Raw genomic sequence first — 57,671 nt, forward strand, 5'->3', positions numbered from 1 at the left:
GGGGATGCCTACAAGCAGCTCGTCGAGCTGGCGCGTGATGGCAGGCTGCGGGACCACTGGACGCGCCCAGCCCGCCTGTGTGAGCTGCCGCGGCTGGTTGACGACTTCACCGGCCGTGCCGTGGAACTGGCCTGGGCGAGCGATCTGGTGCACGCCGAGAGTGCGTCGGGCGCCGGTGTGGTGGGGCTCATCACCGGCTCAGGGGGCATGGGGAAGACCACGCTTGCGATCCGGGCCGCCCACGCGCTGTCACCGAGTTTCCCCGACGGGGTGTTCTTCCTTGACCTGTTGGGCATGTCCCCGCGGCCCGCAGCCGCCGCTGACGCGTTGCGGCTGCTGCTTCGCGCGCTCGGTGGCGTGGACGAGCAAATCCCGGCGGATGTCCCGGGGCGTGCTTCGCTGTACCGGTCGCTGCTGCGGGAAAGGCGTGCGCTGGTCGTCCTGGACAACGCCGGGTCGGAAGAGCAGGTGCGTCCGCTGCTGCCGGGAGACGGCACGAGCCGTGCGCTGATCACCGCCCGGCGGCTGTTGGCCGGTCTGGAGGGCGTACGCCGGCTCGCCCTCGGCCCTCTCTCGTTGCCGGAGGCCACGGAGCTGCTGACCGGAATCCTGGGCCAGCGCGCCGCCGACGACAAGGAATCGGCACTCGACCAGCTTGCCCAGTTGTGCGAGGGCATGCCGCTGGCGCTGCGGATCATCGGGAACCGGCTGGTCAGCCGACTCGGCTGGGATGCCGCCGAACTGGCGGCTCGGCTGACGGACGAGGAGCATCGTCTGGATCAGCTCAAGGCCGGTGACCTCAAGATCGCAACCGCGTTCGGGATGTCCTACGAGCAACTCGCGGACGCCGCCCGGCGGGTGTTTCGGCGGGTGGCAGTGGTACCGGGTCGCGACTTCGACGCTGCCCTCGCCGGGGTGGTGGGCGAGGTGCCGGTGGAGGTCGCCTGGGATGCTCTGGACGAACTCGTCGACCTCGGCCTGCTGCTGGACAGTCCTGCGGGACGGTACCGGTTCCACGACCTGGTCCGTCTGTTCGCTCGCACGCGGCTCGACGAGGAGGAATCCTCGGCCGAACGTGAGGCGTTGACGGCGAGGGTGACGTCATGGCTGCTGCGGATGGCCACGATGGCCGGGCGGTGGTTCGAACCCGGCGATGGTCGCTCCGGTCCGCCCGACCCGGACCTCCTGATCGTGTCCTGCGCGGAAGAGGCCGAGAACTGGTTGCGCGCGAATGTGGACAACTGGCTGGGTGCGTTGCGGTCCGCGGCGGAGGATGGCCAGCACTTCGCCGTGGTGGACTGCGCGGCGTCAATGCGCCGGTTCTCCGAGCGGTGGCCGCACGCAGCGCACTGGCGTTTGGTCTTCACGCTCGGCGCGGAGGCCACCGCCGCGCTGAATGACCTACCGCAGCAGGCCGCCCAGCTCGGCTCCACCGCCGTTGTCACGAGGGACGCCACGCCGAGGCGTCGGGGATGATGCCGACGATCGCGGCACGGAGCCGGCCCGCTGCGCGTTTCCGGATTGCCCAGCGACCGCCGTCCTCTGCCGCCGGACCGGCGCGATCTCCACGCCCCCGGCGTCCCTGACCCCGTCGGCGCCCCGCACGGTCCTTGCGCGGCCACTTCTGCGTGCTGTTCTGCGTGGTGCCGCCGATTCCCGGCCAGTTGACTTGGCAGCACCGGGACCGGCGTCACCCCGGGAGTCCGTGGTAACTCGACGAGAAGGAAACCCGAACCATGTCGGACAGGCCGACCAAGATCAGCTTCGTCTATCCCAACCCCACCGACCCGGCCGCCTTCGAAGCGGCTTACCCCGACCAGCTCGCGCTGGCGCGCAAGCTCCCCGGCCTGATTCGGCTCCAGGCGTCGAAGGTCTGGCCGAAGGAAGACGGCAGCCCGACCCCGGCGTACCGATTGCTGGACCTGTACTTTACCGACTACGCGGCGGCCAGCACCGCCGCCGCGGAGGCGGGCAGCTTGGTCGGCGCAACCCTTGAGCACTCCACCGGAGGCGTGGTGATCGCCTTCGCGGAGGTAGTCGACGACACCCTGATGTAGTTCGCGATCACGTGGTTTCGCTGACGTGAGCCAGCTGGTGCACCGTGACGCCAAGCTCGGCGTCGGCGTTGAAACTGTTCGTGGAGCATGTGCTGGCACGGGCCGACGTGGACCGCCCGTTCGAATGTCCTCCAGTGGCCTTGTCGTCAAAGGACACTGGGTGGACGAGCGGGTTCACATGCCCGTGCCGGCCTGTGCTTTCACCGTCGGCGCTGGCTGGCTGGGTACGTCAATACCGGACAACCATCCAGAAACACGTCACTCCATCGACCCGTCCACGAGGACAGGCCAATGGAGCGACTTTCTCGTGTGCCGATCAGCGGATGGGGGCTATCACCCGCACATCGACCACGCCAGGGACCGCACCCGCGACCACGGTCGCGATGTGCCGGTCAGCGTTGTCATCGAACTCGTCGGCGAGCGTCACCACACCGTCCTGGACCGTGGCGTCCCAGTCACCGCGCCGGAAACAGAGCTCCAGGTGGTGCCGGACGTCCTTTGCGATGGCGTTGTCGTCACGGGCGATCGTGCGCAGCAGGTCCCGGCGGGTCACGATGCCCACCAGGAACTCGCCGTCCACGATCGGAATGGCCCGAAGATGCCGCTCGAGCATGATCCGCGCCAACTCAGCGGCGTCGGCGTTGGGGCCGCGCGTGATCACGTCCTTGGTCATCACAGCGCCGACGGTCGACGCGGGAGCGCTGGTGGGCCGAACCGGCCAGTCGGAGTGCATCCGCGAGCGTGGGTCGACGCTGATACGCCCGGACAGGATGTCGGCCTCGGTGACCATGCCGACGAGCCGCCCGTCGGCGTCCACCACCGGCAGGGTGGTGAATCCGTTTTCCACCAACAGATTGGCGGCTTCCTTGGCCAAGGTGAACGGGCTGACGGTGACCGGAGGCCGGGTCATCACGTCACGAGCTCGCATGACCGGTGCTCCTCACCTCGGGCCGGACCACCACAACGGGCACATTCGAGTGCCGCACGCACGCGGAGCTGACCGAACCCAGTGGCGCCTTGCGCAGGTGCTCTCCGCTGTGGGTCGCCACGACGAGCATCGCGCCGTCCCGCGCCGCTTCCACCAGTGCCTTGGCCGGTACGCCCTCCACCGCGGACTCGACGATCGGCGGGACCGTCGTGCGGCCTTCGATGGCCAGCCGTACCGTGCTGGACAGCTTCTTCTCCGCGACCTGACGGACTTCGTTGTCAGGCATCCAGGCGAAGTCCGCGACCGGCCCGACCGACCACACAGTCACCGCGTGCACCGAGCAACGCCGGATACTCGCCTCGTCGATCGCCCAGGCCAACGCCCGGCGCGCGGCGTCGGAATCGTCCACGCCCACGACTATCGGGCGGTTACCGTTCTGCTCGACCATCTCGACAGCCCCTTTCTCCCTTGGGTTCTCGCTACTCACTGTCCGTCGCGCGCCGGCTCTGCCGATAGGGTCGAACTGCCCGAGGACGCGGGGTCGTCCGGTCCGGTGTCCAGCCGGAACGGCGCGGCACGCGGGGCGCGAACAGGGCACACCGGCGGGGCGATCCACAGCCGGACGACATCCCGTTGGCCGCCGCGATCCCCTGCCGCCGGACCGACCGCCGCCTCGACAGTTCCTGGCCGGTGCCAAGGGTTCTGTCGCAGGTTCGCCGGTGCCGGTCTGCCACAGCCCACGAACGCCTACGCGGATCCGGACGCCGGCGAGCTTGTCGTCGTGGGCACCGCGTCGGACGACCTGCACTCGCGGCTTCGCGCCGGGGAGGCGGCCAGCGCCGTGCTGCTCTGGGCCACGTCGTTCGGTTTCGCCACCTGCCCGCTGACGCAGCCGTTGGAAGTGGTCACAGTACGCCGGACCGTCCGGGCACAAGTGCTCGGTGCCAACAGGTCCGGGTGCGCCGGGACGGTCGTTCTCAGTGACGCCAGGTACATCCCCGGAATGTCCTTGTTGTTCTTCGGCCGACGACGCTTGGCCGGGCCGCGCGGCCGCCGCTTGACGGACAGGACATCGCTCCACCGCTTCATGACTACCTCCCCGGGTTCGGGCGCGTCTCATCGTGGCGAGGTCAGCGGTGCCGGCACATGAGTCGACGGTCTACCCGATGTCCCGTCCAATGCCCTTGTGGTGTCGGGACTTTCGGCCCGATCGTGCGCGCCGCCAAGTCGACAGCATTGTGGTCAGCTTCGAGAAAGGAGGTCTTCATGTCCATCCATGACAACCCCACGGTGAACGACGAGCTGCAAGTGTCCACACGCCAGGCCGCCGAGAGCGCTCCCGCGCATGGTGCGGTGATGACCACGACTGCGGGCAAGTGGGTCGCGGTGCTGCGGATCGCCACCGGCCTGCTGTTCCTCTGGGCGTTCCTGGACAAGACGTTCGGGCTGGGCTACTCGACCAAAGCCGCGAACGCCTGGATCAACGGCGGCTCGCCGACCAAGGGCTTCCTCAGCCACGTCAACGTTGGCCCGTTCGCCGACACGCTCAAGGGCTGGGCCGGCGGCTGGCTCACCGACTGGCTGTTCATGCTCGGTCTGCTCGGCATCGGCGTCGCCGTCACCCTCGGCATCGGACTGCGGATCTCCGCGGTCGCCGGCACGCTCATGATGCTCCTGATGTGGGTCGCCGAATGGCCACTGGCGCAGACCAACCTGGCCGGCCAGCCGTCCGGGTCGACCAACCCGCTCATCGACTACCACTTCGTCTACGCGGTCGTGCTGATCGCGCTCGCCGTCACGTACGCCGGCAACACGTGGGGCCTGGGCCGCACGTGGGCCAGGCTCGACATCGTCCGGCAGAACCGTTGGCTGATCTGACGACCAGCCATCCCCAAGCGCCCGCCGTGGTCACGGCGGGCGCCTTGTCCTGTCAGGGACTTTCGACCCTATCTGATTCCGCCAGGCCGCCGCACAGTGAAGGGGAAGTGAGATCAAAGGGGTGCAGGGTGGATACCGCTGGGCTGGAGATACTCGGCGAGGAGGAATGCCTCCGGCTGCTGGCCGACGTCCCGGTGGGGCGGATCGTGTACATCGACCGGGCGCTGCCGGCGATCCAACCGGTCAACTTCGTCGTGCACGGACAGTCGGTGGTGATCCGGACAGCTGCGCGCAGCCGCTTGGCGATCGCCGCGACCGGGACCGTGGTCGCGTTCGAAGTGGACGAGTTCAACGACAACTGTGTCCGCCACGGATGGAGCGTGGTCGCGGTCGGCAGGGCCGGTCAGGTCACCGACGACCAGGAACTCGCCTCCGTACGCCAGCGCGGCCTGCGACCGTGGGCCCCGGGCACGCGAGAATACTACCTGCGCGTCGATATCGAGATCATCTCCGGCCGCAGGCTCAGGCACGCCGATGCGCCCGCTGGCCCCTAAAGTCCAGCGGGCGCATGGGAGGCCACCTACTTCTGGAACTCGCTCATCGCATCCTTCTCAGGAACAGATCCACGTACCCGGTCGGCGCGACGCGCACCCGCGCGTCCACCACGATCCCGCCGTTCTCCCCCACGACCAACGGGTTGATGTCCAACTCGGTGACCTCTGGCAGCGCCTCGGCGAGCTTCGCGACCCGCACCAGCACGTCTCGCGCGACCGACTTGTCCACCGTTGACTTGAACAGCCTCGGTGCGAACTCGGAAACGGCGTCACGAACGTCCTTCTCGGTGGCCAGGCCCAGTCGGACACCGCCACCACGGCCCTTGTGCAACAGCCCACTGGCCACCGCCTTGTCCAGGTATCGGTTGTCCGGTGCCAGATCGATGCACACCTCGATGGCGTCGAAGTCGGACTTCATCGCCACGTCCAGACCGAGGTCCTGGAACACCCGCGGCATCCGCCAGTTCGTGGGCAGCACGGTGCCGATGCCATGATGCTGCACCTGGCGGGACACCACGTCGGAGGTACCGGTCGTCATCGGGCATCGCGCGACGCAGCGCGACCGCCTGATCGTAGTCGGCCGGACCCAGTTCCCGGACGGTCACCATCGTGCCGTCGGCGAGCAAGGTCGTCACCGCGTCGGCGGACACGCTCATCGTCACTCCTTTCGCCCAGGTCTCCGTCCTACGGCCGGAAGTCCTTGTCCGTTAAGGGCTATCGCCCAGGAAATCCGGCCGTCCGCCCATGACCGGAACCGCCAGCGATCGGCCACCATGAACCAGGGAAGGAAACAACACAATGGACTGGACAGTACGTTTGCGACTGAGCGAGTCAGCGGGTTCCGTCGTCGCGACAGCGACATTGGTCGACCAGGACGAAGGTGTGCTGACGGCCACCGCGCAGTTCCGTCCCGTGTCCGTGGACAGCCCGACGTCACGCACGCAGTACGAACTGGCGGCGGCCCGCGCTCTGCAACGCCTGTCGGAGGCGCTGATCATGGCGGCTACCCGGTCAAAGTGAAGTAGTTCTCTTCTTCACCGCGATCACGCTGCCCGCCAGGTACTCCCGACCAGTAACGTGCCGGCCAACAGCAACGCGACGGACGCGATCAGCAGAAACCGGGCCATCGTCAACGCTCGTTCACAGTGTCCGGACCAGGTCCGAGAAGGATCGACGAGGGCTGGCCGCGACCGACAGGCTGGGCCGCCCGACCCGGAGCAGGGCGTGGGGGAACCCGGGCAGGTGCAGTCGCTCGCTGAGCCCGGCCCGTACCTCGGCGAGCTGCAGCGGCTGGGTGATCACCGAGACCGCGAGACCGAGATGGGTCGCGGCCAGCCAGGCCCGTTCGATCGCCGCCCCGGCGATCAGGTGATCCCGCCTGCCGTCGTCCACCGTCTCGACCACCAGGACGCACTCGTCGGCGATCCGGGCAGTCAGCACCTCGTGGTCCGGCACCCCGTCACCGAGCCGCACCAGCCCGCCGAACAGGCCGTGCGTCAACTGGTCGACCGGGATCCCAGCCCGGTCCCGGCCACGCCGGACCGTCCACGACCGCAGCTCCCGCTGGTAGCGATGATCGTGGTGGAGCAGCTCAGCGGTGTGTTCCATCAGTCCGGCGACCATGCCCGCCTCGTCGGCCGCGAGCCGGCGAGAACTCACCCGTTCGCCGACCAGAGCCGCCTCCACCGCGTCGATCTCGTGTGGTGTCAGCGGTTTGTCGTCGAACCGGTAACGATGGCTGCGTCGCTCGGGAATGGCGGCGTACCAGTCCGCCTCGGTCTCCGTCGGTGGTTGACGCCGAACCGCGGTCACGGTCGCCACCAGGTCCGGCTGCGCCGGATCCGGCAACAGGAGCGTGCTGACCTGCCAACCCATGACCCGCATCGCGAGCCGCAGGTTGGTCAGCGCCGCCCCGCAGGACAGCAGCCGGTCGCGGCCCTTGGGCTCGTGGTGTGGCAACGCGACATCCCACCGTTCGAACAGCAGGACGCTGCGTTCGTGCAACTCCATCACCCAGGGCTGACTGTTGTGCACCGACGGAGCCTGCGCCACCGCCCGGAACAAGGTCCGCACCTCGATCGGCGACCAGAACGACATGACACTCTCCAGGGGTCAGTAGAGCGGGCCCATCGTGGCGCTCGCGGTCTCCGCGACCTTCTCGCGCTTGCGGTGCTTCTCCGGGATGACGACCACCGGGCACGAGGCGCGGTGCACGCAGTAGGAGCTGACCGAACCAAGCAGCGCCTCGGCCAGCCGGCTCGCGCCGTGGCTGCCGACGACCAGCAGATCCGCGTCCTGGGCGGCACGCACCAACGCCGGGCCGGGCTGGCCCTCCAGCAGGACCTGCCGGATCTCCACCCGCTTGTCGTCCCCGGCCGCCTCCTCGACCGAGCTGCTCAGCAACTGCTGCTGGTCGGCGAGCACCTCGTCGCGGGGGCGCAGCTGGATGATGTCCGCTCGGGCGAGCCCGGTGGTTGTGGGGTCGGAGTGCCAGGCGTTCACCGCGTCCACGCGGGTGCCGCGCCGGGCGGCCTCGTCGATCGCCCACTTCAGGGCCTCGATGCTGACGGCGGAGCCGTCGACGCCGACAACGATCGTCATGATGTCCTCCTGGGTGTCCAGTCACGGATCTCGGGCAGGTCCTCGCCTGTCCGACGGATGTGGTCGTGGTGCTTGGCCAACCTGGCCAGCAGTTCCTGACGCAGGTGCCCGATCCGGTTTCCGATGCGCGGCACGCGTTCCAGGGCGGCCAGGGCGAGGTGGTAGCGGTCGAGTTCGTTGAGCACGCACATGTCGAACGGTGTCGTGGTCGTGCCGTAGTCGTGGAAACCCCAGACATGCAGGTTGTCGTGACCCGGACGGCGATACGTCAGCCGGTGGATCAGCCAGGGGTAGCCGTGGAACGCGAAGATCACCGGCTGGTCGGCCGTGAAGATCTCGGCGTACTCGCGGTCGCTGATGCCGTGCGGGTGCTGCTCGGGGGAGAACAGGCGGCCGAGGTCGACCACGTTCACCACCCGGATCCGCAGGTCCGGCACCAACTCCCGCAGAACGTCCACAGCCGCCAGCGCCTCTTGGGTGGGAACGTCTCCCGAGCAGGCGAGCACCACGTCGGTGTCGCCGTCGAGATCGTTGCTGGCCCAGCTCCACACCCCGAGTCCCTGTTCGCAGTGCGCGCGGGCCTCATCGGCGGTGAGGTACTGGTGGGCGGGCTGCTTGCCCGCGACGATCACGTTCACCAGCCCACGGGTGCGCAGGCAGTGATCGGCCACGCTCAGCAGGGTGTTGGCGTCCGGCGGCAGGTAGACCCGGGCGACCTCGGGTCGTTTGCTCAGCACGTGGTCGACGAACCCCGGGTCCTGATGGGACGCTCCATTGTGGTCCTGGCGCCACACGTGCGAGGTCAACAGGTAGTTCAGGCTCGGCACCGGCCGCCGCCACGGGATGTCCGCCGCGGTGTGCAGCCATTTGGCGTGCTGGGCCACCATCGAGTCGACGATGTGCGTGAACGCCTCGTAGCTCGACAGCAGCCCATGCCGGCCGGTCAACAGGTAGCCCTCGAGCCAGCCCTGGCACAGGTGCTCGGACAGCACTTCGAACACCCGCCCGTGCGGCGACAGGTGCTCGTCGCCCGGCTCGATCGGCAGCTGCCACCGCCGGCCGGTCACCTCGAAGACGTCGCCGAGCCGGTTGGAGGCGTGCTCGTCCGGCGCGAAATACAGCAGACGCCCGGCGTTCAGGGACATCGCGTCGCGGAGATACCCACCGAGCGCGCGGGTCGCCTCCGCCGGCCGGGTGACGTCCACTGTGTACCGCTGCCAGTCGGGAAGGTTCAGATCCCGCTGGATTAGGCCGTGGGCGATCGGGGTGGCGCTCATCCGCTTGTCGCCCAGCGGATGCCAGTACCGCACCGGCCCTGCCGGGGTGCCGTCGACGTCGAACAGTTCGTCCGGGCGGTAGGACTGCAGCCATGCCTCCAGTTGGGCCTGCTTGTGCGGGTCGGACCGGATGTCGGTGATCGGCACCTGGTGCGAGCGCCATGAGCCCTCGAACTCGCGCGGCCCGGTCCAGCCCTTGGGCGTACGCAGAACGATCATCGGCCACCCGGCCTGGCGGTGACCACCGTTCTTGATCTCGCTGATACCGGTCAGGCACTCGCGCAGCGCATGACCGTACGCCTCGTGGACCTCGAACGGATCCGAGCCGACCACCTCGATCGGGCGCCAGCCGTGCGCGCGCAGGATCGCCGCCAGGTCCTCGCGGGGCAGCCGGGACAGCACGGTCGGGTTGGCGATCTTGTACCCGTTCAGGTGCAGGATCGGCAGCACCGCCCCGTCGGTTCTCGGGTCAAGGAACGCGGGCGCGTGCCAACTCGTGGCCAGCGGCCCGGTCTCGGCCTCGCCGTCGCCGATCACGCACGCCACGACCAAGTCCGGGTTGTCCAACGCGGCCCCGGTCGCGTGGGCGAGCGCGTACCCCAGCTCGCCGCCTTCGTGGATGGAGCCGGGCAGGTGTGGTGACGCGTGGCTGGGCACCCCGCCGGGGAAGGAGAACTGCCGGAACAGCTGCCGCATCCCGGCCTCGTCCTGGGCGACATGCGGGTACAGCTCGGAATACGTACCTTCCAACCAGGCTGCGGCATTCAGACCGGCGGCACCGTGGCCGGGACCAGTGACCAACAACGCGTTCACGCCGTCACGCATGATCGCGTGGTTGAGATGCGCGTAGGTCAACGTGATCCCCGGAACCGTCCCCCAATGGCCCAGCAGCCGTGGTTTGACGTGTTCGGGCAACACCGGAGTGCGCAGCAAAGGGTTGTCCAGCAAGTAGATCTGGCCGACCGAGAGGTAGTTGGCCGCGCGCCACCACGCGTCGATCCGATGCACGGTGTCAGCGCCGGAGCGAACGTCGGCGGGCTGGGTCTGGGCGGTCATCGGCTGCCTTCCGTCGAAGTCGTCGACCACCACGCTGCCCGCCGGGCCAGACCCACCGACACCGCCGGGAGCCCCGAGCGGCTCGGGACTTTCGCCCTGTACCGCCGTGCCCGCCGGCCCTACCCGCGACCCACCCGTCCCGAACACCCTCGACGGCAGCGAGCCTTTGGAGGAGCGATGACCCGCGCGGGTACCCGGCCAGTGACCATCCCCCTGCAGGAGACCCAGACCCGCCAACCGCATGTGACCGTCGGCACCGACGGCTCCGAATGGGGCGACGTGGCACTGGACTGGGCACTGCGGCACGCGTCAACGCTCAAGGCCACCATCCACGTCTATGCCGCGGAGTGTGCTGGGGACCAGACCATCGCCCGCCGCCTGCACGCCTACCGCTGGCTGCACGCGACCGTCACCGCATCACCTGACAGCCCGGTCCAGGCGCTCGTCGCCGCGAGCGCCCACAGCGACCTTCTGGTCCTGGGCTATCGCGGACACCACCACGGACCCTTCGGCCTCGGCCGGTCCATCACCCCCATCCTCACCGGCACCCACTGCGACACGGTTGTCGTGCGGGGCGAGATCCGAGCCGTGCGCCGCGAGTACGGCTGGGTCACCGCAGCCATCGGCGGCGCGCACGACCCCCTCGTCCTCCAGCGAGCCGCGCAGGCCGCGACCCGCAGCCGCAGCAGACTGCGACTGGTACACGCGGTCCCTCTGCCCGCCGCCCGACACGTCGAGACCGATGACCCCGCCAAGGTCCTCGAACGCGCCGCGGACATGGTGCGCGGACTTGCCCCGGACATCACCCCCAGCCTGCTGCTGACGCGCAGCCAGCCGCACGAGGCCATTCGCGCCACCACCCGCAGCGACCTGCTGGTCATCGGCCCAGGCAACCAGAACAACCGGCTGTCCATGGTCGCCTCCACCGCGCTGCACCTGGCCCCGTGCCCCGTCCTCGTCGTCAAGCCCGACTAACCGCCTGGCTGCGTCGTCGTCGAGCAGGGATACGGAGGCGTACCAGCCCGCGTGCATGTCAGCGGGGTTGACCGTCAGAAACGTGTTCTCGGGGTGGGCAAGATCGGTGATGAGCATGAACAGCGCGTCTTCGGAGGGGTCGTCGATATGGTCGCCGTTCTCGGTGTCGGCGATGTAGTAGTCAACCCGGACAGGATCTGCTTCCAGGTCCGGTCCCGCTGCCAGCCCGGAACAGTCCATACACCGTCTGCCAGGGGCCGTGGTCCCCAGTGTGGGTCACACGGTCTTCTCGGCCGATGGCCGCAGACAACGGCCCGCCGACCACTGCGATGGTTCTTGCCACCACATCTCGCAAGCACCGCGGTGCACTCGACGTCGAGTTCGCTCAGTCGGGTCAATACGGTGCGGCACCAGCAATGGACCAACGCCCAGATCTTCTGACGGACCAGCTCCTACCATCCACCGTAGGGTGAACAACGACCGCGGAGGTCTCATCATGGTCGCTGGTCATTGGGCGTGCTCGACGCAGGTGCTCACCTCGCCGACGGGACGGCGGAGCGTCCGCGGAATCGGGTATCCGTACCCGAGCCGCAGCACCACCTGTGGATGGCCGTCCCCGTCCAGCAGCGCCCGTAGCGACGCTCTGGTGGACGGCAGCTCGACACCTGCCGACAGGAACGAAGCACTCACGTCACATGCCGTCGCCGCGAGCAGCACCCGCTGCATCGCCTGACCAGCACGCACATGGTCATGCGGACTGTCCTGCCGGGTCAGCAGCACGGCCAGCAACGGTTCCTGCTCGTATTCCCGTGGGGCTTTCCCACTGTTCTCTCCATACTCCCGCAGGAGAACCAGCGGTTCGGTCAACGGCGGCGGGCCACCGGCGAGCGAGGGCACACCGTCCAGCCGCTCCGGGTCGATCGCCACCCACCGTGCCAGTTCGTCCTGGAACTCCACGTCTTCGCGCTGAGTGAACTCGGCCAACCGCAGCAGTTTCGCCACCGCGCTGTACCGGGCGGGCTGGTCGATCATCACCAGCCGGGCGCCTTCGTGCAACGCCGCCTGGCGAAGGAGCTTCCGCACCGCACCGGGAACCGGCTCGTCCCGGAACGGCCGACGGTTGGTGTGCCGGCACGGGATCGCCGCCGCCAACGTACGTTCGTCCGGCTTCACCGCGAGACAACCGCTCGCCCGAACCCGCGCCAGCCACAACGGCCGCGTGTCGTCAGGCAGCAGTTTCATGTGGACAGCAAGGCCCTGTGCCCGCAAGGACATCCGCAAGTTCAGCAGGGCCGCACCACAGGAGATCCGGGCCTCACGTCCGTGCGGGTCGGCCACAGGCAGGATCCGCGACTCGTCCAGGAAGATGTCCACGTGCTCAGGGGTGGCCTCGAACAGCCACGGCTGGGTGTTGTGCGGCGACGGTGCCAGAACCGCGGCCTTGAGTGCGGTGTCGATCTGCTGGCTGGTCATGACGGCACTCCACTTCGCGACGCCACCACGGCCTCAGCCTGCGTGGCCAGCTCCAAATCCTCCCGCGCGGTGATCACGAACACCCGCGGCAACGCCCCCAACGGACTCACCACCCGGTCTCCAGCGGCCGCGAGCAGCCCGCGCACGACCCGTACCCCGAGCACCTCCAGCCCGGCCGCGATCCGGGCGACCAGATCCGGGTTGTACGTGGCCACGCCCCCGGTGAACACCACCGCGTCCACCTGATCCAGCGACATCGCCATCGCACCGATCTCCCGGCGAATCCGATGGACGTACACATCCACCGCCAACTCGGCATCCCGGCTGCCACGCCTACGTGCAGCGAGGACATCACGCAGGTCACCACTGGTTCCGGTCATCCCCGCCAACCCAGAACGGTGATACAGCAGGTCGCTCAGCCCCTCCGCCCGGACGGCGGCTGTGTCCAGCAAGTGCAGCAGCACACCAGGATCGACCGAGCCAGACCGGGTCGCCATCACCGCGCCTTCCAACGGCGTGAATCCCATGCTCGTGTCCACGCCTACGCCGTCCCGGATCGCCGTCACCGACACACCCGCCCCCATGTGCACGCACACGACCCTCGGCGCGGTCAGCTCGACGTCGATGATCTCAGCGACCCGCCGCAGCGAGTACTGGCACGACAGGCCATGGAACCCGTACCGATACAACCCGTACTTGCGGGTCAGATCAACCGGCAGGCCGTACAACCGCGCCGCGGTGGGCATCGAGGCATGAAACGACGTGTCGAAGCACGCCACCACCGGCACCGACGCCATACTCGCCAGCACGGCTTCCGCGGCCATCACCGCACCGGGCTGATGCAACGGAGCCAGCCGCGACAACCCGGCCAGCTCATCCAGCACCGTCCGGTCCAACACCACCGGCCACCGGCGATTCCCGCCGTGCACGAACCTGACGGCCACGGCGTCCACATCGGACCATTCGGCCAACGCACCGGACAGCGGGCCGGACATCGTCCCGTCCCACCGGTCCACAGTCACCTGCCGCTCCTGGACACCGTTCGCCACCAACGCCAGCTTCAGGCTGGACGAGCCCGGGTTCACCGTCAGTACGCGCATACCCGCACAGTGCCCCACCGGCGGCGGCCCAGGTCAGTGCCGTCCGGCACCCAGCGGCAGGCCGAAAGTCCCGGCCTCCCGACGTGCGGCTCAGCCCGAGTGCTCCGCGGGCCTGTCGGCTGGTGTGGCCTGGTCGATCCGGTCCAGTGCCCACACAGCCCATTCGTGCAGCGTCTGCATCGACTGTGCGCCGTACTCGGCCGCCAAATGGATGCTTGTGCGTTGGTCGGGCATCTTGTACCGGTGGGCAGCGTGTTCGCGTTCCTAGCCGAACACCGACGCGAGGTGTTCCCGCCGAGTTGTTCTCGGACCTGTTATCCCGGTCGGCCGGGCCTGTCCGCCGAAGTCGCCTGCGGTCTGTCTGTGACCACGAGGGGTTCCACCCGAGCACGCTGACGTACTGGCGGCGTCGGCTGGCCAAATCTGACCGACCAAACCGGATCTTCTGTTCCGAACTCGTTCACCGTGACAGTGGCCAGCACGCGCCGACCACCGCCGAAGACCATCGACCTGGGCGCACACTGGACGGAGTTCACCGGCAAGGAGCTGCTCACCCGGTCGGTCAATTCGGCCGTGGTCGACCCCACTGACGCGCGGCACGTGTTCGTGGCATTCTCCGGGTACCGCGAAGGCGATATCGCCGCGAACGTCTGGGAGACTACCGACGGCGAAAGGTCGTGGAACAACAACAGCGGCCGGTTGCCGGCTGTACAGGACGTGGCTGCCCGCAAGCGGTTTCGTCCCGGACCACCAGCCCTGTTTCGAAGCCTGGCACGGCCGGCCTTTCGCGGGAGGCGGCGTTGACGTCGCCCTGCGCGTGCAACTCGCCGTTGTCACCACAGGTACCACTACCGAACCACCCCGGGTCTGACGCAAACCCTTGCCATAGCGCCAACAAGCCCCAGGCTCGACGTCGCGGCTCCACCCGTCAGCTCATGGTCAGGTGGCTGCCCACATGGAGTACCTCGGCGAGGAGGGTTTCGATGTCGGCCTTGGTGGTGCGGTGCCCGCACACCGACGCGCGGAGCGTCAGGTTGCCGTGAACTCGCACGGTGGCCAGGAACGCCTTGCCGCGGGCCTGTAGCTGCTGGGCGATGTGGGCAGTCAGTACGTCGGCGTCCCCGGTGAAGTTCTGGGGCAAGTAGCGGAAACAGGTGATCGCCCAAGGGCCGCCCGTGACCAGGTGAAGGTCAGGGTGCTCGCTGATCAACTCCCGCAACAGCCGGGCGTGGCGTAGGTAGTGGTCGAGCAGGTCGACCACGCCCTGTCTGCCGAGCTGGTGCAGCACGGCCCATACGCTCAGCGCCCGCCCGCTGGGCCGAGTCAGCTCCAGGGTGTACTCCGACAGCCACGGCCATTCGTCATTACCGTCCAAATAGGACGCCTGAGTCGAGAACGCCGCACGCAGGCTGTCGGCGTTGGCGACCAACGCCGCACCACAGGAGATGGGGACATTCAGCGTCTTGTGGGGGTCCACGGTCAACGAATCGAGTTCCGCCATCCCGCCGTAGTGGGCTGCCAGATCGGGGTGTACGGCACCTAGGCCGCCGTAGGCGCCGTCGCCGTGGTGCCACATGCCGTGTTCCCGGCACAACCGGGTGACCTCCGCCACCGGGTCGACCGCGCCGGTGCCGACCGTCCCGAGAGTGGACACCACACAGAACGGCAGCAGCCCGGCGGCACGGTCGGCCTCGACAGCGGCCCGCAGCCTGTCGGTGTCCATGCGTAGGTCGGCGGTGACCGGGATGTTCCGGATTCGTGACGGTGGCAACCCGATGGTGCGGGCGGCTTTGCCGACGCTCATGTGGGTCTCGGTGGACTGGTAGCACACCAGACGGGCGTGCGCGTGGTCATAGGCGTCGCCGTCGGTCGCGGCCCGTGCTGTCAAGAACCAGGTTCGCGCCGCGGCCAGACACAGCAGGTTGGCCATGGAACCCCCGCTGGTCAGCACCCCGCCAGTGCCCGCGGGCAGACCGGCCAGCTCGGCCAGGGCACGCACGGCACCTCGCTCCATGTCCACCAGCGCGTTCTCCCCGTAGCCACAACTGGCGTTGAGGGCACAGCCGATCAGATCGGCGATGATCCCGATCGGGGCCGGGGGCGTGGTGATCCAGGCGAAGAAGGCCGGGTGCCCATTCCCTCCAGGGTACGGGGCCACATCGGTGTCGACGAAGTCGAGGAACTCCGCCAGGGGACGCCCGTTGTCCCGCAACGGGGACGCGGACAGCCGGCGGCGATGACGCGTGGGTAGCGGGCGGGCCACCGGGTTGCTGGGCACGGCATCGAGATAGTCGGCGACCCAGTTCGCCGCGCGGAGAAGCTCTCGCCGGAAATCGGATGGCTCGACAGCCATAGGGCCTTCGACCGGGTGATGAGTGACGTGCACCAGCCGACCCTAGATACAGGAGATCAACCTTGCCGCCAACCGCCGCCACCGCACGGCGGATACCACCTGATCGTGAACCCATCACCAGCCGCACATCCCACGATAGGTGGACCTCGCGCCACGCGGCCGAGCCGCTTACCGGCCATGCGACGACGGTCGAATCCGGGATGACAGGCGATCTTGGACACGGGACCATAGCCACATGACCGACTCGGAGTCCACGCCACACAGAGAACGAGACCGACAGGCGATTGAGCACGTCACTGGCCAGCCACTTCCCACGCAATGGCCGACTGAAGCCCTCGCCCCCGGCAGCCGAGTCACAGTCATCCGCGACCCGCACTGGGACGGACCCTGGCAGCAGGAGTTCTCCGCCACGATCGACACCCTCGGCGCTCCCGAGCCTGTCGACCACCCCCAGGCAAACAGCGGCGAGCTGAAGTGCTGGGTGCAGTTTGACGCTCCCCAGTACGACAGCAGCGGGGACGGTCCGTATCGCATGGCTCAGATCTGGGCCCGCTACCTCCGGCCCGAGTGAATACCTGCCCTCAGCGCGTCCGGCTTATGCCGAACCCCTCGCACCAACCCACCGCACTGGCCCGCCGTATCCCCGCATAGCGGCATAACAACGAGTTCCATATAAGACGACTTATGCCAACGTCGGCATAACACCTCACCGCTCCACCCCGGGCAGCACATCCTCGAAGTCGGCACAGGGACCGGCGAGATACGGCGCACCGCCAACCTCACACTGACACTGACCGACGCATCCTGGGCGACAGTCCTGCAATGCCGCGTGGACGCCATTCCCATTGTGGACAGTTCGGTCGACGCCCGTATTCGGTCTCCCGTTCGGACAGTGGGCGTGTTGGCTCGTTGGCGGGCAACTGGAGGTGCACTGTGGGGCCGTGGCCGTGAAGCGTTCAACCAGTTCGCTGTGCTGCTCGCGCCCGGAGGTCGCGGGGTCGGCGTCGTTGGTGTCGAGCAGCGGGCTGACGACACGGCGCATCGCGGCCAGTGCCTCGGAGCCCTGCGGCCTCCATGCCGGCCAGGGAGTCGTCACCGACCTCGGCGGGCAGCGGAAGGCGATCTTCGCGACGTCCCTTGCCGCGCACGACGATCTCCCCGGCCCGCCAGTGCATGTCACCCAACTCCAGTCGGGCCACCTCGATCGAGCGTAGGCCCAGCCGCGCGACCACCGTCAGGATCGCGTGGTCGCGGACACCGACGGCGGTGTCACGCGGGCAGTGATCTAGCAGCAGTTGGACGTCGGCCATGGTCGGCGGCACCGTGGCCAGGCGCCAGCCTCCGCCCCACTCAGCCGTGCCGGGGGTGAAGTCTGTGCCGGTCATCGCCTGTTCGGTCAGGAAGCGACGGGCGGTGTTCTCATAGCGCGGTATCGTGGCCGCTGCCAGGCCGCGTTCCTTTCCATCCAGGATCGAAATTGTTCCAGCAGGGTCGTCATCGGCGTCGGCGCGGGCTGCGGCGGGGAGACCGCCCCGGTCTCGCGGAGAAAGGTCAGCAGCGGCGCCATCCCGCGTATTCCGGGAACGCGGCGCCGGACGCCACGGCGGACGGCCAGGAACTCCGCAAGTCGTTTCTCGCTCAGCTCATTGATCCGCAACCTGGTCTGTGACAGCCACAGGCCGACTTGCCCCAGGTCCTTGAGCATGTTCCTGGTGGTCTGTGGTGTGTAGCCGTGCCGCACCAGCCAGGATCGGTAGTGCCCCGGCCTTGAGAGCGTCAGCCCACCAGCGGAACTATGAGGAACACCACGTTCTCTTTCCCAGCCACGAAATCCAGTGTTCCGAGGTGGGTGACCGTCTCCCGTTTCAGCGAGCGTTGGTGGTCGAAATCGAACTCCCACAACGACTTCCGCACCGGGAACCGGGCGGCACGGATGCGTCCCTCACCGCCATGGGACTCGCGGCCGGCGACCTCCCGTTGCAGACACGCCGCCAGGAACTCCTCATGCGACCACGACTCGGCCCAGGGCATGCGGCCGGTGCCGGGCTCGTCATGGCGTCAATGCGGACCGTATGACCGGTCGCCGAGACGGCCTGGCCTTGGACACCGGTCAGGTGCGGCCAGAGAACGCGGACCAAGTCAAGATCAACACACTCGGTCCATGATCAACTATCCGGTTGTCTCCCGGCCGCCGGGGTCGATCACGCAAACCGTGCCATAACCAATTTTCGGACGACGTTGACACAGCGCTTCAGGTCCACGAGATGAAGCGAAGCTCCGTTGGTGACAGTCACCCGTTAGAACCGATCTTTCATTCTTCCGACGGATAGACACTCCTATCATCTACCCCAAAAATCGAGCTGGTGATTGCTCAGGTCATTACGTGACGGGTGGTCAGGGCTTGCCTTCGATCAGTTGGAAGAGGGTGATTCCGTGCTTGGCTGCGATGGCGAGGGAGGAGCGGATCGCGGTGAACCGGCGGGCTCCGGTAAGGGTTCTGTCGCATCCGGATACCTTCTGGCGGAGTTTGACCATCCGGATTGCCCGTTTACGGCGTTGTTGTTAAAGACGGCGGCTTCGACGAATTCATCGAGTTCATCCCCAATCGGCGCTCTAGTTCGGCAACCTCGGCCCGACTGCTCCGTCCTGGTCAAGGTGAGACGGACGGGAAAAGGTCGGATGCAGCTTCAGACAGGCAAGCATGGCCCTGGCGTCGCCGCAGGTCCAATCAGCTCCGCCAAACAACTGCTTCAGCCAGATATACCCTAACAACGTAGCGAGGATTGGAATCATGTCCAGACGCAAGGCTATAGATGATCCTCATCAAACCGCAACCCCGCGCCCCGAACCGAAGCGGATCGGCATCGAGATCTCCGGACATAACCTGGAATCTCACAAGCAATGGATGACGGCGTTCTGGCACGCCAGTAGGGTGTGCGGGAAAGTGGCTCCGCCGATCAGCACGGAAGCGTTGCGCTATGTTCCGCCGGAGGACCTGGACTTTCTTGACGAATTTTACGAGTGGTATCGCAGATTCCCTTTCGTTCGACACCTCAACCCGAAGCACATAAAGGATCAGACGTATCTCACTGTCGTTGCTTTTCCGGAGATCCGGGATTTCAGTACGCTGGCCACCCTAAACCATTGCATGTTGTTGATTTTCTACGTCGATGACCATCGGTTGCAAATTAACCTCGAAGGATTGATCGACGACAGCGAGGCGGATCCGGTAGTGCACGAATTCACCGAGCAAATTAAGAGCGAACTCCCTGAGGCCTACGGTGAATTTATGGATCTGTTTCGAGAATATTGTTCAGCAAACCTACTACAAGGCAAGGTAAAAAATAGTTGGCTTCTGTACAGTAGAGTCAAAAGTAAGACCATGGGTATTATTCTTGTACATTATACCCTATGGTCAATTCGCAAGCTGCCGCCCGAGAAGTTTGGCGCCTTGAAACTGCACAACTATGTGTACCACCTGGAGCTTGACACGGTGATGGTCAACGATAGGCATTCGCTCGAAAAGGAATCAGGCTCCCGCGAGTGGAATGAGATAGCCGCACACGGACTCACTGATGAAGAGCATGCCGCCATGATCGACGACAATTATGTTCACTTGATAACTACGCTAGGGGAACTACTGGCAACCGAAGACGACCCGTCCTGTGTAGCAGCCTACGAAAACTTCAAAATATGCGCCGACGCGACGAAAACTTGGGAAGGATTCTCACCAAGGTACAGGGTTGCCCAAAGCGATACGAAGGCCGAAGGGCAGGAAAGTAGCAATCCTTCAAATATCGGCATCCCTTGTGGTCCGACAGGACTCGGGACAGCAAGTCTTAGGGTAATAGATCAACTGCGGAACTCACGGTTCCGGCAACAATAGAAGACTATAACCGTGTGGGGTTTCACAAGTCGGCCTGTCCCTTTGGCCTGAGGCTAAGCCACTGCGGGTTCGTACTCGTTGATCAAGCCGCCGAGGATCTGTCGGCGGTGGACCTGCGAGTGCCTCTCGCTTGGGCTCGGCCGATCGGGTCGCGGCGAGACGAGTTGCAGAGCTCGATGAGGACGGCGTTGGTTGTAGTGAGCGATGTACCTTACCAACACAGCGTGTAGGTGACGCTCGCCGAAGATCAATAGTCGATCGGTGACGTCACGCCGGACTGTGCCGATGAATCTCTCGGCATAACAGTTCGCTCGCGGACAGGCCGGTGGAATCGTCACCACCTCGATGCCAACGCTGGCGAACACGACGTCAAACGCGGCCGTGAACTGGCCGGCCCGGTCACCCAGATCCATCAGCAGGTTGCGGGCCTGTTGCGTGGTCCACGGCCCGTCCGGATGGGTGGTGGTGCCGAGGATGTGGACGTCGCGAGTGGAGACTTCGAGCACGAAGAACACGTAGATCCGGTTGAGCGTGACCGCACAGTCGACGTGGACACGCGATGGCCGAGCTTGAGTAGCTCGCCTTCGATCCTGCGGTATCCCCAGTTGGTGTTCTCACGCGCCATCCGTTCGATCAACGCGACCGTGCTCCGGTCGGCCGGAGGCCGACCTGTTCGGTGGGGGTAGGTCCACTTCGTGGCGACGAGGCGGCGATGCCACCGCAGGAGCGTGCCTGGTGTGACTAACCGGTGGCGGCGCAGCAAGCCGGGCAGGTGCCGCGCTAATGCGGCAAACATCGCGCGATCCGCCCAGATCAACCGCAGGCGTGGATTCGTGCGGCGCAGCACAGCGACCTCGTGCCGCAGCACCAGCAACTCCACGTCCTTGGACGCCGAGGACCGGCCGAGCAGGACAAGCCATCCACCGACCCGCAGCAGGATCAAGTACACCAGTCGTAACCACATGTCCGACGATCATGCCCTGCCCGCCGATCACTGCGAACATCGCAGGTCAAGGACGCAGCGCACCGTTTTGAAACCCCACAGCCACAACGGACATGAGCGGCGCAAGCGGACCCTCGCCGCGGCAGTTGTCGCAGCGGTGACAACCGTCTGTAGGCGCGGTTCGCTGCGAGCGCGGCGCAAGATGAGGTACGTCCCGCGTTGACCGATTCCGCGTCCCTACGCGGGACAGCCTGGATTCACCTACTTGACGCTGAGTACGCCGCTCGATCGTCTGGGTAGGGCGCCGGGTTCGTCGACACTGCAGGTCGCAGCGGCTGGCAACATCAACGCGCACAAGGGTGTGATGCTGTTCCTTACCGGTGGTTCTGGCCAACTCACGGGCTCGAAACGCACACAGACGCCCGAGGAATGCACCACTCGGATGTCACTCGACAAGCGCAACACGCTGCTCGGTCCATCGCACGGACCGCCGCCGCCAACCTTCGTACCTGCACAGCACCCACACGCAGGTGCTTTCGCAACGTCTCGGCCTACACCGGACGACTTCGCTGGGCCCAGTGACGTTCGTTAAGCCTCACCGCCGCCTCAAGCTGGGCAGAGCCTTCAGACACGTCGCCGAATGCCGAACCCGTTGCCTCCGCGCCGATACGTGGCCGATTGGACAGACACACCTGCACACCCCGTCAGTGCGGCATCATCTCCCACACCATCCTGGTGTCCAGTCACCGTGTCGATACGGACACAGCCTGAGCAGACTGCTGCAGCTCAGCAAGCTCGCGTGATTCCTTGTCGTTGGTTCTTCGCGGGAGTGTCGGCTGAGGCTGTGGATCTGCGCCTTTCGATGACTTTCCCCGCTTGTTCGAACATAAACTTCACCAGATGGGGAAGGACAGTGGCGCGCACGGCGGTCAGCGTGAAGGGGTCAGGCACGAGACACCTCCTAGGACAAGAACGCTGATGTTCGGGACACGGTAAGGGCGATCACGGGTTGACCAACGATCACTGTCGGTTACGACAAGCTGGTCAAGGAGAGATGAAGCCCGCCCCACGATCTACGAATACCTTGATTGACAACGTCGTGTCGTGGACACGGATCCGTTGTGTCCGCAGATAGTGGCCGAGTAGCCGGGCGGTGGCCCTGGCGTCGGGCAGGGCTCGATGCGCTTGATGCGTGTCTGCGAGGTGGATGTCGGCGGAGGTCAAACATCGCTGGAGAGTTCGTCTGCCGTCGTTGTGGATGGCCTGGTCCAGCTTCATCGTGCAGAGTGTCCCGACACCCGGCAACGACATCCCCGCACGAGCGAACTCCGCCGCCAGGAACGCGACGTCGAACGGTGCGTTGTGGGCCACGATGATCGCGCCCTCAAGGTGGCTGGCGAGTGTCTCGGCGATGTCGCCGAACTTTGGCGCACCCTGCACGTCCGCCGAGCTGATGCCGTGTACGGACTGCGCCCCAACAGGTCTGCCAGGATCGATGAGCGTGCTCCACTCCGCGACGGGTGCGCCGTCCGGACTCAGCCGGACGACCGCGACCTCCAGGATTCTGTCCTTCCCACGGGCGGCGAAACCGGTCGTTTCCAGGTCGACGACCGCGAAAGGCACCACGCGGATGTCCATCGGCGGTGCGTGAACGACAAGCCCGGTGCTGGGGTCGGGGTCGTACTCCGGCATCCGGCCCAGCATCTCGGTGAGCGAGTCGCGGGCACCCACCATGTCAAGACGGGCACTCGCGTACGCGGATGTCCGGAGCGCTTCGCCGAGGTACTCGTCGTACTTCTCCACCGCCTTGTTGGGGACAGATCCCGCCAGGTCTGCCGCGGTCGTACCATCGGCCAGCAGCATCTCCTGGAACGCATGGCGCAGTTGAGCGGGCGTGCAGTCTGACACCGTCAGCGCCACGCCGTCCCGGGCCGTGTCAAAACCTGACCGGGTGAGCCACACCGCGAGTGTGTTCAGCACCCGGTCCCCCAGCCAGGGAAACACCACGGTGTCGCTCCCGTTGGCCACGGCCGGATCTTGACCGAGCCGCAACCGCCTGTACTCCACGCGGCCCTCCTGGAGCAGTCGACGTGCACCATCGTCCAAGTACGCGGGCACGGTGTCGGACTCGTACCACTTACGCATCCGTCGGCGGACCTCGTCATGGATCGCCGCTGCCCCGCCGACGAACCTCGGAGCTCGGCCACCTCGGGCCGGTTCGACCTCGATCACTTTCGCCTGGTCGTCCACACCGACCACCCGCCACCGCCGACCGGCGAAGATCAGCAGCGCACCCAGGGGCACCGGGAACAGCACCGGCAGGACACCGAGTGACCGTGGGCCGTTGACCAGGCGGTACTCCGCGCCACTCAGGAACGCGGCGTAGAACCCGAAGTGGTTCACGATCCGTTCGCCCACCGCCCCCAGCAGGAGAAGACCGTCCGGTTCCTGCTGGATCAGCCGTGCGTTTCCCAGGTCACGCAGCAACTGACCGAACATCCGCTGGTCGACGCGCTGGAACGGCCCGGACAGACACAGGGCGCGGAACAGTTCGGCCGCGTGCGCCCCCTGATGCTGGGCGATGGCCGACAGCACCTGCTGGACCAGTGTGGACAGTTGTGGCGACGACAGGTCCGCCGGTTCAAACCACCGCTCTCCCAACAGGTCGATCATCGCGACGGCCTGGCACAACTCGGCTCGGATCATGTCCTGGGGCGCGGAGTCCGGCGTGATCTCGTCCGCGGTGACGTACATCCGCAGCGACGATGCCATTGCAGAATCGTGCCCGGCGTGACCAACCGATATCCGCGCAACAGGGCGGGCAGTCGCCGGACCAACGCGGCCAGTATTGCGCGATCGGCCCAGTCCAGTCGTGGATGTGGATTCGTGCGGCGCAGCACAGCAACCTCATGCCGCAGCACCAGTAACTCCACATCCTTGGACGCCGACGAACGGCCGAGCAGGACAAGCCATCCACCGAGACGAACGAAGATCAGGTACACCAGTCGCAAGCTCACGCTCATGCCTCAGCGTCGAAGCCCGGATCGCCGCAGGTCAAGCTACAGCTCAGAGTTCTGGAACCCCACAAGCTTGCGGGCCTGGGATGAACTGACACGGACATACTTGCGGAGAGTTTCCGCTGAAACTGGGCGTTTTCGCTGAGTCCAGTGACGGTCATTGATCTTCATCGCCGCTCTCAAGTGATCATCCATCACGGACGGAGGCGAGCCCAGAAACCCGCAGGTAGTCGCAATGTCCTGTGGCGCAGGTGTGGCCGTCACCGCCTCATCGTCCCTGATCATGGCATACGGACGGGAATGTGCCTCCTCAGCGAACGAGGGATGTCAAGCATCCACAGCAGATCTGCTGGCGCCTTGCGCTTCCAGTGACGACCGAAGTGGACGCGAAGCATGGTGTGAGTGCTTCGAAGCTGAGCTTCGTTGTCCAAGGCCGCGCGGTAGCTATTGACCTGCCATTGCGCCATCCGCCGCCACAACACGCCTCAGCATCACAGTGCGGCCTGCTTCGACCATGACTAGCAACATCAGCGGCGCTACGGCATGCAACCCAATAGCAACGGGATCCGGCCAGCCCGCGGATACGTTCGCGGCGACCGTGCCTCCTACGAGTCCGCCGTCAATCCCGATGGGCACCAACTGTGGAAGTGGAACGCCGACTCGACAGCCTTGGGGCTGGTCGAGGCGAGCCCGGTCGGCCCAGCCTGGGGCATCGGACTGGCCGCCGACGCCCCAGGGCCGCCACCCCGGCACACTGGCCGGGCCTCAACCTGCTGGGATGGCCAGCAGGTCAGCAGACGTAGAACGTGTTGGGGAGGCTGACCGAGTCGTTCACGAGCGGGATGGTCAGAAATGGGCTGCCTTCATTCGTCATGATCGGCGAGGCGCTGGCGTCGATCGTCCCGCTGGTCATGCCGCATTTGCGGTACATCAAGCCAAGCAGTCTGCCCTCGGTGCCATTCTCGTCTTTGGGGATCATCTCCAGCCTGGTGGACATGGGCGAGTCCGGGCCGTAGTCGAAGGCCCACGCGCCGCCCTGATTGCTGCTGTAGAAGGGGAACTCGTCGCACTCATAGCCGGCCGGCACGCGCGGCGATGGGCACTTGGTCTGGCTGTATTTCTGCCGGTTCATCCAGTCCCGGGCCAGGACCTTTCCCTTCTCGGCGTTGCTGATGTAGCCGAGCTGGACCCAGGACGGGTTTCTGTCCACCAGCGCGGAATAGTCGTTGCGGGCGGCGCCCGCGGCGTCGGTGATGGTGGGCAGCATGATCGGGTCGTGCATGCATGGGTCCCCGACCAGCCCGGCCCTGGCGGTCAGCGCCAGGCACGCCTGCGCCGCCTCGGCGGCCTGGGCATTGGTGATCTGCCATCCGTCGGCGGAGCGGGTCGCCACGTAGTCCAGGATTCGCTGCTGCACGGTGGCGACTGTGCTGCTTCCGGCCAGAGCCGCGTTGACCAACTCGGCGAGGTGGGTGTGGCCGATGGCCTTGGGGTGGAAGCTGCCCTTGCCGGGAACATCGCGCCCGCTACCGCTTTCCGACCAGTTCACCAGCGCGTTGGTCCAGGAATTGCCGTCGCCGCCAAGCGCGTTGCACGCCCAGTGCTCGCCGAATCGCCAGGCCGGGGTGGGGTCCACCAAGGAGATGTTCACGCCCGCCGCGCGCTGGCCGGCCACGGCGTTGCCGATGGTGGTGGTGAGGAAACCGGAGAAGGTGTTCAACAGGCCCACTGCCTCGATCGGCAGCCCGCCGCAGCCCCCGGTGGGGTAGTCCTCGAACAGCTGTGGGTATCCCAGCACCAGGATCTGGGCGTTGGGCGCCTTGGCGTGGATGGCCCGGTAGGTGCGGGCGAGGTGGTCGCCGAGGCTCTGCGTGATCAGGTCCTTCTCGTAGTCCCGCAGAGGGGCCGGATCAACGACGCCGTTCTGTCTGGTGATCTTGTAGTCCGAGGCGTTGCAGAGATTGGTGGTCAGCACGCATCCCTTGAGCACGTCGGAGAACCGGGCGTCGTTGCCGCCGACGGAGATGGTCACCAGGGTGGTGTCCTCGTCGAGGTAACCCTGATCCACCTGGGCCACCTCGTGGTACAGCTGGCGCGGTGTGCCCCAGTCGGTATGGCCGGCCTGGTCGTCGGCGGTCGGCGGACTGTCCACCGAGTCGCTGGTGACGTCCACAGTGGTCGCTCCGGAGCAGGCGATGAAGGCGAAGGACGTGGTGCCGTCCGCAGCCTCCGCCGCGATGGGCTTGCTGTGCCCCGGAAGGACCACCTGCCTAGGGTAGGCGCCAGCCCTTGACCGATGGCAGGCGTCGACGTTTCCGTTGTCCTGCTTGTAGTCGCTGTTGGGATCGAAGGGGCCGACCCCCTCGCCGGAGGAGTACGAGTCGCCCATCGCCACGTACTGCGCGGACGGCCTCGTGGTGGGGACGAACGCGGCCGCGTTCCAGGCGACGTCGTCGTCTCCGGTCCCGTCGGGGGTAACGGTGCTCAGTGATACGCTGGCCGCACCGGCCAGCGGGAACACGCCGAGGTCCACCCAGATGTTCTTGTGCCAGGCCTGGTTCACCACACGGTGCCGAGTCCTGCCGTCACCCAGGTTGATCACGTAGTCGGCCTGCCGCGTCCACGCCCCGATATCCGGGATGTGCACCATGATCCGGGTCCAGCCGTTCAGCACTCCTGGCCGCCAGGTTCCGGTCGTCCTCAGGACGTCGCCCTGCTGATTGTTCGCGCGGGTGTGCGCAAACCAGAAATGGCCGCCAAAACCAGCCCCAAGCTGATGGAAGTCGACCTTGGCTGGGTAATGGCCCGAGGCGTCGGAGGCGAAGTCAAGGCTGAACGTCCCCTGGCTGGCCCAGGTGCGCGGACAGCCGGCTCGCACCACCGGGGCGGTGTCGGGCACCTCGTCCACAATGATCGCGTTCGAGGGCAGGGCGTTCCGGTCACAGTCTGGCGGGTAGGAGTCCCCGTCGTCCTGGTAGGCGTATCCGGGGCTGAAGCGCAGCAGTTCGTTGCCGCAGGTGGCCGGGCAGTTCTTCTTCCAGGTGGCCGGCTGGTGGTACCAGCACTTCAAGTCGTACTGGCCGGCCGCGTTCTGGTGCGCGCAGGGCCCGGCCGGCTCACCGGTGACATCGGGGGCATTCGGCACATGCGAGTTGTCGCCGTACACACAGGAGTTGCTGCTGTCGCAGAACACGTTGTTCGGGGGCTTGACCTGGCTGCGGTTGAGCGGCGCCGACACCGGGTCCCCCGGCCACCAGGCCGCGCGGAACCCGACCACCAAGTTGCCCGGCGACTCGGGCACCTGCACGGGATGCCCGGCCCACCCCAGCACCTTCTCCGGGTAGGGCCAGAACTGCGGGGTCTTCGCGTCGGCGTAGGTCTTGTCCAGGAACGGATCCCGATTGGCCGGGAAATGCGGGTTCGCCGGGTTGTTCGCCCAGCCGACACCCCAGGCTCCGTCGTTCAGGGCAGCCTGGTCGGCCGGGTGGAAGCCGGAGTTGTAGGCCCACAGCGCGAAGAACCAGTTCTCCAGCTTCGAGGAGTCGCCGTCGTTGACCGTCAGGCCGGCCCGCCGGGTCTCGTTCCACTTCTGCTCAAGCTTCTGCACCCCGGCGGCGACGTTCGCCGCGAAGTCCAGCGCCACCGCGCGCTGAGTCTGGTACGGCAGGGCCGGGCTGCCACCGGGAGCCTCCTGGCCGGCCAGCCGCATGCCGTCGGTCATCTGGGTGACGCCGTAGCCGCAATCCGCCTTGGCCCAGTTGACCACCCACTGCTCGCCGGGGTTCCCGCTGCGGCCGTAGAAGTTGCCGATCAGCGGATTACCGGTGGATCCGGGCAGAGCGTGCTGGGACGCCTGCCACAGATTGGACTCCTGCGCCGCCACGCCCAGCATGACCTGCGCCGGGATATGCCCGCCGCCGTCCAGCGGGACCGACGGGAACAGGCCCTGCGGGGTGTACTCCGGCATGCCAAGGCTCTTCCAGTTCGCCGGCCGGTCAACGGTGAGCACGTCGCGCACGGCTTGGTCCACCGCCCACTCGACCTGCCTCGGCTTGGGCTGCATCACCTGATTGGCCGGATCATTGCGGGGAACCGCGCAGGTTCGCTCCGCTTCCACCGGGTCGCTCGACGAACCGCCATCCACCGCGCGGCGCTGCGCCGGCGCAGCCGGCCTCAGCGCGCGCCCGGACCCGCTGCGATCGGCGCCCCTCGCCGCTGGATCCACGGTGAAGCTCACCTGCTGCCCCGATGCGGGCACCGCCATGCTCACGCTCACCGCCCGCGTCCGCGCGGTTGCTGCCCCTGGGACGCGCGGATCCTGCTGCCCAGACCACTCGACGCTGGTGAGCACCGCCTCACCCCTAGTGGACACCTGTGCCTGCTTCGGGGCCGACAGCGCGCGCACCGAGGTTGGCAGTGGGCCGTCCTGCTCGAACACCCCGGTCAGGTAAGCCTTCCCGGCTCCACCGGACACCAGCCCGACCTCCGCGAGTTTCCCATGGGCGAGCGCGGCGACAGTCCCATCTGGCTTCGCCCGCCGGATATGCGCCGTCCCCTTGTCACTGTCCATGAACGACACTGCGCCCTCGGCGTCAGCGACGAGGTGGAACGGGATGCCACTGGTATGAGCGAGAACCGTGCGCCGTCCGGACTTGTCCACCCGCACCAGTCCGCTCCGGTCGGCGGCCACAATGCCGCCACCGGAGACCGGCACGGCCGAGGTCACCTGTCCGGCCACCGTGATCGGCGCCGCCAGCGCGCCGGTGGCCGTGTCCACCGCGATCAGCCTGGTCGCCTCGGCCCCAGCTGACTGGGTGAGCAGAGCGGTCTCCCCCGCCCCGCACGCAGGACTGTAGTAGGCCAAAGTGGACTGAGTCGGCAGCTTAGTCACCGCTCCGCTGCCCAGGTCCACTACCGCGCTGAAGCCGCCAAGGCCAAACGTGTCCTCCCGGTTGGTGAAGGCGCGCGGCGCGTACGCGACGACCAGCTTTTCCCCCGAACCGGTCACACAGGCATTGCCGATCCACAGATCGGTGTCAAACCCAGGCTCAGACAGGGTGGCCGCCGTCCGCCAGGCATACCCCTCGCGGGCGTCGGCCACCAGCACATGCAAACCGTTCGAGTCCCCCGAGGTGGTCCAGGCCCGGTCGGCCGATTGCCGCCATCCACTGCCCAGCACCTTGTCCCGCTGATCCGGTGCGACCACAGCAGGATCCGGCGGATCCGGGAGCGCGACGGCCGGCTCGGCGCCAGGCGGCGCGGGGGCCGCGAGCGCCGCGCCCGCTGGGATCGCGGCGGCGACGACCACCGCTAAGACGACCGCCAGCGCCGTCCTTCCGGATAAGCCTCGTGCCATCACAATCACCTCGCAGGTCTCTGAGCTTGAGCTGCCGACGTCACGCGGCTGGCACTGCATGGCGGGAAATCCCGCTTTGGGCCCACAGCAGGGATGGGGCTGTTACTGGGCAGTGATCTCATACATCGGGCTGCCGCCGCACATCCGCGACCACACCGTGCCACCCGCCACGTACCCCGTCGACTGCGTGCACTCCACGACCACCTGGCCACCCCGGCCCCAGCGCTCACCGTAAACCGTTCCGTGGATGGGCTTCTCCCGCGAAAAGGAGACTGTCTTCACCCACGCGGCGTTGCACGCGGGTGAGAATCGGAGGTAGGCGTAGGTCTCGGGTTGCGGCTGGACGGTCTGGTCGGTGCGCGCGTCCGCGGCACAACCCTGCGCCTCCGGGTCCTTGCCGGTGCAGCCCGACCCGTGGCAGCCCACCGACGCGGACGCGGACCCGGCCGGCCCGGCCGCCGTGTACACGCCAGCGATGGCGAGCGCCGCCAGCGCCGATGACGCCACCCTGCCCACCCTGGCCATCGGGCGGCGCTGTCCTTCGTCGCTCATTGGTTCTCCTTCCCCATGGGGCCTGCGGCCCGCTCCGACGATCACCACTCACCCGGCAGCTTGTCCGTGCTCGGTACCCGCCCGGTACCCGACGGGTTCCCTCGGCCAGGCTGGGTGGGCTCATGGGGCCGGCGGGGACTCGGCTAGTCGCGCGCAGGATGTCGGCGTCGGGCAGTTGCGGGCGCAGGACCGAGGTCGAGCCAAACAGTCCGGTGGCGGGGCCTGTTTGGCCGCAACGGGTATCGGCCGGCCGCTATCCAGCATCGGCCCGTGACGGTAAGGATCGGAGCGTGTCGACGCCACCCTGCGGGCCCGGCAAGGAAAGAAAAGGTTCATGCTGAGGAATCTGTGTCGCGGTCGCAGTGGTCACGGCGGCCTTGAGCAGATCCGCTCGTCGTTGGACAACGGGCGCCCGGCGCCGCTCCTCCATGGCCGCCATCCTCGGATGAGCGACGACCGACCCACAGGGCGGGTGCCGGCTATCCCGTGGATCATCGCCCCGTCGCGGACTGGCTTCGGGAATTCGCCCCAGTTGCGCGGGCGGCCGGCTTGGTGTCGGCCGACAACCTTCAGCTTGTCCAGGCCTGGTACCCGTTCGGTACCCGCGGCCCGGCCGCGTGGGCTCACGGCGCTGGTGGGTGCTCGGCCAGTCGTGCGCGGAGGGCGGCGGCGTCGGGGTGGTGCAGGTCGTCGAGGATGGGCAGGGCCTGCTGCCAGCAGTGGTGTGCGGTGTGGAAGTCGCCCGCGTCGTGGTAGGTGGCGCCGAGGCGGATGAGTGTGTCGGCCTGCGGATGGCGACTGCCCAACTTCTGGAACAGGTCCAGTGCGTTGTGGTAGCAGGCGATGGCCCGCCGGTGTTCGCCGAGGTTGTGGTGGGCGTGGCCGAGGCTGTCCCAGGTGTCGGCCTCGCCGTGCCTGCTGCCGACCGCTCGGTGCAGTTCGAGCGCCTGGAGGCAGGAGCGCAGCGCTTCGGCGTGGCGGCCCAGTTGGGTCTGCATCCATCCGATCGCGTTCAGCGCGTCCGCCTGGCCCGGCCGGTGTCCGGCCGCGTGGAACAGCGCGTAGGCGGTCTTGCCGTGCTCCAGTGCCTCCGGGTGGTCGCCCTGCGCGTAGGACACGATGCCGAGGTTGTTGTGGCTGCGTGCCTGGCCGATCAGGTCGCCGAGCCGCTGGTCCAGGTCGAGCGCGCGGTGCAGGCTGGCCTGCGCGTCCGGATAACGACCGAGCCGGGTGTACGCCCGGCCCAGTTCACGCAGGGACCATGCCTGCCCGCGCGGCTCACCCGCGCGTTCGGCTGCGGCGATCGCGACGAGCTGGGTGGTGACCATCTGTTCCCAGTGCCCGGCACGGATGCAGAAACTGGCCACGCTCCAGGCGAGTTGCCAGGCGTGGGTGTCGAAGCCGGCGTCGGCGGCGCGGTCGATGGCGGCCGGAAACACCGGACGCTCGGTAGTGAACCACTGCCATGCCTGCCCGTCATCGGCGAGCTCGTCGACGAAGGCCCCTGGCTGGGGTTCGGCCAGGGGCAACTGGTCGTTGGGTGGGTTGAGCAGCAGCGTCGCGGCGTGCGCCGTATGCAGGTAGTGATCGAGCATGCGGTGCATGGCGGCGCGGCGCGCCTGCGCGGTCTCGTCCTGGCATGCCTTGCCTGCCGAGTACGCCCGCAGGAGGTCGTGGTAGGTGAATCGGCCGGTGCTGGGTTCGGTGAGCAACTGCGCTCTGGTCAGCTCGGACAGGGCCGCGTGGGCCTGATCACGGCCGGTTCCGACCAGGCTGGCGGCGGCGGGCACCGATATGTCCGGGCCGGGATGCAGGCTCAGCAGCCGGAACATTCGTGCTGCCGCAGCGCTGAGCGTCCGGTAGGAACAGGAGAACACCGCACTGAGGTTGACGCTGGTGTCACCGATGTCCAGGGCGTGCAGCCGATCGCGGGCATCGCGTAGCTGCTTGGCCAGCTCGGTCAGCGACAGGGCGGGGGTGAGAGTGGCTCGCGCGGCGACGATGCTCAGCGCCAGTGGCAGGTGTGCGCATATCTCGATCAGGTCGCTGACGGCCTGTGGTTCGACGGCCAACCGTTCCGGGCCCAGCCTGCTCGTCAGCAGGTCATCGGCTTCGGCGGTGGTCATCAGGTCCAGGGGGACGGCGCGCGCCCCCTCGCTGACGATCAGGCCACCGAGATGGTCACGGCTGGTGATGACGGTCAGGCACTGGGCCGAGCCCGGCAGCAGCGGCCGGACCTGGCTGGTGTCGCGGGCATTGTCCAGCACGACGAGTATTCGCCGGTCGGCCAGCTGGGATCGGTACAACGCCGCCTGCTCGGCCAGACCGGCCGGTATCCGTTGGGCCGGCACCCCGAGCGCGTCGAGGAACCCCCGGATCGCCTCGGCGGGCCGCACCGGCTGACCGCTGGGGTCGAAACCCCGGAGGTTCACGTAGAGCTGCCCATCGGGAAATCGGTCCGCGACCTGGTGCGCCCAGTGCACGGCGAGAGCCGTCTTGCCGACGCCCGCGGTGCCGTTGATCGCTGAGATCACCACGGTGTCGTTCCGGTCCAACAGGCCGGTGAGTTCCTTGAGCTGGGATGCCCGGCCGGTGAAGCCCGCCACCGCGGCAGGCAGCTGCCGGGGCACCGCGACCCTCGGCCGGGCGCCCGGCCGCAGGGTCGGCGCGGCGGGGGCGGGATCGTCGCGCAAGATCGCCACGTGCAGCTGTTGCAGTCCCGCCCCGGGCGCCAGCGCGAGATCGTCGGCCAGCCGTTCATGGGTGCGCCGGTAGACCTCCAACGCCTCGGTGGTGCGCCCCGACCGGTGCAGGGCCAGCATCAACTGGCCGACCAGCCGCTCCCGCAACGGATGCTCGACGGCCAGAATGGTCAACTCGGCCACCAGGGCCGCGTGCCCGCCGGCGGCCAGTTCCCAGTCGACGCCGTCCTCCAGCGCGGCGAGGCGGCTCTCCTCCAACCAGGTCGCCTGCGCCGCGAGTCCCGAGGTGACCCCGCTCAGCGCCGGCCCTCGCCACAGCCGGAGCGCCTCCCGCACCGCCGAGGCCGCGCCCGCCGGGTCCGTGGCCGAGAGTCGCCGGGCCCCGGCCACGGACGAGTCGAACACACTGGCGTCAACCTGGTCCGGCCCGGCATTGAGGATGTAGTCGCCCGACCTGGTGGTGATCGCGTCACCGAGCGCGCAGCGCAGCCGGGACACGAGCTTGACCACCTGACGGCGCGCTGACTGCGGCGAGTCCTCCTCCCACACCGCGTCGACGAGCGCGTCGACGGACACCGCGCGCCCCGGGCGCAGCGCCAGCGCGGCCAGCACAGAACGTTGGTGCCGGCTGGAGACCGCCAGCCGCTCCGGCCCGCGCCAGACCTCCACCGGCCCCAACAGCCGAAACTCCAAACCATCAGCAACGCCCAACGATGCCCCCTCGTTGCGCATACCCGGGCTTCCCGCCCGCGCCGGCAAACCGAACAAGCGCCAAGGACAACCGTCCGAAACAACCGGCCATCAACAGGATACCGTTGATCTACGGCCAAATACTGTCCATCCGGGTGAATCGGGCGCCTGTGGGCGCCGGGGACTCGGCCATGCCATGCGACCGGGGCGTGTTCGCGGGCCACGCCTCTGAGCCGACCGCGCCGGATGATCCTCATGGTGGCGTCCGGGACGCTCGCAGCGGCGCGACGCCGCCGTGGGCGCGGCGTGGGCGGCGGGCGTTGAGGTGGCCCTCGTGGTCGACGAACGGCCAGATGATCCGGTGAATCCCGAGTTATCGGCGGACTTTCGGTCAGCCGAAGAGGACTCCTGGAACGCCCGAGCACGCTCAAACCGTGTTTTGTTCGACTTTGAGAGGAGTTCGGAATCGTCCGGGTACACCTGGTGATGCGTCAGGCGGCCACGTTCGATCAGGCGTTGACGCAGATAGCGTAGGCGCGGGCGCGGTGTGCTCCGGGGGCGGTGCTGCGCATTATCGCTACCCAGTGATTTTGGTCCACCGGGCGTGACACAGACACTTCCCATAGGTGGTCCGAACTGCCATCGAGGGCTTCGTGGCCGCCGCCGATAATTTTCTTGGTTCCCGTACAGTGCGCGCTCGCGGTCACGGTTCCGTCCTGGGTCTCGACTATCGGGCCTTCGACGACCTCGTATCCCGACACGGCTGCGGGGCCTGCCGGGCCGGCTTCACCGGGCGGGCCTTGGACGCCTTGCGCGCCTTGATTTCCCTGTGGGCCCGGTAGTCCCTGCGGTCCGGTCTGGTTCCATACGATGGCAATCTCATCACCATCGCAATGCCTCTCGTCAGGATCGCTGGCCGCAGTGTCGATGACCCGCAGTCTATGGGATGAATCCTTGCTGTAACAACCCTGGATCTTGCCGGCAGAATCGGGGATGGACGCAGACGCGACATTCACAAAAGCGGACAACCCAATAATACCGGCGATCGCGACAGTCGCATTGCGTATACGACGAGTCGTAATTTTCACGGCCTGTTTTCCTCTGTTCAGCATCACATGGACTACATGATCATCTCACGCAGGCATCGGCTGGTATTGCATCAAAGGGTGCTCTTCGGGGCGCCGCTCCCGTGCGCATCGGCCGCGCACTGAATTGCCGATCACACAGCTGGTGACCTCGGCTTTGCCGGTGGGAGCCATAGTTGTCGCAGACCAGGTAGAGCCGCCCGGTGGAAATGCGGCGGCGGAGTTGGGCCGTCAGTTGCTGGTTCGGTGACGGCGCCCGGTCGCCCGAACATGTCGATCTCAGCAACCTGCCGGATCGTCGAATCGACAGCCGCCGCAACAAGCATTTGTTACAAAGCAAAATCGCCGCGCGGCGGTGCACGCAAGCATCTAGATCTATACCAGCTTCACGGCACCGGCTTCAACCTCTTCGGACAGGTTGGTTACCAACGGTCTCGACTGACTGATTGGACCCGCGGCTTCTGATACCTTCAGGATCTCAACTGAATGGGCCGACAGGGAGGACTATGCCCCAACGGATCTGGAGTGAGCGGCATCCCGTTCTGCGGGTCCTACATGACAGGCGCGAGCGCGGGTCGACTCCCGGCAGGCGCGCCGATCCGCACAAGGTTGGGCTGGTCATCGAGGGTGGCGGGATGCGTGGGGTGGTGTCCGGGGCCATGCTGGTCGCACTCCACGATCTTGGTTACGCGGACGGGTTCGACGAGGTCTATTCGTGCTCGTCAGGTGCGTTGAACGGGGCGTATTTCGTCGCCCGCGACACCTGGTTCCCGCTGTCGATCTACTTCGACGACCTGAGTACCGGACAGTTCCTGGACTTCGGCCGGGCGTTGCGCGGGCAGATGCCGATGAATCTCGACTATGTGCTCGACGAGGTCCTCGCCCGGCGCAAACCGCTGAACTACCGCGCGATCATCGACTCGGCGCAACGGCTGCACGTGTTGATCACGGACGTGGACGCACTGAAAACCGTTGACCTGACCGAGTTCAAGACATGGGAGGACATCCGCGCGGCACTTCGGGCCAGTGCGTGGTTGCCAGTCGTGACCAGGGGAACGTCATCGGTTCGAGGAATGCGCGGCATCGACGGCGCCGTGTTGCAGCGGCACCCGTTCCGGACAGCACATGCCGACGGGTGCACACACATCCTGTCCCTGAGTACCAGGCCGATCGGACGTGGCCCGGAGCGGATCACCCTCGGCAACCGGCTGGCCAGCCGATATCTCGACCGGCTCCGTCCCGGGCTCGGCGACGGCTTCATCAGCGCCATCCGCACGTATCTCGCGGAGGACAAACCACACCTGCAGAAAAGCCGACTGTGTCCAGGACAGGACGCGGCCGTGCTGGATCTGGCACCGCTGCCCGGAACTCCCGAAGTGAAGCGGCACGAAACCAGCTTCGGGACGATCCTGCAGAGCGCGCGGTCGGCGTACCGGGCGTTGTATCTCGCTCTGGAAGGTGTGGACGTCCAGGTTGTTCCAAGACTCACCGTCTATCCGGTACGGAAGGAGCGAACAGCCAGGTGAGCCCCACCGAGCCCGGCATCGGGGCCGAAGACCTGCGCCAGTTGTTCAAGCACATCTCCGCGTTCGACTGTTCGGCGGACGACCGTACTCGCCTGTGGCGCATCCGGCAGATCTGCGGATCGGACGGCGACTGGCGTCAGGTGCTGTCGGCCATTCCGCTGGACAAGCTGTCGTTCCATCTGGAAGTCGGCGTACGGCGAGCCGAGGCTGTCGGCCAACTCGCGCGATGGTGCGCGTGGTTCAGGACGAGCGCGCCAGAAGGGACCCGTCAGCAAGCCGGGATCTACGGGTACCTGGCCGTCCTGCTGTTGACCCTGGTGACCATCGACCAGGCCCCGCACGACTGCGAACTGTGCCGGCAGCTGGTCACCCACGACCCGGTGAGATCGGCGTTGCTGAGCCTCTACGCGCCGGACAGCGACGCCGGTGTCCAGGCGCGGGACGAGTGGGCGCGGATCCGCCCGGAGACACTGGGGTTCCACCGGCACGGCACCACGTCGCTGATCCTGAGCGGCCAACCGAGCACGACATCGGGACGGCAGATCAAGTTCGCGTTGAAATGCGTGCTGTTTCCGTACGCCAAGATCCCGTTGATAGCCAGCAACACCAAGACGTACGCGGCGGACCACAACGCGCACGACAGCGACGGGCACACAGTGCGCCACATGGTGCACGTGTGGGCCAGCACGTCCCGATGGATTCTGATGGACCTCGCCGAGGGCAACACTCTGGTGGAGGAACTCAAACTCCTCAAGCAGGACACCACAGTCCTGCTCAAACGCACCTCCCCGCTCGCCGGGAACGTACGGCTGGACCTCATCCGCCGGCTCGGACTGCCGCTGCTGCATGCCCTCGGCGAGCTTCAGGTGCACGGCAAGCGGCACGAGGACCTGTCCCCCACCAACATCATCGTGCGCCGCGTACCTCTCGCGGGCGGAGGTGAGGACTACGACGTCACCTTCGTCGATCTGGGCCGCAACTACCTGTACACGAGGGCGGTAGGCGGTCTGGACGGGCTCGACGGTTCCTACATCGCCCCCGAGATGCGCGACAATGCCGATGACGTAGCCAGCGCGGACCTGTACTCGCTCGGCCGCATCCTGGTGACACTCGGCGATGTCGGGGAGAACCTGGACGGCACCATCCCAGACCGCTTCTACGGCCAGGCGCCCCTGGTCGCGCGGTTCATCGAGGACCTCGTCGACGCCGACCCCAGCCGACGGCTCATCGTCTTCCGCCGGCATCCCGACGACCGAGACGTCTACGGCTCACTGGCTCTGGTACTGCGCCAAGAACTCGACGTGACCCAGGCGGCACTGGTCGAAGACTCCGAACAACGCCAGCACGCCGTGCCTGACGACCGGCAGACCCTGGGCGGCGCCGTACGGTCCTTCTTCCCGCTGTCCCGTGAACCCAAGAAGCAGCGGCGGATCTATCGGGTACGCAAGGAACAACGAGTACTCGGCGACCCGAGGCGATCGATGTACGCCCGCTGGCTGATCTTCTTCTCCCGCCTCGCCGCCATCAATTTCTGGGTCAGCACGGCGGTGTGCGTCTACTGGCTGTACCGCGACGTCGGCATCGACATCCTCAACCCGGGACAACAGGCGGTCCTCAAGCTGATCGGTGCCCGGTCGGACGCCATCCCGCTGATCGACGACCTCCGCCAGCCCAGCTACCGACTGGGTGACGTGCTGACCAACCTGCCCGCCCGGCTGGTCGCCTTGAGCTTCGCGTTCGCCTCCATCCGCTTCTACCAGAACGTCCTCAGTGGCATCACCACCCGAGTCGCCAGTGGCAACACCCTGTTCCGAGTCGGCGCGGAGATCGCGATCCGGTCCATCGCCATCTGGTCGTCCTGGTTGATCCTGGCCGCCAACCTGATCCAGCCGCGATGGTGGCCCCTGGGTACCGCGGTGGGCTACATCGGCCCACTCGTCTGCGACGTGGTCCTGGCGCGGTTCGCCACGCGGAGTCTGGACCAGGCCCGGCAGCGCGGCCTCAGCACAGTCCCACCCCGGCACCAGAAGGTCACCGGGCTCGACCAGGTCCTGCAGTGGCCGGCGACGATGCTCTTCTACACCACCATGGTGTGGGGCTTCGGCATCGCTATCTACTTCGGCCTGCTCAAGGACACGTACGTGTACGCACTGGTGGTGGTCCTGGTCAACATCGGGCTGCTGTACATGATCACGTGTGGCACCCGGGCCCTGGACGTCCGCATCGGCCTGACCCGCTGCACCCTCGCGGCCGAACGCATCCGCTGCGACACCGAGGTGAACGGCGGACCCGCTCCCCAAACCACGGAGCCCTACAAGGTCCTCGTCACGGACACCGCATAGTCCAGGCTTTGGAACGGCGGCAGACTGGGGACTGGGGGGACAGTGCGGATGACATTCAGCCGTAGCGTCAGTTCGTGTGCGACGTAAGCCGCGAGGGCGCCTTCGTGTTTGGCTGGCCCCTCAGTGCACAACACCGCCTCGGCCAGCTCGAACAACGCGTCCGCCCGCGCGGTCAGGCATCCGTAGAACTCCTGCCGAAACCTGACCAACTCCCCGAGCGCCACCTCATGGTCGGTGTCGTGCACACTCATCACCCCCGCCATGCAGAGCGACGAGGACGACGACATCTCTGCCCCCAGATCCCCAGCGGCAGGTTAAAGATCAAGACTAGGGCCTGTTGCGAACCTGGTCTAGGTTGATCTTTGTGACAGAGGGGCGGAGTTATCGGTATGTGGGGCCCGCTGATTTGACGGCCATGATTCGGCCCGGCGGTGCAGGCCGCAGGATTCTTTCGACGGCTGATCTTGACGGCTGGATGTCGAGGCGATCAACGGAGGAGCTCGCCGAACCGGTCACCTTCATCGTGGACACCGACGGCGTCCTGCGACTCGCACCACGCCGCAGCGAGCACGTGGCGTGTGCCAGCGGAGGAATGGTCCTGTGCGCCGGTGAGATGAGTTTCTGCCGTGAAGCGGGGCGCTGGAGGGTCGGCGAGGTGAGCAATCAGTCGACCGGCTACTGCCCGGATGTCACCTCGTGGCCGGCGGTTGCGGAGGCCCTGGACCGGGCCGGGATCAGGCGTCCTGCCGGTTTCACGCACGAGGTGGTGTTCCGGCGCTGCACCAACTGCCAGGAGCACAACATCGTGCGCGAGGATGACTTCGTCTGCGTCTTCTGTGATGCGGTCCTGCCACAGGAGTGGAATGTGGACCCCGGCTGAGGGTACCGACGTGTCATGACCACCAGTCCCAGCTGTCGGGCAGGAACTTTGTCCGCGATCACGCGCCAGGCGAGGGAACCAGCTACGAACACCCCGCCGTAGGCGGCCAGCCGACGACTACCTGCCCACCACATCACCGGCCACCTCGCCACGGCCGAGCAGGCAGCCCGTCAGCCAACTTCGTCCCCGATCGGATTGTCGACTGGTTTTGCCTGCTCGGCCGGGTGTGTGCGCGGGTGGACCGGCTAGGCCCCGTCGGCCGTCCCGGCCTGCCCGCCGCAGAGCACCTGGTTGACGAGCGTCTGGTCCGCCTTGTTGTACGCCTGTCCCAGGTCGGCTGCGGAGTCCCCGTAGGTCAGCGCGAGCTCGAAGGTCCTGCTGCCGTCGGGCGTGCTGGCTATCAGCGTCCCGTAGCCATGGAAACCGCCCTCGCCTTTGATGATGAGGGCGCCGCCGCAGTTCGGACCGGTTTGCTGCAGGAACACCCCGAGGCCGTAGTTGCTCTTCGGGTGTGGTTTGAGCATCTCGGCCAGCAGCGGGCGCGGGAGGAGTTTCCCGGCCAGCAGCGCGGAGAAGAACGTGTGGAGGTCCTTGGTGGTCGAGATCATGTCACCGGCGCTGGACGCCCAGGAGGGGTTCTGGCGGGTGATGTCGACCAGCTTCCACTGGCCGGCGTCCTGGTACCGGTAGTAGCCGTGGGAGTGCGGCCCGGGGATCCCCGGCCAGGTGCCCGGCTGCACGGTCTCCCACAGCCTGAGCGGGCCCAGGATCCGCCGCTGGATCTCCTCGGCGTACGAGTGGCCGGTGACCTTCTTGATGAGCAGCCCGGCCAGCAGGTAGTTGATGTTCCCGTAGCTCCAGGCGGTGCCCGGCTCGAACAGCGGGTCCTTGGACAGGCTCAACCGCACCAGTTCGTCCGGTTGGTAGGTGTGGAACCGGTTGTCGACGAACTCCTGGCCGATCAAGGGGATTCCGGGCACGGCCGTGCCGTTGGGCAGCACCTGGCCGGTGTAGTCGAACAACCCGCTGGTGTGCTGCAACAGCATCCGTACCGTGATCCGCCGGTCCAGCCCGTACTCGGGCAGGTAGCCGGCCACCGGCGCGTCCAGGCGCACGCTGCCCGCCCCGACCAGTTGCAGCACCACGGTGGACACGAAGGTCTTGGTGACGCTGCCCACCCGGAACCGCCCGTTCGTCGGCGGCTTGGCGGTCCGGCCCAGCTCGCGCACCCCGCCGCTGCCGACCCAGTCACCCCGCTGATCGTGCACCCGCAGCTGTGCCCCAGCGAAACCGGAGTCGACGATCGCCTGGACGGCCGCCTGCAGGTCCGGGCGTCGCGGCCCGGCAGCGGCCGTGCTGTCCGCAGCGGCCACCCCGGGTACGGCCACCCCGGCCAGCAGCGCGGCCGCCACCGCCGTGACCCCCACCAGCCGCAAGACCCGCGGCGTCCGAACCCTGTTTTTCTTGGTATCCCTCGTCATTTGCGGCCTCGAGGCCGCGATCGATGAATTGGTCATGGCAGCCACGATCGCCTGCCGCCCTGACACAGGACAGTCACCGCGCTGACACCGTGCCAAATCGGGACAGCTCGGACACCGGCTTCGCGGCTACTTGACGGGCACACCGTTCCTGGGAGAAACGATGCGTACCGCGGACCTGCAGTTGGACCCATAAGGGTACCATCACTTACCGGTGCAAGGGTCCGAACTGGACGGTGATCAACGTTATTGGCAACAGCAACGGCGAGCGCAACGGCATCTCCGCCATCTGTGATCAACGCGAACACGCTATCAGCACAAAGATCGCTTACTCACGCCTCCGAGGCCCATTCCACGTGCACTGGCACGAACGTAGCGGCTGGTACCAGAACGGCATGCTGCGCGTATCAGCCTGAAGCCGTCACGCGGGCGACACACGAACCGATGCCACCGCGCGGGTTGTGACCGGCTACCGGCTCGGGCTGACAAGATGGTCACATGAGTCAGACCTTGCGGTTGGCGGTCGCGCAGAGCACGGTGCCCGGGGACCCGTCGGATCGGGACGCTCTTCGTGTGAGTGGGGCGGGGATCCGCGATCTGATGAGGGAGGCGAGCGCCGTGGGTGCCCGGCTTGTGCAGTTCCCAGAGGGGGCGATCACGTACCCCGACAAGTACGCGGTGTCCGGGGGTGGACGAGAGGAATTGCGCGATGCGGACTGGTCGCGGGCCGCGTGGGACGTGATACGGGAAGAGGCGGAGGCTGTCGCGGCCCTTGCGGGTGAGCTTGGGATCTGGACGGTGTTCGGTTCGATCCACCGACTGTCCGGGGCAAACCGCCCGCACAACAGCCTGTATGTGGTTTCCGATCGGGGCAAGTTGGTCGGACGCTATGACAAGCGGTACCTGTCGCACAGCGAGATCAGCTATCTGTACACGCCTGGGGTGGCGCCGTTGGTCTTCGAGGTCGACGGTTTCCGGTTCGGTTGTGTGCTCTGTATCGAGGTCAAGTTTCCCGAGTTGTTCGCTGAGTACGAAGATCTGAGTGTCGACTGTGTACTGGCATCGGCGATGGCCGAGGATGCGCCGATGTCGGTTGTGGCCCAAGCGTACGGCGCGATCTACAACTACTGGGTCGGCTACTCCGTCCCGGCCCAGTTCAGCGCGACGGCTCCAGCTGGCCTCGTCGCACCCGGTGGGCGATGGATCGGACGCTGTAACAGCGATGGACAGCCTGGTCTTGCCGTCGCAGAGGTCGATCGCGACTCTCCGGACACGGACATCGATGTGGCCGTCCGGCTCGCACGGCCGTGGCGCCGTATCGCGAGTGCAGGGCTCTACGAATCCCGCGTCGTGCAGGGTGACCCACGAAGCGACACACGCACCGCGTTCTGAAGCGTTCCTCCGACTAACAAAGGTCGTGACACTGCTCGTTGGCTCTGAAGTGGTCACTTGGACACCTTTTCCTGCGATTTCCGTGATAGCTGACCACTCCTGGCGCCGCGTGAGCGCGACATCCTTTGGCCACGCGGATGTTCCGGCAGGTAGCTCGCCGTTGTACCGCAGAATGGCGTTTCCCCTTTCGATCCGGGCGATGACCGCTTCACCCAACGGCTCGTCCGAACCCGGCGCCACCAGGACATACTGATCGCCCACTGTGGCGCCGAAGATGGTGGCGTCCGGCAGCACTCCCATCGTGAGCGCGTCGTCCATAACCTCGATGTCGCCGTGCACCCCGGACGAGCCCTGGGTCTGACTGCCGATCAACAGTGCTCGCTTCGCCACTTGATCTCCCAGAGGCGTCATAGTCCAATGTCGATGAAATGCGCCCACTACGACGCGTGGGTCCGATCAGGGACCGGGAATCCACGTCTGCGCGCCCCAGCCCTCTACCCACCATCCATCGAGGTCCGTGACGAGCTGACTGAAATCGTCGGGGTCGGCCGCTGTGCGGCAGGCGGCCCAGTCAGCTGGTCCGCGATAGCTTTCGAACAGTTCGGACAACCGGGTGGGCTGGTCGACATATGTCGCGCCCTGGACGAGGTGTGTGCCAGGGTCTTCGGGGAACAGCGTGTAGTTCGGCACCCAGCTGCCCGGCGGGTGGGTTTGGTGGTACGGACCGCTGGGTGGGTTCCCCGCCGCTATGGTGTCCGCCAGATCCGAGTAGACCGCCCCGCCGTGTGGTGTGTGGAACGTAAGCCAGTTGGGGGTCTGGACGAAGCCGTCCGCGGGGTCGTAGCCGCCGTGGCCGGCGAAGCGTGTCCGTAGCTGCTTGGCGAGGCCGAGTGGGTCGATCTGGGCCATCGGATTGGGGACATAGCGGTGGTGGTTGGGGCCGGGGAGCAGGCCGAGTGGGTCGGGGCTGAGGTAGCTGCCCGCGGTCGGGTCGTAGTAGCGATGGTGGTTGTAGTGCAGTCCGGTCTCGGGGTCGTGGTACTGGCCGGGGAACCGTAGCGGGCAGTCGGTCGTGCCGCCCGCGCCCCACAGGCCGGACGACGTGAGCGTCGTCAGGTTGCCCCCGGCGTCGACGAGTTCGGTGGGTGTGCCCACCAGGTCCGTGACTATGGCGTGGAAACGCTGATGGGTGCCTGCCACGCGGCGCAGCTGGGCCAGCGGCCGGTGGCTGCCTGGCTGGTAGTCCCAGGTGGTGGCCTCTGGCCAGGCGCCGGGCCGCGAGTGGACCTGTTCGGCCAGCCGGGCACCGTCCCAGGTGAACGTGATCTGCTCGGCGACCGCGCCGCGGGCGTCGAGACGCTGCTTGGCGATCCGCCGGCCGAAAGGGTCGTATCGATAGCGCCATACGCTCCCGTCCGGGGTCGTCGCCCGCGTCAGCCGATCGTCGGCGTCCCAGGTGTAGCGCCACGACGACGCACCACGGACCTGGCGCACCACCCGGCCCTGCGCGTCGTGCTCGTAGCAGGTCTGCCCGGCGCGGGTGATGAGCGTGCCGGAGTGCTCCCGCTCGCCCCCGTCGTCAGCGTCCGGCCATTCGCCGTGGACAACGTTGCCGAGCGTGTCGTAGCCATATCGCTCCGGCTCGCCGTCGCCGTGCACACCGGTGATCCGGCCCAGGGAATCCACCTCGAAGTGCCGGGTTCCCGCTTGCGTATCGCGGACCATGGCCAGGCCACCGACAGTCGTGTAGGCGTAGGCCCGCTGTCGCAACGGCACAGCGCCCGCAGGGCCGACGGTCCAGACGCTTTGCGCGGACAACCGCGCACCCGCGCTATAGGTCTGGGTGAGCATGACCTCCCGTCCAAGGCGTCGCGTGGTCTCGCGCCCAAACGGGTCACGCTCGAAGGCGAGCCAGCCGCCCGCGGTGGTCAGGCCAACGGGATGGCCGCCCGCGTCATAAGCCCACTCGGAGACGACACCGGTTGCTGTCATTCGCCGCAGGCAGCGACCCGCCAGGTCGTACTGCCGCGCAATCCCCGCGCCGTTGACGGTCTCGGTGAGTACGCGCCCCAACGCGTCCCGGGTGTATTCGACCACCGCGTCGGAGTTCCGCGCCCAGACCAGCCCGCCGTGCGGGCCGTAGCCGAAAGCCGCCATCGCCCCGGAATCGTCGCGGGTCTCGACCACCCGCCCGAGCGCGTCCCGCCGGTACCAGGTCCGTTGCCCGGCCCCGTTGACGCGTTCGATGAGGTGTCCGGCCGGGTCGAGCCGGTAGCCGATCCGGCGGCCGTTGAAGTCCGTCTCCCCGGTCACCCGGCCGGCACCGTCCCGCTCGTAGGTCCAGGCCAATCCGGTGGGGCCGGTCACCGAGGCGAGGCGAAGCTCGGTGTCGTGGGTGAACTCATACTGTGCGCCGTCCGGCTGGGTCACGGATCTGGGCTTGCCGAACGGGCCGTATGTGGTCCTCGTGACGGCACCCTCTGGGCTCTCATACGCGATTTCGTTGCCTTCGCCGTCATAGTGCCACCGCTCGACCGTTCCGCTGGGGCCGGTGCGCGAGGCCGGCCTGCCGTCGGGCGTGTATCCGAACCGGGTCGTCTGGCCCGCGGGGTCGACGATTTCGGTGACTCGGCCGAAGGCGTCCCGGGTGAGTCGTGTCGTGTTGCCCTGAGCGTCGGCGACCGCGGTGATCAGGCCGGCCGCGTTGGCCTGCGCGTACTGTGTGTTGCCGAGCGGGTCGGTGACCGCGGTCCGGTTTCCGCGCTGGTCGTAGGAGTACCGGGTCACTGCGCCGAGCGGGTCGGTCCGCGCCAACAGATTGCCGCGCTCGTCGTAGGTGTGCAGCCACACCGCCCCACCGGGGCCGGCTATCTCGACCGCTTGCCGCAACTCGTTGTAGGCGACGGAAACGACGGTCCCGTCCGGCCTGGTGATCCGCACCGGGTCGCCGTTGTCGTCGAGGACGAGCGACGTGGTCTGGGCCAGTTGGTCGGCATAGGCCAGTGGGCGGCCGTGCCGGTCGACTTCGGTCAGCACGCAGCCGCCGAGGGGGTCGACGACCCTGGTGACGCGCCCGTGGCGGTCATAGTGGTACTCGGTGCGTTGGCCCAGCGAGTCGACGACAACCGTGGCCCGCAGCAGCGGGTGGTATTCGACCGAGGACGACAGCACCCCGCCCGGTCCGTCGCAGCGGACGACCCGCCCTGTGTCGTCGTAGGTGTAGACGTAGCGGAACTCGTTGCGGTCGGTCCACCCGGTGATTCGGCCGGCCTCGTCGTGTTCGTACCGGAACGGCCTGCCCGAGGCATCGCTCACCTCGGCGAGCCGGCCGCGCGCGTCGTAGGAGAACCGCCGCAGCACGACTCCCGCGCCCTTCTCGACCAGGCGCAGCGCGGTGACGCGCCTTCCCGACGGGCCGTCTTCGACGTCCACCGCGACCCGGTATCCCCCGGAGTGTTCCACGCCGATCGGCTGGTCTCCGTTGTGGTGAAAGGTGATCTGATGGCCGTTGCGGTCGGTCACAGCGCTCAGCGGGTAGCAATTGCCGCCGTACGCCGCGGTGAAATACCGGGTTACGCCGCGCTGGCGATCCTCGATCCGGATGGCGCCGTCGGCCTGCCAGGTCAGTGGCCACGCCGCGCCGCGGGACGGCAGCACCGGTTCGCCGGGCGCCGCCGGATGTGGGTAGGTGACCAGCTGGGCGTCGTCGCCGATGTAGTGGATGCCCTGCGCGTTCAGTTCGACTCGTTGGTCCAAAGTGGACGACCAACCGGGACCGAACAGGCGCCCGGCGGGATATCCCGACGCGTAGGCCCGGCGCAGCACGAGCGGCAACAGCCCAGGCAGGACGACATCGGTCGCGTCGGTGATCATCTCGCCGGACACCACGTCCACCGGATCGCCCGCGACATAGGAAAGCGCGTTGCCATCGACGATCCGGCCTGATGGAGCCAGCCCGGCTCGCGAGGTCGGCCCCGCGACGATCGGGATGTTGTTGGCGACGTTGAGATCTTCGCCGGCTCGCGGGAGCGGTCGAGTACCGGGAACGTGCACCGTCGAGTAGTCGCTGACCGGGGCCACGCCCGCCCTCGGGACCGAGGGACAACCAGGAGCCTGTTGGCCAGGAATCCCGGCTCGCGGGGGTACGGGAGCGCCGGTGGACTGGGCACGGCCGGGAAGGCCCGCTCGTGCGGCCGGGGAATCAGCGCCGCGTTCACCGGGGCTTGGTGCGCCGCCTCGCATCGCGCCCGCCGCGGCTGCCGCCGCCGTCGCCGCGAGCGCGGCCGCGTCGGTCGCGAACGTCCCGATATTGGCAGATTTCTCGCAGGGGTCCTCGCCGGCTGGGGGAACCGGTCCGATCTGGTACTGCACCGAACTACAAGGGACGTCTGCCTGCGCCAGCTGCGGCAAGAAGAGCCACAAAGCGAACGCCGCTCCAATGACGGCGAGCATACGCCGGGCGATCATGACGCCCCCTGTAGCGGCTGAACGAATCGTGCTGCGGCGAACTGTTGTTTCTTGAGGCCGACAACGCGGTCGCGCAATATCCGGACGTCGGGAGCGAACGGATCCTGCTCCCCTCGGCTGCGATGCCATCGGGCAAGGCCGAGCTGCAACTGCGCGTCATACAGCCGGCCAAGCCGCAGATAGCTCGTGGGCCCAGCGTGCCGTAACGCTTTCAACTGCAGATAGAACCGGCGCATGGGGCGCAGCAGAACCGGGACCTCGTCCGGAGTGACGGCACCGAAGCCGAGTTCCGCCTCGTCCGCCAGCTCGACCGCGAGCCCGGCCGCCTGGTCGCGTAACCCTCGTCGGAGCAGCACCAGGTAGAGCAGCACCATCGGCCCCTGGAACAGCAGGAAAGCGAGTGGGGTGAGGACCAGCGTGTGCACGATCGGGCTCGGCGAGAACCATTTCGTCTCGTTCAGCGACCACGTGGTGATGAAGACGTCGTTGGCGATATGCCCGCCGATGCCGACCGCGAACCCTGAGGAGATCGCCAGCCATCTGCTCCGCCGGTCGGGCATCTGCCTCGCGATGCCGAAGCCGGCGCCGATCGCGGCGGTGAACGCCATGTGCGCGGCCAGCAGGCCCAGCGACTGGCGCAGGAAGTACTGCGTCGAATCAGTCGCCGGCGACTGCGCCATGTACGCCGCGGCCTCACTCAAGTTGAACCCGATACCGCTGGCCGCGCCGAGCACGATCCCGGACACCACGTTGTGCACGTGCCGGCGCAGCAGCAGGTAGACGATCGCGATCCCGGCCGCCTTGCCGACCTCCTCGAAGACGCCGGCGAACAACACCCCACCCGCCGTGATCTCGGGCTTGAGCTGCGCCATGTGGAGAAGAATCTCCTGCGGCGAGTTCTGCTCGCCGACGCTCGAAATCGTCTGGGCGGTCAGGAAGTTCGAGCCGTAGTCCTGCCACCATTGCTGCATGGAGCCACCAAACCCACCGCCCACGAGCACGCCCGCGCCGGCCACGGACACCAGCAGCCGCACGGGCATGCGGCCATAGCGCTGCATCCGGTGCACGAGCCAGAGCGCGTACGCGGTGCTCGGCAGGCAGAGCAGGATCAGCAGGAAATGGCCGAAAACCGTGTCCAGCACCCAGACCGGATACGGCAGCAGAAGGACGCCCGCGGCCAGCGCCTGCCATTTCCGCGGATCGCCGGCGGTCCTGCGGCTGGCCAGCCATATCGCCAGTGCCGCGGGCAGGCTGACCAGATAGCACCAGAAGGAGACCTGGTACCACAGGACCGCGGGCTCCGGTCCCGCGAACCGAAGCCACGGGTTCAGCCAGCCGACCCAAGCGTGCGCGAGCTCTTCGGGATACCGAGGCCGGCACATGTCGATGACGATCTGCACGGCGTAGACGGCGGACAGGGTCACGGCGATGAGCAGCACCGTGCGCATCCGGTTGTCCCGGGAGCCGGGCCTGCGCTGCCAGGGGTGATAGGCCTGAGCGGGCGGGGTCATTCTCGTCCTCGTCGGAGCGCTGGTCAGTCGGTCGGGAAGCCCGGCGGCGGGGCGGTCGGGAAACCCGAGGGGAGGCTGGTGGGAAAGCCGGACGGCGGCCTGGTCGGGTAGCCCGACGGCGGCCTGGGTAAGCCGCTCGGGTAGCCCGACGGCAATCGGGGTATGCCGCTCGGGCCCCCGGCCGGAAGCGTGGGCAAAGTCGGTGTGGTGTTCGGCCCGAAGTTCACCACCACGGCCACCAGGGTCACCACCAGGGCGGCCAGGGCACAGCTGACGATCAGCCGCAGGTGGGGCGTCCGCTGGTAGCCCCTCGGCTGCCTCTCTCGTGCCACCTCGGCAGCCATCAGCCGACTCGCGTTTCCTGTTTCGATGAAATCTCTCCGTCGTTGCCGAACGCGACCGGCGAGACGGTCAGCACCACCGCGCCCGCGTGGACAGCAGGATGTATCCGCGGTCCCACGAGGTCATGCCCCCTCCATCACCGTCAACGTCGCCGTGCCAACCGGCGCGGTTGATCATGAGGCAGCAGTGGCGGTAGGAACAGGACAGCGACTAGCAACATATGGCCATGCCGTGGCAACGTCACGACACAAGAGAGGACCACCCGCGCTCGAGGACCGCGGGAGACGGCAACGGGGGCCATGTGGCGGGTACGTTCGGCGCACAGCTGCGGCAGTTGCGCCATCAAGCGACGCTGACCCAACAGCAGCTGGCGCAACAGTCCGGTGTGTCCGTTCGCGCCATCAGCGGGTTCGAGTCCGGCCGGCGCGCCAACCCCCGCGTGGACACGGTGCGGTTACTGGCCCAGGCCCTTGGCCTGGAACCGGACGCGCGGGAGGAGCTATTGGTCGCCGCGGCGGGAACCATGACCGCGGTGGGTCCGGCTGGTCCAGTGTGCCCGGCTGCCCCGGTGCCGCGGCAGACGCCCGGCCGGCCCGGTGTGTTCGTCGGCCGGCACGACGAGTTGGCCATCCTGGACAAGGCCTTCGACGCCGCTGGGCCGGGCGGGATGGTCGTGGTCTCGGCGGTCGGCGGCGGCGGGATCGGCAAGAGCTGGCTGGCCTTGCACTGGGCGCACACCCACGCCGACCGGTTCCCGGACGGGCAACTGTTCGTCGATCTACGCGGATTCGCGCCCCAGGAGACACCGATGCCGGCGGCGGAGGCCACCCGCGTGCTCCTGAGCTCTCTCGGCGTCGCGCCGGCCGCGATCCCGGCCGACCTGGCCGCCCAGACAGCCCTCTACCGGGGCCTGACCACCGGCAAGCGCATGCTGATCCTGCTGGACAACGCCCGCGACACCGAGCACGTCACCCCGCTGTTGCCTGGTGGGGCGTCCTGCTCGGTGATCGTGACCAGCCGCGACCGGCTGACCGGCCTGGTCGCCACGCACGGCGCGACACCGCTGCCGCTGGACGTACTCGACGACGACGACGCCCGGCACCTGCTGGCACGCCGGCTGGGCGATGAACGACTGGCTGCCGAACCCGGAGCGGTCACCGAGATCCTGGCCTGCTGCGCCGGACTACCGCTGGCACTGGCCATCATCGCCGCTCGCGCCGCACTGCACCCCGACCTGCCGCTCGCCGTGATCGCCGCCGACCTGCGCGACACCACCTCCCGACTAGGCGCCCTGGACGCCAACAGCCCCACCGCCAGCGTCCAGGCTGCCCTGTCCGGCACCCACCGCACCCTCGATCCCGATCACGCCAGGGTGTTCGCCCTGCTTGGCGCGGCACCCGGCCCGCACATCAGCGTCCCCGCCGCCGCCAGCCTCACCGACCTGCCCGAACACGACACCGCGCAGGCATTGCGAACATTGGAACGGGTATCGCTCCTGCAGCAGCCCACCCCTGGCCGCTATCGCATGCACGACCTGGTCAAGCTCTTCGCCGCCCACCACTCCCGGTCCGAACACGACCGGGACGCCGCGCTGCGCCGGCTGGTCGACTTCTACCTGCACACCGCGTCCGCCGGGCGCGAACAACTCGACCCATACCGCCAACCCATCCAGCCCGGCCTCCCCGCACCCGGATGCCGCCCCCACCCACTGACCGAGCCGGCGGCGGCGCAGCGCTGGTTCGACACCGAGCACCCCAACCTGCTCGCCGCGCAACAACTCGCCGCCGAACACCACTGGCACCACCAGGTATGGCAAACAGCGTGGACGCTCAACGACTTCCTCTGGCAACAGGGACACAGCCACGACTTTCTCGCCATCTGGTCGACCGCACTGACCGCCGCCGAGCACCTCACCGACCCCGTGGCGCAAAGCCTCGCCCACCGAGGCCTTGGCCGCGTCCGCGCCCTGCTCGGTCAACACGACGAAGGCCTGGACCACCTACACCGCGCCCTGGCCCTGGCCCAGCACGCCGACGACCCGCACGGCCAAGGCCACACCCACCGGTACCTCGCATGGGTCTGCGATCGGCGAGGAGACCATCGGCAGGCGCTGCGGCACTTGTCCGCCGCCCTAGGGCTGTTCCATACACTCGACATGCCCGCAAGGGAAGGCGATGTGCTGAACATGATGGGCTGGAGCGAAGCCCTGCTCGGCGACTACGACAAGGCCCGCGAGCACTGCGAGGCCGCGCTCGCCCTGCTCATCCGCCACGACTTCCCGCTCGCGGTGGCGGCCACCCTCGACAGCCTGGGCTACATCGCCCGCCGCACCGGCCGCCACGCCGACGCCCTGGACTACTACCAGCGGGCCAGCACCCTGTGCGACGGTCTCGGCCACACCATCTTCAAGGCCGAGATCCTCGACGGTCTCGGCCACGCACACCTCGCGCTCGGCCAACACGAACAAGCCCGCACGATCTGGCAGCAGACCGTGCAGCTGTACCACGCCCAACATCGCACCCACGACACCGACCGCGTCAACCACCAACTCGCCACCCTCACCAGGGATTGAAAGCCGGCATCCAGGTCATCGTGCCCATCCGACTCCCGGTACCCCACACGTCGGCGAAGTCCTAGCTCGCTCGTCGATCACCTGATCGCCCAACGGGCGATGCCAGGTGCCGGCCCACAGGTGTTCGGGGTTCGGCTGACCTGTGGACTCGCGTGGCAGGTTGCTGCCGGGAACTCCTGGGGCACGTTAAGCTGCCGCAGGCTCGTACTCGTTGATCAAGCCGCCGACCACCGGCCGACGACGAACCTGTAACAGTGACCTCGCGGCGGTGAACTGGCCGGCGCGGTCGCGGATCAGGAACCGGAAGCCGTCAGCCCGGTCGCCCAAGTCCATCAAGAGGTTACGCGCTTGCTGGGTGGTCCAGGGTCCATCCGGGTCAGTGGTGGTGCCAAGGATATGGACGCGGGTAGCGACCCGATGACCTCAGTCAGTGTGCCGAGGTGAAGATCGTTGTAGGGCTCGGCGTACCCGACCGACAGGTTGAAGATCTCAAACTGTCCATTGAGGACGACGCGCGATGGCCGACTTCCCGCGGAACTGCGGACTTTGCGGCCTACTGGTAGTCGGACACGACGCCGAATGGATTGCCGGCGGTTGAACCGCTTGGGGGACCGTCGACCAGGCTGCGCCGCTACCGTGGTTCCGCAGCTTCGGACGACACTCAGCGAGGACCACCACCATGCGATGGTTGACTTCCGCGTACATCGCCGTCATCACATTCGCCCTTGCCGCACCGTCCGCCCACGCGGCAGTCGCCGTCGAGGAGTTGCCGCCACCACCCGGCATGGTCGCGGCCATCGTGTCGGCACTCAACGACGCGGGCCAGGCAACGGGTGCGGGCTGGACGCCGCCGCCGAAGTGGCCGTACCCGGGCACGCTTCTGGCCGTTCGCTGGGACGGCACGACCCCCACTGTCCTGGGCACCGGCTTCGGCACCGGCATCAACAGGCGCGGCGACGTGGTGTTCACGATCGCCGACAGTCAGGCCGGTCCGCTCGTGACGACCGTCAGTGTCTGGGCGAACGGCCAGGCGGCCGACCGAACTCCGCCCCTACGCGGCGCGGTCTTCATCCCGGTCCGCGACATCAGCGACGACGATGTCATCCCCCTGGCCTACCACCGCCAAGGCGACCCCGACCCCTACTACAACGGCCGCGCGGGCTCATGGCGCAACGGCACGTTCGCAGACGTGCCACTTTCCCCGCAAGGCACATACATCTACCACAGCACAGCGAACCACCGCGGCACCACAGCCGGGTCGCGGACACCCAGCGACGGCAGCCCCCCGTTCGTGTTCCGCTGTTCGGCCACCCGCTGCGTGCAACTGCCCGCAGCGGGAAGCGGGTCCTATGCCGTGGCTGCCCTCAACGAATCCGACGCCGTCGCGGCGACCTTGCGGCAAGGTACGAACACCCAGGCCGTGGTATGGATCGCGGACCAACCCACCGTGCTGCCCGGCGACACCGCCGCCGTCGCCGACAACGTCCGCGCGATCAACAACACCAACGACGTCGTGGGCTGGCGTCTCGACGGCGGGGTGCACAAAGCGACGCTGTGGCACGGCGGCCAGGCTGTCGACCTCGGCACGTCCGGTGAGAGCGAGGCGGTCGCCGTGAACGACCGAGGCGACGTCATCGGCTGGCAGACGATCGACGGTCAACCGCACCCGTTCGACTGGCACAACGGTGTCCTGATCGGCCTGCCGACCCCGGGCAACCTGCCGGCGAAGCCCACGGCCCTGAACAACACAGGTGTCGTGGTCGGCAGCACCACCGGGGACCGCGACACCTCGCGCGCGTTCCGATGGACCATATCCTGACCAGGCTCAGCCTGCCGCGACGGTCGCCGCCGGGACGAACTGGTAGCCGAGGGCCTTGATCCCGATGACCACGTCCCTGAGGTACGACCTGCCCAGATAGGGGTGGTAGAAGAAGCTCTGCACCCCGTCCCGGATCACGGTGAGGCCCTTGACGTTGGCCAGGATGTCCGCGGGCAGCCGGGCCGGGTTGGTGTTGAACGGCATCGGCTCGATGTCGCCGAGCGACTCCGGAACGGCCACTGACCCGTAGATGTCCCTTATCAGGTAAGGGAAGTACTGTCTGGACATCTTCGCCAGGTCGGCCGTCCCGGTGCCGCACGCGCCGTTCGGGCACCAGCCGCCGAAGTACAGGCCGCGGTCGTAGCGGACGCCGAACTCCTGCTGGGAAACGGTGTAGTCGGCCGCGGACACCGTTGGGAGGCGAGTCAGCACGCCCTGGTGGTGTCGGCCGCGCCGGCGCGGTAGCGGGCAAGTACTCGGTCGGCCAATGGTCCGGCCGCGCCCGCGTAGTTCAGCGGGTCGAGCAGGTCGGCCAGTGTGTTGGTGGGTAGTGGGCTGCCGGCTTCGGTGAGGGCCTTGTCCAGCACCGTGGCCAGTGGTTCGCCGGTTCGTTCCGCCGTTGCGGTTGCCGCACCGAGTAGGCGTTTGGCCCGTTGCTTACCCAGCAACGGCGTCACCACCGCGCTCACCCGTTCGGTGACCACCGCGCCACCGGTGCGGCCAAGGTTGTGCATCATCGCGTCGGGCCGGATTTCCAGGCCGGTCGCTAGTTCTGCTGCGTTGCGCGCGGCGCCTAGCACCAATCTCAGGCATTCTCGCAGCGGCTGCCATTCGGCGTGCCATCCACCTGCCGAACGTTCGTCTTCGGCGGCCACCGACTGGAACAGTACCAGGGCGTACGGCGGGACCTGCCGGGCCGCCGTGGTGATCATGGTGGCCAGTACCGGGTTGCGTTTCTGCGGCATCGCGGACGATCTGCCGCGGCCGTCCCCGCCTGGTTCCACCAGTTCGCCGATCTCGGTTCGGGTTAGTACCTGTACGTCGGCCGCGAACTTGCCCAATGCGGTCGCGGTGAAGGTCAGTACCGATGCCAGGTCGGCCAGTGGGGTACGGATGGCGTGCCACGGCACCAACGGGGCGGTCAGGCCCAGGTGCGCTGCGAACGGTGCGATCAGTTCGATGCCTCGCTCGTCCGTCCCCTGTCCGGCCAGGCTCGCGTATTCAGCGTACGCCGACAGTGTGCCGGCGGCACCACCCAGGGATGCTGGCAGTCTGTTGTGGAGTAGATGATCGACCCGCTCCTCGATGTCCAGTACCAGGTGCAGCCAGCCGGCGGCTTTGAGGCCGAAGGTGGTGGGCACCGCGTGTTGGGTCAGGGTTCGGCCTACCATCGGGGTGTCGCGGTGTTCCGTTACCCACCCTGCCAACGCGGCCGCGGTACGTCGTAGGTCGGCGCTCAGGGCGGTCAGGCTGCGCGCGCAGATCAGCATGGTGGCCGAGTCGAGGATGTCCTGGCTGGTGCCGCCCCGATGTACGTAGTCGGCCGCAACTGGGTCTACTTCGGACACTGCACGGACCAGCTGGGGAACCAGCGCGACGACCGGGTTCGCCGTTTCGTGTACGCCGGCTACGAGTGCCGTCATGTCCATGCGTTCGACGTGGGCGGCTCTGGCGATCGACTCGGCTGCGGCTCGCGGTATCACGCCCAGGTCAGCCTGGGCGCGGGCCAGTGCCACCTCCACGTCGAGCATGGCCTGCACCCACGCCTCGTCGGACAGGGGTACCGTGCCGTCCGTCCCGGCCCAGCCGGGGGACAGCAGTCCGGTGTCGGGCATGGCTTCTCCTGTCTCAGTTCCTGGCCGACAGCGAAAGCTCCTGCGCCGGTACGGTCGCGTACGTTGCCCTGGCGATCGCGTCGGCGTCGCCCAGGATGACCGAGTTCACGCCGGGGCGGATGCCGGCGGCGGTCACCCAGTGCACGGTCTCGGTGGGTACGCCGAAGGCGAATCGGCGTGGGTGTCGGCCGCCCTCGGCGTCCAGCAGGCGGTACGGACTGCGGGATACGGCCAGCCCGCCGGTGTCGTAGTAGCCGCCGCCGCGAATGGCGATTCGGTGGCCGCCGCACTCGCCTCGGCGCGACAGTGCGCGGATCAGGGGATCGGTGCTGGTCCGAATATCCGGTTCCGGCAGCCGGGCTTCGATCAGCGCGGTGGCACGGAATTCCGATCCGGGTACCCGGGGCGAGCTGGCTACGAAGTGGTCCGCCGTCAGTTCGACTGCGATGCTGGGGCCGAGAATGTCCAGCACTCCGGCCTCGATCAGTGCGATGAGCTGCTCGATCCGCTCCGGCGGCGGGCCGATCGACACGAACGCGTTGAACGGGGTGTACCAGCCCTGCAGATCGTCGCGGTACGAGTCGCCGGACAGGCCGCCATGGTCGACCACGAGGCGGATTTCGTTGCGGAGGTCCCGCAGCACGTCCAGCGCCGCCTTCAGAGCGCCGTGCACGTTGCCCAGCCGCGACTCCTCGACGTCTCGCGCCAGATAGCCGAGCATCCAGCTACGGAACCCGGCCGGGTTCGCGAAGCTCCGGTCCTGGTACGGGCGGGCGACGCGGTGCCAGTCCCACCGGTCGGCCCGGCCGATGCCGCACTTGTCCAGCAATGCGTCCTCGGCCGGGGTGGCCGTGTAGTCGAACGGTCTGCCCTGCCATGGTCGTGGTTCGCTGCGCAGGGCGACGTATTGACGTAGGAACGTCTTCGCGTCACACGTGCACTGCCGTCCGGTGATCAGCGTCGAGTAGTACACCGCGCGTACTTCGCTGTCCACCATCGGCCACACGTCCGTGCGCAGGTCTGCGGGGTGGCCGGCGTCGGCGCGTGCGCGCAGGTCGGCGATCACGCTCGTGGTCAGGAACAACGGTTCGTGCCGGCCGAAGGCGCCTTTCTGGTTCTCGCCGCGTGCATGGTAGGGCACGCCACGGCGGGAACTGGCCGCCATCAACGGTTCCCGGCCGGAGGGGTGGTAGACCAACTTGCCGTTGCCGGCGCGGCCGAACCGGCCGCCCCGGCCGAGCGTGAGCAGCGCCATGTAGTCGAAGAAGTTCAGGCCGAGGCCGCGCAGCAGCACCGGCCGGCCCGGCTCGATGACGCTGAGATCCACGTCGGCCGGATTGCGCGGCGCGAGGTACAGCAGGCCGCGGGCGCGGGCGTTCGTGCCCTGCATGACGTCCGCGTCGAACATGCCGCCGGGCGTGTGGCCCTGCGCGAGCACGACCGCGTGCAGTCCGGTCAACTGCTCGCCGTCGGCAAGGAGCACAGTCTGCCGGCCGTCGGTTCCGTCGACGAGGTCGACCGCCTGCAGGGCGTGCCGAACGATGCGGACGTTGTTCGGCGCAGTCTGGACGAGATGGTCCAGTACCCAGGTCAGGTACTGGCCGTAGAAGGCACGCGACGGGTAGTCGTTGGGGCCCAAGCGGCGCGCCTCGGCGAGCAGGTGCGCCGGCATGTCGTCCAACGGCCCGACCAGTGCGTTGAACTGTGCCCATTCGTAGAGGCTGGGACCTGGCACGACGGGTCCGTCGCACTGCACCGACTCGTCCACGTACATGGTCACCTGCGAGGTGACGGTGTTCATCAGCAGCGCCGCTGACTGCGCCGTCCGCCACACCCGGCTGCCGTGGGCCAGGTAGGGGTCGACGATGTGCAGTACGACGTCGTGTCCGTCGGGCACGCAGTCGGGTGCGTTGGCGCACAACCGTTCCAGGACCGACAGGCCGCGAGGCCCGAGTCCGACGATGCAGATCTCCGCGTACGTGGTGGCCATGGCTCACTTTCGCGTGTTCGAAGGTGGAAACCGGTTTGGTCAACAGGTCAGCAGCTGGGTCGCGATGGCCTGCGCCGCGAGGGCGGCCGATCCGTCGTTGGTGATCACGAGATCGGCTTCTGGTACACTGTGGACGGTGGTGCAGTCGACGCCGTGCCGCCGCAACGCGGTCGCGATCGCCGGGCCGGCCAGCACCCGGAAGCCGAGCGCGGCGAGTTCCCGCGCCGGTGCGACGACACCGCGCGACTCCCGTTCGGCGACCGACACCAAGACCGTGCCGCCGGTCGGCAGCGTGGTGCCGGCGGCGGCTCGCGCGTCGGCGAACGCCGTGCCGACCGTGGCCCCCACGCCCAGCACCGCGCCTGACCCCGCCGGCAACCGCACGACCACGTGACGGTCCAGCACCGGCTCGCCGGCCGCCGGCAGCAGCCCTTCCGCGCGCAGGCGCGGGATCGACCCGCCCAGCAGCAGTCGCGCGCCGGCCTGCGCGAACTCGACGCCGGTGGCCGCTGACGCGGTCGCCAGCGCGGTCGACGCCACCGTGGTGACGGACTGGGCCAGCACCGAATCCGGCAACGCCGCGAACCGGATCGTCAACATGCCGGGCACCCCGTGCCGCCGCGCCAGGTTCAATGTTCGGCGCCGCAGGACAGCCAGGGTGCGCGGACCGACCGACGGCGCGGGCAGCACGCAACCGGACGTGGGCCAGTCGTCGTCGCACGGATCGATCAGCTCGCAGACCGGGCCGAGAAACAGTTCCGCGCCGTCGTACAGCGCCACCACCTCCAGCGCGACGGCGCCACGCAGCACCCGGCCCCGGACAGGGTCGGTTTCGGTGTGTCGAGCGGGCCGGCCGAGCACGTCGACACCGGCCGCGGTGAGTCCGGCGGCGATGGCCAGTGCGTGCGGCCCGCCGAACTGCGGCAGGACTCCCAGGAACGGGCCGATCGCACGCTCGGCGTGCACCGCGCCCAGGATGTCCTCGATCCGGGGTGGCAGCAGGTAACAGCGGTCGGCGATGCCGGCCACGCCGC

44 protein-coding genes and 3 pseudogenes (2 of these 47 cut by a window edge) are annotated in these 57,671 nt (G+C 67.5%); 16 read left to right on the forward strand and 31 right to left on the reverse strand.

What is annotated here, in order from left to right; translation table 11 throughout:
* Positions 1–1,476, forward strand: the 3' portion of a protein-coding gene (locus EV192_RS09145; RefSeq protein ID WP_165960300.1) for an XRE family transcriptional regulator. Its footprint begins 159 nt before the window's first position; only the last 1,476 of its 1,635 coding nucleotides appear in the window; the start codon falls outside the window, past its left edge; the stop codon is at positions 1,474–1,476.
* Between the two features lie 260 nt (positions 1,477–1,736).
* Positions 1,737–2,057: an EthD family reductase gene (locus tag EV192_RS09150; RefSeq protein ID WP_132113395.1), complete on the forward strand. Its 321-nt coding sequence runs from the start codon at positions 1,737–1,739 to the stop codon at positions 2,055–2,057.
* Between the two features lie 316 nt (positions 2,058–2,373).
* On the opposite strand, the gene EV192_RS09155 is transcribed toward EV192_RS09150, so the two are convergent.
* The 3 genes from EV192_RS09155 to EV192_RS53690 all read right to left on the reverse strand — a co-directional run bounded on the left by EV192_RS09155 (position 2,374) and on the right by EV192_RS53690 (position 4,074).
* Entirely contained in the window at positions 2,374–2,985 is a 612-nt protein-coding gene (locus tag EV192_RS09155) for a CBS domain-containing protein (protein ID WP_132113397.1), read from the reverse strand.
* Positions 2,972–3,433 carry a universal stress protein gene (locus EV192_RS09160; RefSeq protein WP_132113399.1) on the reverse strand — a complete coding sequence of 154 codons (462 nt, stop codon included), beginning with the start codon at positions 3,431–3,433 and terminating at the stop codon, positions 2,972–2,974. Before EV192_RS09160 ends, EV192_RS09155 begins: the two co-directional genes overlap by 14 nt.
* A gap of 299 nt (positions 3,434–3,732) precedes the next feature.
* Positions 3,733–4,074 (reverse strand): hypothetical protein, encoded by a 342-nt coding sequence (locus tag EV192_RS53690; RefSeq protein ID WP_165960302.1) that lies wholly within the window; start codon positions 4,072–4,074, stop codon positions 3,733–3,735.
* Positions 4,075–4,251: 177 nt separating this feature from the next.
* On the opposite strand from EV192_RS53690, the gene EV192_RS09170 reads away from it, so the two are divergent.
* Both EV192_RS09170 and EV192_RS09175 read left to right on the forward strand, forming a co-directional pair.
* Positions 4,252–4,863 (forward strand): DoxX family membrane protein, encoded by a 612-nt coding sequence (locus EV192_RS09170; RefSeq protein WP_132113401.1) that lies wholly within the window; start codon positions 4,252–4,254, stop codon positions 4,861–4,863.
* Between the two features lie 128 nt (positions 4,864–4,991).
* Positions 4,992–5,417 carry a pyridoxamine 5'-phosphate oxidase family protein gene (locus tag EV192_RS09175; protein WP_207925949.1) on the forward strand — a complete coding sequence of 142 codons (426 nt, stop codon included), beginning with the start codon at positions 4,992–4,994 and terminating at the stop codon, positions 5,415–5,417.
* Positions 5,418–5,460: 43 nt separating this feature from the next.
* On the opposite strand, the gene EV192_RS09180 is transcribed toward EV192_RS09175, so the two are convergent.
* Positions 5,461–5,955 carry an acetate--CoA ligase family protein gene (locus EV192_RS09180; protein WP_132113402.1) on the reverse strand — a complete coding sequence of 165 codons (495 nt, stop codon included), beginning with the start codon at positions 5,953–5,955 and terminating at the stop codon, positions 5,461–5,463.
* A 260-nt stretch (positions 5,956–6,215) separates the two neighbouring features.
* Between EV192_RS09180 and EV192_RS09185 the strand changes: the two genes are divergently transcribed.
* Positions 6,216–6,437, forward strand: coding sequence for a dsRBD fold-containing protein (locus EV192_RS09185; RefSeq protein ID WP_132113404.1), 222 nt, complete (start codon positions 6,216–6,218; stop codon positions 6,435–6,437).
* 120 nt (positions 6,438–6,557) lie between these two features.
* Here the strand turns inward: EV192_RS09185 and EV192_RS09190 are convergent, their stop codons facing one another.
* The 3 genes from EV192_RS09190 to EV192_RS09200 are packed head-to-tail and all read right to left on the reverse strand — an operon-like array spanning position 6,558 to position 10,351.
* Positions 6,558–7,514 (reverse strand): Acg family FMN-binding oxidoreductase, encoded by a 957-nt coding sequence (locus tag EV192_RS09190; RefSeq protein ID WP_132113406.1) that lies wholly within the window; start codon positions 7,512–7,514, stop codon positions 6,558–6,560.
* Positions 7,515–7,529: 15 nt separating this feature from the next.
* Positions 7,530–8,018, reverse strand: coding sequence for a universal stress protein (locus EV192_RS09195; protein ID WP_132113408.1), 489 nt, complete (start codon positions 8,016–8,018; stop codon positions 7,530–7,532).
* Complete coding sequence (locus tag EV192_RS09200; protein WP_132113410.1) at positions 8,015–10,351, reverse strand: phosphoketolase family protein; 2,337 nt, start codon at positions 10,349–10,351, stop codon at positions 8,015–8,017. The genes EV192_RS09195 and EV192_RS09200 overlap by 4 nt, the downstream gene beginning before the upstream one ends.
* Before the next feature lie 177 nt (positions 10,352–10,528).
* Here EV192_RS09200 and EV192_RS09205 point away from each other — a divergent pair, with 177 nt between their 5' ends.
* The gene (locus EV192_RS09205; protein ID WP_165960303.1) at positions 10,529–11,326 is read left to right on the forward strand and encodes a universal stress protein; all 798 of its coding nucleotides are present in this window, start codon (positions 10,529–10,531) and stop codon (positions 11,324–11,326) included.
* Between the two features lie 507 nt (positions 11,327–11,833).
* Here EV192_RS09205 and EV192_RS09210 read toward each other — a convergent pair.
* The 3 genes from EV192_RS09210 to EV192_RS53695 all read right to left on the reverse strand — a co-directional run bounded on the left by EV192_RS09210 (position 11,834) and on the right by EV192_RS53695 (position 14,133).
* A complete protein-coding gene (locus tag EV192_RS09210; RefSeq protein WP_132113414.1) occupies positions 11,834–12,799 on the reverse strand; it encodes an Acg family FMN-binding oxidoreductase in 966 nt (321 codons plus the stop codon).
* The gene (locus EV192_RS09215) at positions 12,796–13,899 is read right to left on the reverse strand and encodes an acetate/propionate family kinase (protein WP_132113416.1); all 1,104 of its coding nucleotides are present in this window, start codon (positions 13,897–13,899) and stop codon (positions 12,796–12,798) included. The genes EV192_RS09210 and EV192_RS09215 overlap by 4 nt, the downstream gene beginning before the upstream one ends.
* A gap of 90 nt (positions 13,900–13,989) precedes the next feature.
* The gene (locus EV192_RS53695) at positions 13,990–14,133 is read right to left on the reverse strand and encodes a hypothetical protein (protein WP_165960304.1); all 144 of its coding nucleotides are present in this window, start codon (positions 14,131–14,133) and stop codon (positions 13,990–13,992) included.
* On the opposite strand from EV192_RS53695, the pseudogene EV192_RS55595 reads away from it, so the two are divergent.
* Together EV192_RS55595 and EV192_RS09220 are read left to right on the forward strand one after the other, a co-directional pair.
* Positions 14,107–14,345: pseudogene (locus EV192_RS55595) on the forward strand (IS5/IS1182 family transposase); the annotation flags it as partial. The gene EV192_RS53695 and the pseudogene EV192_RS55595 sit on opposite strands and share 27 nt — an antisense overlap.
* Positions 14,346–14,370: 25 nt before the next feature.
* A complete protein-coding gene (locus EV192_RS09220) occupies positions 14,371–14,703 on the forward strand; it encodes a beta propeller repeat protein (RefSeq protein ID WP_132113418.1) in 333 nt (110 codons plus the stop codon).
* Positions 14,704–14,827: 124 nt separating this feature from the next.
* Here EV192_RS09220 and EV192_RS09225 read toward each other — a convergent pair whose 3' ends face one another.
* Entirely contained in the window at positions 14,828–16,252 is a 1,425-nt protein-coding gene (locus EV192_RS09225; RefSeq protein ID WP_132113420.1) for a pyridoxal phosphate-dependent decarboxylase family protein, read from the reverse strand.
* 235 nt (positions 16,253–16,487) lie between these two features.
* On the opposite strand from EV192_RS09225, the gene EV192_RS09230 reads away from it, so the two are divergent.
* Positions 16,488–16,823 carry a ferrous iron transport protein A gene (locus EV192_RS09230; RefSeq protein ID WP_132113422.1) on the forward strand — a complete coding sequence of 112 codons (336 nt, stop codon included), beginning with the start codon at positions 16,488–16,490 and terminating at the stop codon, positions 16,821–16,823.
* Positions 16,824–17,208: 385 nt separating this feature from the next.
* Here the strand turns inward: EV192_RS09230 and EV192_RS54625 are convergent, their stop codons facing one another.
* The 4 genes and pseudogenes from EV192_RS54625 to EV192_RS57315 all read right to left on the reverse strand — a co-directional run.
* The gene (locus EV192_RS54625; RefSeq protein WP_207925950.1) at positions 17,209–17,637 is read right to left on the reverse strand and encodes a tyrosine-type recombinase/integrase; all 429 of its coding nucleotides are present in this window, start codon (positions 17,635–17,637) and stop codon (positions 17,209–17,211) included.
* A gap of 11 nt (positions 17,638–17,648) precedes the next feature.
* Positions 17,649–17,957: a hypothetical protein gene (locus EV192_RS09240; RefSeq protein WP_132113424.1), complete on the reverse strand. Its 309-nt coding sequence runs from the start codon at positions 17,955–17,957 to the stop codon at positions 17,649–17,651.
* Between the two features lie 71 nt (positions 17,958–18,028).
* Positions 18,029–18,283: an ATP-binding protein gene (locus EV192_RS09245; RefSeq protein WP_279493018.1), complete on the reverse strand. Its 255-nt coding sequence runs from the start codon at positions 18,281–18,283 to the stop codon at positions 18,029–18,031.
* 517 nt (positions 18,284–18,800) lie between these two features.
* A pseudogene (locus EV192_RS57315) lies at positions 18,801–18,878 on the reverse strand (DUF6444 domain-containing protein); the annotation flags it as partial.
* A 165-nt stretch (positions 18,879–19,043) separates the two neighbouring features.
* Here EV192_RS57315 and EV192_RS09255 point away from each other — a divergent pair.
* A complete protein-coding gene (locus EV192_RS09255; protein WP_132113426.1) occupies positions 19,044–20,138 on the forward strand; it encodes a hypothetical protein in 1,095 nt (364 codons plus the stop codon).
* A gap of 53 nt (positions 20,139–20,191) precedes the next feature.
* On the opposite strand, the gene EV192_RS09260 is transcribed toward EV192_RS09255, so the two are convergent.
* The 6 genes from EV192_RS09260 to EV192_RS09300 form a co-directional block, all read right to left on the reverse strand.
* Positions 20,192–20,551 carry a transposase gene (locus tag EV192_RS09260; protein WP_243726821.1) on the reverse strand — a complete coding sequence of 120 codons (360 nt, stop codon included), beginning with the start codon at positions 20,549–20,551 and terminating at the stop codon, positions 20,192–20,194.
* 1,574 nt (positions 20,552–22,125) lie between these two features.
* The gene (locus EV192_RS09270; RefSeq protein ID WP_132113428.1) at positions 22,126–23,853 is read right to left on the reverse strand and encodes a 3'-5' exonuclease; all 1,728 of its coding nucleotides are present in this window, start codon (positions 23,851–23,853) and stop codon (positions 22,126–22,128) included.
* Positions 23,854–24,888: 1,035 nt separating this feature from the next.
* Positions 24,889–29,454, reverse strand: a complete 4,566-nt coding sequence (locus tag EV192_RS09285) for a NucA/NucB deoxyribonuclease domain-containing protein (protein WP_132113430.1) — start codon at positions 29,452–29,454, stop codon at positions 24,889–24,891.
* Between the two features lie 102 nt (positions 29,455–29,556).
* Positions 29,557–30,006, reverse strand: a complete 450-nt coding sequence (locus EV192_RS09290; protein WP_132113432.1) for a DUF2690 domain-containing protein — start codon at positions 30,004–30,006, stop codon at positions 29,557–29,559.
* 623 nt (positions 30,007–30,629) lie between these two features.
* Complete coding sequence (locus tag EV192_RS09295) at positions 30,630–33,419, reverse strand: AfsR/SARP family transcriptional regulator (protein ID WP_132113434.1); 2,790 nt, start codon at positions 33,417–33,419, stop codon at positions 30,630–30,632.
* A 488-nt stretch (positions 33,420–33,907) separates the two neighbouring features.
* The gene (locus EV192_RS09300) at positions 33,908–34,510 is read right to left on the reverse strand and encodes a collagen-like triple helix repeat-containing protein (RefSeq protein WP_132113436.1); all 603 of its coding nucleotides are present in this window, start codon (positions 34,508–34,510) and stop codon (positions 33,908–33,910) included.
* A 479-nt stretch (positions 34,511–34,989) separates the two neighbouring features.
* On the opposite strand from EV192_RS09300, the gene EV192_RS09305 reads away from it, so the two are divergent.
* Both EV192_RS09305 and EV192_RS09310 read left to right on the forward strand, forming a co-directional pair.
* Positions 34,990–36,009: a patatin-like phospholipase family protein gene (locus tag EV192_RS09305; RefSeq protein ID WP_132113438.1), complete on the forward strand. Its 1,020-nt coding sequence runs from the start codon at positions 34,990–34,992 to the stop codon at positions 36,007–36,009.
* Positions 36,006–38,351: a hypothetical protein gene (locus tag EV192_RS09310; protein WP_132113440.1), complete on the forward strand. Its 2,346-nt coding sequence runs from the start codon at positions 36,006–36,008 to the stop codon at positions 38,349–38,351. Before EV192_RS09305 ends, EV192_RS09310 begins: the two co-directional genes overlap by 4 nt.
* Here EV192_RS09310 and EV192_RS09315 read toward each other — a convergent pair.
* A complete protein-coding gene (locus EV192_RS09315; protein WP_132113442.1) occupies positions 38,321–38,602 on the reverse strand; it encodes a hypothetical protein in 282 nt (93 codons plus the stop codon). The genes EV192_RS09310 and EV192_RS09315 overlap by 31 nt on opposite strands.
* Positions 38,603–38,766: 164 nt before the next feature.
* Between EV192_RS09315 and EV192_RS09320 the strand changes: the two genes are divergently transcribed.
* Positions 38,767–39,231, forward strand: a complete 465-nt coding sequence (locus EV192_RS09320; RefSeq protein WP_132113444.1) for a hypothetical protein — start codon at positions 38,767–38,769, stop codon at positions 39,229–39,231.
* Positions 39,232–39,476: 245 nt separating this feature from the next.
* Here the strand turns inward: EV192_RS09320 and EV192_RS09325 are convergent, their stop codons facing one another.
* The gene (locus tag EV192_RS09325; RefSeq protein ID WP_243726740.1) at positions 39,477–40,712 is read right to left on the reverse strand and encodes a serine hydrolase domain-containing protein; all 1,236 of its coding nucleotides are present in this window, start codon (positions 40,710–40,712) and stop codon (positions 39,477–39,479) included.
* A gap of 570 nt (positions 40,713–41,282) precedes the next feature.
* Here EV192_RS09325 and EV192_RS09330 point away from each other — a divergent pair.
* Positions 41,283–42,101 (forward strand): carbon-nitrogen hydrolase family protein, encoded by an 819-nt coding sequence (locus tag EV192_RS09330; RefSeq protein WP_243726741.1) that lies wholly within the window; start codon positions 41,283–41,285, stop codon positions 42,099–42,101.
* A gap of 456 nt (positions 42,102–42,557) precedes the next feature.
* Here EV192_RS09330 and EV192_RS09335 read toward each other — a convergent pair whose 3' ends face one another.
* The 3 genes from EV192_RS09335 to EV192_RS09345 are packed head-to-tail and all read right to left on the reverse strand — an operon-like array spanning position 42,558 to position 48,411.
* The gene (locus EV192_RS09335) at positions 42,558–46,568 is read right to left on the reverse strand and encodes a DUF6531 domain-containing protein (protein WP_165960305.1); all 4,011 of its coding nucleotides are present in this window, start codon (positions 46,566–46,568) and stop codon (positions 42,558–42,560) included.
* Complete coding sequence (locus tag EV192_RS09340; protein WP_132113450.1) at positions 46,565–48,079, reverse strand: PrsW family glutamic-type intramembrane protease; 1,515 nt, start codon at positions 48,077–48,079, stop codon at positions 46,565–46,567. Before EV192_RS09340 ends, EV192_RS09335 begins: the two co-directional genes overlap by 4 nt.
* Before the next feature lie 23 nt (positions 48,080–48,102).
* A complete protein-coding gene (locus EV192_RS09345; RefSeq protein WP_207925951.1) occupies positions 48,103–48,411 on the reverse strand; it encodes a hypothetical protein in 309 nt (102 codons plus the stop codon).
* 311 nt (positions 48,412–48,722) lie between these two features.
* Here EV192_RS09345 and EV192_RS09350 point away from each other — a divergent pair, with 311 nt between their 5' ends.
* Positions 48,723–50,993 (forward strand): tetratricopeptide repeat protein, encoded by a 2,271-nt coding sequence (locus tag EV192_RS09350; RefSeq protein WP_165960306.1) that lies wholly within the window; start codon positions 48,723–48,725, stop codon positions 50,991–50,993.
* A gap of 261 nt (positions 50,994–51,254) precedes the next feature.
* On the opposite strand, the pseudogene EV192_RS57320 reads toward EV192_RS09350, so the two are convergent.
* Positions 51,255–51,395: pseudogene (locus tag EV192_RS57320) on the reverse strand (integrase core domain-containing protein); the annotation flags it as partial.
* Between the two features lie 277 nt (positions 51,396–51,672).
* Between EV192_RS57320 and EV192_RS09360 the strand changes: the two are divergent.
* Positions 51,673–52,812, forward strand: coding sequence for a hypothetical protein (locus EV192_RS09360; protein WP_132113454.1), 1,140 nt, complete (start codon positions 51,673–51,675; stop codon positions 52,810–52,812).
* Positions 52,813–52,818: 6 nt separating this feature from the next.
* Here the strand turns inward: EV192_RS09360 and EV192_RS09365 are convergent, their stop codons facing one another.
* The 4 genes in view from EV192_RS09365 to EV192_RS09380 are tightly spaced (at most 39 nt apart) and all read right to left on the reverse strand, a layout consistent with a single transcriptional unit that may run on beyond the window.
* On the reverse strand, positions 52,819–53,244 hold the full coding sequence (locus EV192_RS09365; RefSeq protein ID WP_207925952.1) for a DUF2334 domain-containing protein: 426 nt from the start codon (positions 53,242–53,244) through the stop codon (positions 52,819–52,821).
* A complete protein-coding gene (locus EV192_RS09370) occupies positions 53,238–54,647 on the reverse strand; it encodes a class-II fumarase/aspartase family protein (RefSeq protein ID WP_132113458.1) in 1,410 nt (469 codons plus the stop codon). Before EV192_RS09370 ends, EV192_RS09365 begins: the two co-directional genes overlap by 7 nt.
* A 13-nt stretch (positions 54,648–54,660) precedes the next feature.
* Complete coding sequence (locus EV192_RS09375) at positions 54,661–56,637, reverse strand: FAD/NAD(P)-binding protein (RefSeq protein WP_132113460.1); 1,977 nt, start codon at positions 56,635–56,637, stop codon at positions 54,661–54,663.
* A gap of 39 nt (positions 56,638–56,676) precedes the next feature.
* On the reverse strand, positions 56,677–57,671 hold the final stretch of the coding sequence (locus EV192_RS09380; protein WP_132113462.1) for a carbamoyl phosphate synthase preATP-grasp domain-containing protein. The gene runs 1,249 nt beyond the window's last position; the window shows 995 of its 2,244 coding nt (coding positions 1,250–2,244); the start codon falls outside the window, past its right edge; the stop codon is at positions 56,677–56,679.

Source organism: Actinocrispum wychmicini, from assembly GCF_004345645.1.
Lineage (GTDB): Bacteria > Actinomycetota > Actinomycetes > Mycobacteriales > Pseudonocardiaceae > Kibdelosporangium > Kibdelosporangium wychmicini.

Excerpts from the sequence above, each read along its gene's own strand:
- EV192_RS09180 (WP_132113402.1), bottom strand. The coding sequence starts at position 5,955 with ATGACGACCGGTACCTCCGACGTGGTGTCCCGCCAGGTGCAGCATCAT.
- EV192_RS09200 (WP_132113410.1), bottom strand. The coding sequence starts at position 10,351 with ATGACCGCCCAGACCCAGCCCGCCGACGTTCGCTCCGGCGCTGACACC.
- EV192_RS09260 (WP_243726821.1), bottom strand. The coding sequence starts at position 20,551 with ATGGATCTGGGTGACCGGGCCGGCCAGTTCACGGCCGCGTTTGACGTC.
- EV192_RS09215 (WP_132113416.1), bottom strand. The coding sequence starts at position 13,899 with ATGCGCGTACTGACGGTGAACCCGGGCTCGTCCAGCCTGAAGCTGGCG.
- EV192_RS09375 (WP_132113460.1), bottom strand. The coding sequence starts at position 56,637 with ATGGCCACCACGTACGCGGAGATCTGCATCGTCGGACTCGGGCCTCGC.
- EV192_RS09210 (WP_132113414.1), bottom strand. The coding sequence starts at position 12,799 with ATGACCAGCCAGCAGATCGACACCGCACTCAAGGCCGCGGTTCTGGCA.
- EV192_RS09255 (WP_132113426.1), top strand. The coding sequence starts at position 19,044 with ATGTCCAGACGCAAGGCTATAGATGATCCTCATCAAACCGCAACCCCG.
- EV192_RS09325 (WP_243726740.1), bottom strand. The coding sequence starts at position 40,712 with ATGACGAGGGATACCAAGAAAAACAGGGTTCGGACGCCGCGGGTCTTG.
- EV192_RS09205 (WP_165960303.1), top strand. The coding sequence starts at position 10,529 with ATGACCCGCGCGGGTACCCGGCCAGTGACCATCCCCCTGCAGGAGACC.
- EV192_RS09305 (WP_132113438.1), top strand. The coding sequence starts at position 34,990 with ATGCCCCAACGGATCTGGAGTGAGCGGCATCCCGTTCTGCGGGTCCTA.
- EV192_RS09190 (WP_132113406.1), bottom strand. The coding sequence starts at position 7,514 with ATGTCGTTCTGGTCGCCGATCGAGGTGCGGACCTTGTTCCGGGCGGTG.
- EV192_RS09315 (WP_132113442.1), bottom strand. The coding sequence starts at position 38,602 with ATGAGTGTGCACGACACCGACCATGAGGTGGCGCTCGGGGAGTTGGTC.
- EV192_RS09300 (WP_132113436.1), bottom strand. The coding sequence starts at position 34,510 with ATGCTGAACAGAGGAAAACAGGCCGTGAAAATTACGACTCGTCGTATA.
- EV192_RS53690 (WP_165960302.1), bottom strand. The coding sequence starts at position 4,074 with ATGAAGCGGTGGAGCGATGTCCTGTCCGTCAAGCGGCGGCCGCGCGGC.
- EV192_RS09170 (WP_132113401.1), top strand. The coding sequence starts at position 4,252 with ATGTCCATCCATGACAACCCCACGGTGAACGACGAGCTGCAAGTGTCC.
- EV192_RS53695 (WP_165960304.1), bottom strand. The coding sequence starts at position 14,133 with ATGCCCGACCAACGCACAAGCATCCATTTGGCGGCCGAGTACGGCGCA.
- EV192_RS09155 (WP_132113397.1), bottom strand. The coding sequence starts at position 2,985 with ATGCGAGCTCGTGACGTGATGACCCGGCCTCCGGTCACCGTCAGCCCG.
- EV192_RS09285 (WP_132113430.1), bottom strand. The coding sequence starts at position 29,454 with ATGGCACGAGGCTTATCCGGAAGGACGGCGCTGGCGGTCGTCTTAGCG.
- EV192_RS09290 (WP_132113432.1), bottom strand. The coding sequence starts at position 30,006 with ATGAGCGACGAAGGACAGCGCCGCCCGATGGCCAGGGTGGGCAGGGTG.
- EV192_RS09360 (WP_132113454.1), top strand. The coding sequence starts at position 51,673 with ATGCGATGGTTGACTTCCGCGTACATCGCCGTCATCACATTCGCCCTT.
- EV192_RS09150 (WP_132113395.1), top strand. The coding sequence starts at position 1,737 with ATGTCGGACAGGCCGACCAAGATCAGCTTCGTCTATCCCAACCCCACC.
- EV192_RS09240 (WP_132113424.1), bottom strand. The coding sequence starts at position 17,957 with ATGCTCAAGGACCTGGGGCAAGTCGGCCTGTGGCTGTCACAGACCAGG.
- EV192_RS09320 (WP_132113444.1), top strand. The coding sequence starts at position 38,767 with ATGATTCGGCCCGGCGGTGCAGGCCGCAGGATTCTTTCGACGGCTGAT.
- EV192_RS09335 (WP_165960305.1), bottom strand. The coding sequence starts at position 46,568 with ATGATCGCCCGGCGTATGCTCGCCGTCATTGGAGCGGCGTTCGCTTTG.
- EV192_RS09370 (WP_132113458.1), bottom strand. The coding sequence starts at position 54,647 with ATGCCCGACACCGGACTGCTGTCCCCCGGCTGGGCCGGGACGGACGGC.
- EV192_RS09225 (WP_132113420.1), bottom strand. The coding sequence starts at position 16,252 with ATGGCTGTCGAGCCATCCGATTTCCGGCGAGAGCTTCTCCGCGCGGCG.
- EV192_RS54625 (WP_207925950.1), bottom strand. The coding sequence starts at position 17,637 with ATGACCGGCACAGACTTCACCCCCGGCACGGCTGAGTGGGGCGGAGGC.
- EV192_RS09160 (WP_132113399.1), bottom strand. The coding sequence starts at position 3,433 with ATGGTCGAGCAGAACGGTAACCGCCCGATAGTCGTGGGCGTGGACGAT.
- EV192_RS09185 (WP_132113404.1), top strand. The coding sequence starts at position 6,216 with ATGGACTGGACAGTACGTTTGCGACTGAGCGAGTCAGCGGGTTCCGTC.
- EV192_RS09195 (WP_132113408.1), bottom strand. The coding sequence starts at position 8,018 with ATGACGATCGTTGTCGGCGTCGACGGCTCCGCCGTCAGCATCGAGGCC.
- EV192_RS09270 (WP_132113428.1), bottom strand. The coding sequence starts at position 23,853 with ATGGCATCGTCGCTGCGGATGTACGTCACCGCGGACGAGATCACGCCG.
- EV192_RS09245 (WP_279493018.1), bottom strand. The coding sequence starts at position 18,283 with ATGCCCTGGGCCGAGTCGTGGTCGCATGAGGAGTTCCTGGCGGCGTGT.
- EV192_RS09340 (WP_132113450.1), bottom strand. The coding sequence starts at position 48,079 with ATGACCCCGCCCGCTCAGGCCTATCACCCCTGGCAGCGCAGGCCCGGC.
- EV192_RS09230 (WP_132113422.1), top strand. The coding sequence starts at position 16,488 with ATGACCGACTCGGAGTCCACGCCACACAGAGAACGAGACCGACAGGCG.